Origin of the sequence: Pseudomonas sp. GM24, assembly GCF_000282235.1 — a bacterium.
GTDB lineage: Bacteria > Pseudomonadota > Gammaproteobacteria > Pseudomonadales > Pseudomonadaceae > Aquipseudomonas.
Map to the genome: position 1 here is coordinate 1 of NZ_AKJR01000157.1, position 54,893 is coordinate 54,893.

General features: G+C 59.9%; 58 protein-coding genes (1 of these 58 running past the window's edge). 24 read left to right on the forward strand and 34 right to left on the reverse strand.

The window, feature by feature from the left end; translation table 11 throughout:
- Positions 1–76: 76 nt before the first annotated feature.
- From PMI23_RS17715 to PMI23_RS17745, 7 genes are all read right to left on the reverse strand, one after another.
- Positions 77–439, reverse strand: a complete 363-nt coding sequence (locus PMI23_RS17715; RefSeq protein WP_007910752.1) for a Na+/H+ antiporter subunit G — start codon at positions 437–439, stop codon at positions 77–79.
- The gene (locus tag PMI23_RS17720; RefSeq protein ID WP_007910754.1) at positions 436–714 is read right to left on the reverse strand and encodes a K+/H+ antiporter subunit F; all 279 of its coding nucleotides are present in this window, start codon (positions 712–714) and stop codon (positions 436–438) included. The genes PMI23_RS17715 and PMI23_RS17720 overlap by 4 nt, the downstream gene beginning before the upstream one ends.
- Positions 711–1,199, reverse strand: a complete 489-nt coding sequence (locus PMI23_RS17725; RefSeq protein WP_007910759.1) for a Na+/H+ antiporter subunit E — start codon at positions 1,197–1,199, stop codon at positions 711–713. The genes PMI23_RS17720 and PMI23_RS17725 overlap by 4 nt, the downstream gene beginning before the upstream one ends.
- Complete coding sequence (locus PMI23_RS17730) at positions 1,196–2,875, reverse strand: monovalent cation/H+ antiporter subunit D (RefSeq protein ID WP_007910761.1); 1,680 nt, start codon at positions 2,873–2,875, stop codon at positions 1,196–1,198. The genes PMI23_RS17725 and PMI23_RS17730 overlap by 4 nt, the downstream gene beginning before the upstream one ends.
- A complete protein-coding gene (locus PMI23_RS17735) occupies positions 2,872–3,216 on the reverse strand; it encodes a Na+/H+ antiporter subunit C (protein ID WP_007910763.1) in 345 nt (114 codons plus the stop codon). The genes PMI23_RS17730 and PMI23_RS17735 overlap by 4 nt, the downstream gene beginning before the upstream one ends.
- Complete coding sequence (locus PMI23_RS17740) at positions 3,216–6,134, reverse strand: monovalent cation/H+ antiporter subunit A (protein WP_007910764.1); 2,919 nt, start codon at positions 6,132–6,134, stop codon at positions 3,216–3,218. Before PMI23_RS17740 ends, PMI23_RS17735 begins: the two co-directional genes overlap by 1 nt.
- 247 nt (positions 6,135–6,381) lie before the next feature.
- Positions 6,382–7,317: a DMT family transporter gene (locus PMI23_RS17745; protein ID WP_007910766.1), complete on the reverse strand. Its 936-nt coding sequence runs from the start codon at positions 7,315–7,317 to the stop codon at positions 6,382–6,384.
- Between the two features lie 85 nt (positions 7,318–7,402).
- Here PMI23_RS17745 and PMI23_RS17750 point away from each other — a divergent pair, with 85 nt between their 5' ends.
- Together PMI23_RS17750 and PMI23_RS17755 are read left to right on the forward strand one after the other, a co-directional pair.
- Positions 7,403–7,966 carry a helix-turn-helix domain-containing protein gene (locus tag PMI23_RS17750; protein WP_007910768.1) on the forward strand — a complete coding sequence of 188 codons (564 nt, stop codon included), beginning with the start codon at positions 7,403–7,405 and terminating at the stop codon, positions 7,964–7,966.
- Positions 7,967–9,373, forward strand: a complete 1,407-nt coding sequence (locus PMI23_RS17755; protein WP_007910769.1) for an FAD/NAD(P)-binding protein — start codon at positions 7,967–7,969, stop codon at positions 9,371–9,373.
- 197 nt (positions 9,374–9,570) lie between these two features.
- Here the strand turns inward: PMI23_RS17755 and ppnN are convergent, their stop codons facing one another.
- The gene (gene ppnN, locus PMI23_RS17760) at positions 9,571–10,944 is read right to left on the reverse strand and encodes a nucleotide 5'-monophosphate nucleosidase PpnN (RefSeq protein ID WP_007910770.1); all 1,374 of its coding nucleotides are present in this window, start codon (positions 10,942–10,944) and stop codon (positions 9,571–9,573) included.
- Positions 10,945–11,167: 223 nt separating this feature from the next.
- On the opposite strand from ppnN, the gene PMI23_RS17765 reads away from it, so the two are divergent.
- Complete coding sequence (locus tag PMI23_RS17765; RefSeq protein WP_007910772.1) at positions 11,168–11,695, forward strand: DUF3087 domain-containing protein; 528 nt, start codon at positions 11,168–11,170, stop codon at positions 11,693–11,695.
- A 20-nt stretch (positions 11,696–11,715) separates the two neighbouring features.
- Here the strand turns inward: PMI23_RS17765 and PMI23_RS17770 are convergent, their stop codons facing one another.
- A complete protein-coding gene (locus tag PMI23_RS17770; RefSeq protein WP_007910774.1) occupies positions 11,716–12,603 on the reverse strand; it encodes an NAD(P)/FAD-dependent oxidoreductase in 888 nt (295 codons plus the stop codon).
- Positions 12,604–12,736: 133 nt separating this feature from the next.
- Here PMI23_RS17770 and PMI23_RS17775 point away from each other — a divergent pair, with 133 nt between their 5' ends.
- A complete protein-coding gene (locus PMI23_RS17775) occupies positions 12,737–13,177 on the forward strand; it encodes an Rrf2 family transcriptional regulator (protein ID WP_007910775.1) in 441 nt (146 codons plus the stop codon).
- On the opposite strand, the gene PMI23_RS17780 is transcribed toward PMI23_RS17775, so the two are convergent.
- The gene (locus tag PMI23_RS17780; protein WP_007910777.1) at positions 13,174–13,557 is read right to left on the reverse strand and encodes a DUF2784 domain-containing protein; all 384 of its coding nucleotides are present in this window, start codon (positions 13,555–13,557) and stop codon (positions 13,174–13,176) included. The genes PMI23_RS17775 and PMI23_RS17780 overlap by 4 nt on opposite strands.
- A gap of 185 nt (positions 13,558–13,742) precedes the next feature.
- On the opposite strand from PMI23_RS17780, the gene PMI23_RS17785 reads away from it, so the two are divergent.
- Genes PMI23_RS17785 through PMI23_RS29885 form a run of 3 tightly spaced genes read left to right on the forward strand, consistent with a single transcriptional unit; the run spans position 13,743 to position 14,952 of the window.
- Positions 13,743–14,441, forward strand: a complete 699-nt coding sequence (locus tag PMI23_RS17785; protein ID WP_016983007.1) for an AzlC family ABC transporter permease — start codon at positions 13,743–13,745, stop codon at positions 14,439–14,441.
- Positions 14,441–14,752: an AzlD domain-containing protein gene (locus tag PMI23_RS17790; protein WP_176472272.1), complete on the forward strand. Its 312-nt coding sequence runs from the start codon at positions 14,441–14,443 to the stop codon at positions 14,750–14,752. Before PMI23_RS17785 ends, PMI23_RS17790 begins: the two co-directional genes overlap by 1 nt.
- 53 nt (positions 14,753–14,805) lie before the next feature.
- A complete protein-coding gene (locus PMI23_RS29885) occupies positions 14,806–14,952 on the forward strand; it encodes a hypothetical protein (protein ID WP_007910783.1) in 147 nt (48 codons plus the stop codon).
- 47 nt (positions 14,953–14,999) lie between these two features.
- Here the strand turns inward: PMI23_RS29885 and PMI23_RS17795 are convergent, their stop codons facing one another.
- The 4 genes from PMI23_RS17795 to PMI23_RS17810 all read right to left on the reverse strand — a co-directional run bounded on the left by PMI23_RS17795 (position 15,000) and on the right by PMI23_RS17810 (position 18,197).
- Positions 15,000–15,272: a hypothetical protein gene (locus tag PMI23_RS17795; protein WP_007910785.1), complete on the reverse strand. Its 273-nt coding sequence runs from the start codon at positions 15,270–15,272 to the stop codon at positions 15,000–15,002.
- A 331-nt stretch (positions 15,273–15,603) separates the two neighbouring features.
- Positions 15,604–16,284 carry an SOS response-associated peptidase gene (locus PMI23_RS17800; RefSeq protein WP_007910787.1) on the reverse strand — a complete coding sequence of 227 codons (681 nt, stop codon included), beginning with the start codon at positions 16,282–16,284 and terminating at the stop codon, positions 15,604–15,606.
- Between the two features lie 29 nt (positions 16,285–16,313).
- Positions 16,314–17,156: an ABC transporter permease gene (locus PMI23_RS17805; protein WP_007910791.1), complete on the reverse strand. Its 843-nt coding sequence runs from the start codon at positions 17,154–17,156 to the stop codon at positions 16,314–16,316.
- 60 nt (positions 17,157–17,216) lie between these two features.
- Positions 17,217–18,197: an aliphatic sulfonate ABC transporter substrate-binding protein gene (locus tag PMI23_RS17810; protein WP_007910797.1), complete on the reverse strand. Its 981-nt coding sequence runs from the start codon at positions 18,195–18,197 to the stop codon at positions 17,217–17,219.
- Positions 18,198–18,491: 294 nt separating this feature from the next.
- Between PMI23_RS17810 and PMI23_RS17815 the strand changes: the two genes are divergently transcribed.
- The 3 genes from PMI23_RS17815 (at position 18,492) to PMI23_RS17825 (ending at position 20,820) form a co-directional block, all read left to right on the forward strand.
- Positions 18,492–19,439 carry an ABC transporter substrate-binding protein gene (locus PMI23_RS17815; RefSeq protein ID WP_007910798.1) on the forward strand — a complete coding sequence of 316 codons (948 nt, stop codon included), beginning with the start codon at positions 18,492–18,494 and terminating at the stop codon, positions 19,437–19,439.
- A 131-nt stretch (positions 19,440–19,570) separates the two neighbouring features.
- Positions 19,571–20,470 (forward strand): polysaccharide deacetylase family protein, encoded by a 900-nt coding sequence (locus PMI23_RS17820; RefSeq protein WP_007910799.1) that lies wholly within the window; start codon positions 19,571–19,573, stop codon positions 20,468–20,470.
- A 107-nt stretch (positions 20,471–20,577) separates the two neighbouring features.
- Positions 20,578–20,820, forward strand: coding sequence for a DUF1652 domain-containing protein (locus PMI23_RS17825; protein WP_007910802.1), 243 nt, complete (start codon positions 20,578–20,580; stop codon positions 20,818–20,820).
- A 4-nt stretch (positions 20,821–20,824) separates the two neighbouring features.
- On the opposite strand, the gene PMI23_RS17830 is transcribed toward PMI23_RS17825, so the two are convergent.
- Positions 20,825–21,187 (reverse strand): NUDIX hydrolase, encoded by a 363-nt coding sequence (locus tag PMI23_RS17830; RefSeq protein ID WP_007910803.1) that lies wholly within the window; start codon positions 21,185–21,187, stop codon positions 20,825–20,827.
- 225 nt (positions 21,188–21,412) lie between these two features.
- Here PMI23_RS17830 and PMI23_RS17835 point away from each other — a divergent pair, with 225 nt between their 5' ends.
- Complete coding sequence (locus PMI23_RS17835) at positions 21,413–21,610, forward strand: hypothetical protein (RefSeq protein WP_007910804.1); 198 nt, start codon at positions 21,413–21,415, stop codon at positions 21,608–21,610.
- Positions 21,611–21,676: 66 nt separating this feature from the next.
- Here the strand turns inward: PMI23_RS17835 and PMI23_RS17840 are convergent, their stop codons facing one another.
- Positions 21,677–21,916, reverse strand: a complete 240-nt coding sequence (locus PMI23_RS17840; protein ID WP_007910805.1) for a hypothetical protein — start codon at positions 21,914–21,916, stop codon at positions 21,677–21,679.
- Between the two features lie 185 nt (positions 21,917–22,101).
- Between PMI23_RS17840 and PMI23_RS17845 the strand changes: the two genes are divergently transcribed.
- Positions 22,102–22,437, forward strand: a complete 336-nt coding sequence (locus PMI23_RS17845; protein WP_007910806.1) for a hypothetical protein — start codon at positions 22,102–22,104, stop codon at positions 22,435–22,437.
- Between the two features lie 200 nt (positions 22,438–22,637).
- A complete protein-coding gene (locus tag PMI23_RS17850; protein ID WP_007910808.1) occupies positions 22,638–23,243 on the forward strand; it encodes a DUF6338 family protein in 606 nt (201 codons plus the stop codon).
- Between the two features lie 126 nt (positions 23,244–23,369).
- On the opposite strand, the gene PMI23_RS17855 is transcribed toward PMI23_RS17850, so the two are convergent.
- A complete protein-coding gene (locus PMI23_RS17855) occupies positions 23,370–24,269 on the reverse strand; it encodes a LysR substrate-binding domain-containing protein (protein WP_007910810.1) in 900 nt (299 codons plus the stop codon).
- Between the two features lie 117 nt (positions 24,270–24,386).
- On the opposite strand from PMI23_RS17855, the gene PMI23_RS17860 reads away from it, so the two are divergent.
- Positions 24,387–25,754 carry an MFS transporter gene (locus PMI23_RS17860; protein ID WP_007910812.1) on the forward strand — a complete coding sequence of 456 codons (1,368 nt, stop codon included), beginning with the start codon at positions 24,387–24,389 and terminating at the stop codon, positions 25,752–25,754.
- A gap of 30 nt (positions 25,755–25,784) precedes the next feature.
- Positions 25,785–27,059 (forward strand): glucarate dehydratase family protein, encoded by a 1,275-nt coding sequence (locus tag PMI23_RS17865; RefSeq protein WP_007910814.1) that lies wholly within the window; start codon positions 25,785–25,787, stop codon positions 27,057–27,059.
- Between the two features lie 97 nt (positions 27,060–27,156).
- Here the strand turns inward: PMI23_RS17865 and PMI23_RS17870 are convergent, their stop codons facing one another.
- Positions 27,157–28,041 carry a LysR substrate-binding domain-containing protein gene (locus PMI23_RS17870; RefSeq protein WP_042704979.1) on the reverse strand — a complete coding sequence of 295 codons (885 nt, stop codon included), beginning with the start codon at positions 28,039–28,041 and terminating at the stop codon, positions 27,157–27,159.
- Between the two features lie 157 nt (positions 28,042–28,198).
- Here PMI23_RS17870 and ydiJ point away from each other — a divergent pair, with 157 nt between their 5' ends.
- Entirely contained in the window at positions 28,199–31,225 is a 3,027-nt protein-coding gene (gene ydiJ / locus PMI23_RS17875; RefSeq protein WP_007910819.1) for a D-2-hydroxyglutarate dehydrogenase YdiJ, read from the forward strand.
- Here the strand turns inward: ydiJ and PMI23_RS17880 are convergent.
- Positions 31,158–31,844 carry a paraquat-inducible protein A gene (locus tag PMI23_RS17880; protein ID WP_007910821.1) on the reverse strand — a complete coding sequence of 229 codons (687 nt, stop codon included), beginning with the start codon at positions 31,842–31,844 and terminating at the stop codon, positions 31,158–31,160. The two genes, ydiJ and PMI23_RS17880, sit on opposite strands and share 68 nt — an antisense overlap.
- The gene (locus PMI23_RS17885) at positions 31,841–32,437 is read right to left on the reverse strand and encodes a paraquat-inducible protein A (RefSeq protein ID WP_007910822.1); all 597 of its coding nucleotides are present in this window, start codon (positions 32,435–32,437) and stop codon (positions 31,841–31,843) included. Before PMI23_RS17885 ends, PMI23_RS17880 begins: the two co-directional genes overlap by 4 nt.
- Positions 32,438–32,656: 219 nt before the next feature.
- Between PMI23_RS17885 and PMI23_RS17890 the strand changes: the two genes are divergently transcribed.
- Positions 32,657–33,826, forward strand: coding sequence for a DUF1624 domain-containing protein (locus PMI23_RS17890; RefSeq protein ID WP_007910823.1), 1,170 nt, complete (start codon positions 32,657–32,659; stop codon positions 33,824–33,826).
- Positions 33,827–33,830: 4 nt separating this feature from the next.
- Here the strand turns inward: PMI23_RS17890 and PMI23_RS17895 are convergent, their stop codons facing one another.
- On the reverse strand, positions 33,831–34,721 hold the full coding sequence (locus tag PMI23_RS17895) for a LysR family transcriptional regulator (protein ID WP_007910824.1): 891 nt from the start codon (positions 34,719–34,721) through the stop codon (positions 33,831–33,833).
- Between the two features lie 130 nt (positions 34,722–34,851).
- On the opposite strand from PMI23_RS17895, the gene PMI23_RS17900 reads away from it, so the two are divergent.
- Entirely contained in the window at positions 34,852–35,682 is an 831-nt protein-coding gene (locus PMI23_RS17900; RefSeq protein ID WP_007910825.1) for an oxidoreductase, read from the forward strand.
- A 132-nt stretch (positions 35,683–35,814) separates the two neighbouring features.
- Positions 35,815–37,359: an MFS transporter gene (locus PMI23_RS17905; protein ID WP_007910826.1), complete on the forward strand. Its 1,545-nt coding sequence runs from the start codon at positions 35,815–35,817 to the stop codon at positions 37,357–37,359.
- A 249-nt stretch (positions 37,360–37,608) separates the two neighbouring features.
- Here PMI23_RS17905 and PMI23_RS17910 read toward each other — a convergent pair whose 3' ends face one another.
- Positions 37,609–39,000 carry an aldehyde dehydrogenase family protein gene (locus PMI23_RS17910; protein ID WP_007910827.1) on the reverse strand — a complete coding sequence of 464 codons (1,392 nt, stop codon included), beginning with the start codon at positions 38,998–39,000 and terminating at the stop codon, positions 37,609–37,611.
- Positions 39,001–39,103: 103 nt separating this feature from the next.
- Between PMI23_RS17910 and ptrR the strand changes: the two genes are divergently transcribed.
- Positions 39,104–39,982 carry a putrescine utilization regulator PtrR gene (gene ptrR, locus PMI23_RS17915; protein ID WP_007910829.1) on the forward strand — a complete coding sequence of 293 codons (879 nt, stop codon included), beginning with the start codon at positions 39,104–39,106 and terminating at the stop codon, positions 39,980–39,982.
- A gap of 27 nt (positions 39,983–40,009) precedes the next feature.
- Here the strand turns inward: ptrR and PMI23_RS17920 are convergent, their stop codons facing one another.
- Both PMI23_RS17920 and PMI23_RS17925 read right to left on the reverse strand, forming a co-directional pair.
- Complete coding sequence (locus PMI23_RS17920) at positions 40,010–41,575, reverse strand: aldehyde dehydrogenase (NADP(+)) (RefSeq protein ID WP_007910831.1); 1,566 nt, start codon at positions 41,573–41,575, stop codon at positions 40,010–40,012.
- Positions 41,572–42,210: an isochorismatase family cysteine hydrolase gene (locus tag PMI23_RS17925; RefSeq protein ID WP_007910832.1), complete on the reverse strand. Its 639-nt coding sequence runs from the start codon at positions 42,208–42,210 to the stop codon at positions 41,572–41,574. The genes PMI23_RS17920 and PMI23_RS17925 overlap by 4 nt, the downstream gene beginning before the upstream one ends.
- Before the next feature lie 98 nt (positions 42,211–42,308).
- Here PMI23_RS17925 and PMI23_RS17930 point away from each other — a divergent pair, with 98 nt between their 5' ends.
- Positions 42,309–42,806 carry a winged helix-turn-helix transcriptional regulator gene (locus PMI23_RS17930; protein WP_007910834.1) on the forward strand — a complete coding sequence of 166 codons (498 nt, stop codon included), beginning with the start codon at positions 42,309–42,311 and terminating at the stop codon, positions 42,804–42,806.
- A gap of 6 nt (positions 42,807–42,812) precedes the next feature.
- On the opposite strand, the gene PMI23_RS17935 is transcribed toward PMI23_RS17930, so the two are convergent.
- Positions 42,813–43,436, reverse strand: a complete 624-nt coding sequence (locus PMI23_RS17935; protein ID WP_007910836.1) for a glutathione S-transferase family protein — start codon at positions 43,434–43,436, stop codon at positions 42,813–42,815.
- Between the two features lie 99 nt (positions 43,437–43,535).
- Entirely contained in the window at positions 43,536–44,951 is a 1,416-nt protein-coding gene (locus PMI23_RS17940; protein WP_007910838.1) for a purine-cytosine permease family protein, read from the reverse strand.
- 235 nt (positions 44,952–45,186) lie between these two features.
- On the opposite strand from PMI23_RS17940, the gene PMI23_RS17945 reads away from it, so the two are divergent.
- The gene (locus tag PMI23_RS17945) at positions 45,187–46,098 is read left to right on the forward strand and encodes a LysR family transcriptional regulator (protein WP_007910841.1); all 912 of its coding nucleotides are present in this window, start codon (positions 45,187–45,189) and stop codon (positions 46,096–46,098) included.
- An 18-nt stretch (positions 46,099–46,116) separates the two neighbouring features.
- Here the strand turns inward: PMI23_RS17945 and argE are convergent, their stop codons facing one another.
- The 6 genes from argE to PMI23_RS17975 form a co-directional block, all read right to left on the reverse strand.
- Positions 46,117–47,265, reverse strand: coding sequence for an acetylornithine deacetylase (argE, locus tag PMI23_RS17950; RefSeq protein WP_007910842.1), 1,149 nt, complete (start codon positions 47,263–47,265; stop codon positions 46,117–46,119).
- Complete coding sequence (locus PMI23_RS17955) at positions 47,262–47,939, reverse strand: DUF1028 domain-containing protein (protein ID WP_007910843.1); 678 nt, start codon at positions 47,937–47,939, stop codon at positions 47,262–47,264. Before PMI23_RS17955 ends, argE begins: the two co-directional genes overlap by 4 nt.
- A 154-nt stretch (positions 47,940–48,093) precedes the next feature.
- A complete protein-coding gene (locus PMI23_RS17960; RefSeq protein ID WP_007910844.1) occupies positions 48,094–48,510 on the reverse strand; it encodes a RidA family protein in 417 nt (138 codons plus the stop codon).
- A 58-nt stretch (positions 48,511–48,568) separates the two neighbouring features.
- Entirely contained in the window at positions 48,569–49,888 is a 1,320-nt protein-coding gene (locus PMI23_RS17965) for a flavin-containing monooxygenase (protein ID WP_007910845.1), read from the reverse strand.
- 207 nt (positions 49,889–50,095) lie between these two features.
- Positions 50,096–50,362 carry a FecR/PupR family sigma factor regulator gene (locus PMI23_RS30180; protein WP_007910846.1) on the reverse strand — a complete coding sequence of 89 codons (267 nt, stop codon included), beginning with the start codon at positions 50,360–50,362 and terminating at the stop codon, positions 50,096–50,098.
- A 63-nt stretch (positions 50,363–50,425) separates the two neighbouring features.
- On the reverse strand, positions 50,426–51,244 hold the full coding sequence (locus PMI23_RS17975) for an alpha/beta fold hydrolase (protein ID WP_007910848.1): 819 nt from the start codon (positions 51,242–51,244) through the stop codon (positions 50,426–50,428).
- Positions 51,245–51,424: 180 nt separating this feature from the next.
- Between PMI23_RS17975 and PMI23_RS17980 the strand changes: the two genes are divergently transcribed.
- On the forward strand, positions 51,425–51,874 hold the full coding sequence (locus tag PMI23_RS17980) for a winged helix-turn-helix transcriptional regulator (RefSeq protein ID WP_007910850.1): 450 nt from the start codon (positions 51,425–51,427) through the stop codon (positions 51,872–51,874).
- Positions 51,875–51,945: 71 nt separating this feature from the next.
- Here the strand turns inward: PMI23_RS17980 and PMI23_RS17985 are convergent, their stop codons facing one another.
- Both PMI23_RS17985 and PMI23_RS17990 read right to left on the reverse strand, forming a co-directional pair.
- Positions 51,946–52,989: an LLM class flavin-dependent oxidoreductase gene (locus PMI23_RS17985; RefSeq protein ID WP_007910852.1), complete on the reverse strand. Its 1,044-nt coding sequence runs from the start codon at positions 52,987–52,989 to the stop codon at positions 51,946–51,948.
- A gap of 152 nt (positions 52,990–53,141) precedes the next feature.
- Entirely contained in the window at positions 53,142–53,627 is a 486-nt protein-coding gene (locus PMI23_RS17990; RefSeq protein WP_007910854.1) for a flavin reductase family protein, read from the reverse strand.
- 324 nt (positions 53,628–53,951) lie between these two features.
- Here PMI23_RS17990 and PMI23_RS17995 point away from each other — a divergent pair, with 324 nt between their 5' ends.
- Positions 53,952–54,893, forward strand: the 5' portion of a protein-coding gene (locus PMI23_RS17995; RefSeq protein ID WP_007910857.1) for a purine-cytosine permease family protein. The gene runs 465 nt beyond the window's last position; 942 of the gene's 1,407 nt are visible here — the first part of the coding sequence; it begins with the start codon at positions 53,952–53,954; its stop codon lies off the right edge, out of view.

Sequence of the window (54,893 nt, forward strand, 5' to 3'; positions counted from 1 at the left end):
GTAGCCTTCGGCAACTCCTACAGGGGGGAGCGCATTCCAATGTAGGAGCTGCCGAAGGCTGCGATCTTGTAACGGTTCAGCTACCGCTCTCGGTGCGGCGGCTGCTCACCTCAGCCGGCACATCATCCCCGGCCATGCGCTTGCGGAACAACGCCGCCCGCGCCAGCAGCAAGGTCGTCACCGGCACAGTGATCGCCAGCAAAATCGGAATCAGCCAGGCATGTATCACCGGCCCGGATTTCAGCGCCGAGAAGCAGATGATCGACGCCAACGCCACACACCACGCCCCCAGCGTTGAGGCCAGTGCCGGCGGGTGCATGCGCTGGAAGTAATCCTTCATGCGCAATAACCCGATTGCACCAATCAGCGCGAACAGACCGCTGAGCACCAGCAGGATCGCCACCGGAATCTCGATCCATAGCGACAATTCAGCATTCATTCGATCACCTCGCCACGCAGCAGGAATTTCGCCAGAGCAAACGAGCCGACGAAGCCGAACAGCGCAATCAGCAGCGCCGCTTCGAAGTAAGTATCACTGGAATAACGAATACCCAGGGTCAGCATCATCAACATCGCGACGATGTACAGGTAATCCAGCGCCAGGACTCGATCCTGTGCCGACGGGCCTTTGAACAAACGCACCAGCGTCAGCACCATGGCCAGCGAGAACAGGAACAGCGTCAGCAGGATGGCGTTCGACAGTAATGGGCTCATTCGAAAATCTCCATCAACGGCCGCTCGTAGGTGGTCTTGAAGTGCTCGATGAATTGCGCTTCATCATCCAGATCCCAGACGTGCAGCAACAGAATGCTGCGGTCCAGCGCCAGCTCCGACCACACCGTGCCGGGCACCACCGTGCAGATCATTGCCAGGGTCGCGAGGCCATGGGCATCGCGCAGGTCGAGCGGCACTTTGACAAAGCCCGAGCGAAGCGGGCGACGACCGGCGTTGAGCACGCCCCACGCGACGATGAGGTTGGACACCACCACGTCACGACCGACGAGGAAGAACAGGCGCAGGATTGTCCCGGGGCGGCGAATGCGTACCTGTTTCGGACGCAGTTTGCGCATCATCAACGGTGCAGCAAAACCCAGCATCGCGCCGAGCAGCAGATTGCCCGGGCTGATCGACAGGTTCAGGGTCAGCCACAGAACGCACAATGCCAACGACAACAACGGTGCAGGAAACACGCGCTTCATGGCTGCACCTCCAGCATCGCCGATTTGGCTTCCGGACTCGGAACAGCGCGGGTGCCGAGCACCGCCATGACGTATTGCTGCGGGTTGTTCAGCGCCTCGGCGGTAGCTTGGGTGTAGCGCAGCAGCGGTTCAGCCTTAAAGGTCAGGACGATACTCAGCCCCAGCAACAGGAAGATCGGCGCACATTCGAGTTTGCGCAGCAGCGGCGAAGGGCGCTCCTCCGGCGTCCAGAAGCGCTGGATGCCGAGGCGCGAGAACGCCATCAACGACGCGAGGCCGGTGAGGATCAGCAGCGCCAGCAACGCCCATGCAGCGATGGAAATCGGCGCAGCGGTGCCCAGGCCCAGCGGATTGAGCAATGCGCCGATCAGGCTGAGTTTGCCGATGAAGCCAGACAGCGGCGGCATACCGATGATCAGCAGCGCACAAGCAATAAAGCTCAGGCCGAGAAACGCCATGGTCCACGGAATGACCTGACCGACCACGGCTTTCTGCTCGTCATCGAGGTTGATGCCTTTGGGTGGTTGCAGGGATTCCTGCGGGCGCGGCAGCAGTTCGCTTTCATCCTCTAGCGGGATCTCATTGGCGGAACGAGAACGTTCGATCAGCTCGGCCAGCAGGAAAAGCGCGCTCAATGCCAGCGTTGAGCTGACCAGATAGAACAGCGCTGCGCCGATCAGGTTCGGTTGGGCGAAGCCTACGGCGGACAACAGGATACCGGCCGACACCAGAATGCTCAGGCTGGCCATGCGCTCCAGGCGTTGCGCGGCGAGAATCGCCAGCGCCGCGCAGGCCATGGTCGCCATGCCGCCGTAGATCAGCCAGTCGCCACCGAAGAATGCCGACGCTCCGGCCTGCCCGGAAAACAGAAGGGTCCACAGGCGCAGCAGGGTGTAGACGCCAACCTTGGTCATGATCGCGAACATCGCCGCGACCGGCGCACTGGCCGAGGAGTAGGCCGGCACCAGCCAGAAGTTCAGCGGCCACATACCGGCCTTGGCCAGGAACGCGACGGCGAGAATCCCGGCGCCGGCATGCAGCAAGCCACGGTCAGCTTCCGGCACCAGCGGAATCTTCAGCGCCAGATCGGCCATGTTCAACGTGCCCGTGACGCCGTAGATAAGTGCCGCGCCAATCAAAAACAGCGAAGAGGCCAACAGATTGATCGAGATGTAATGCAGCCCCGACGAGACCCGCGCCCGACCCGATCCATGCAACAGCAAGCCATAAGACGCGGCCAGCAGCACTTCGAAGAACACGAACAGGTTGAACAGATCTGCCGTCAGGAACGCGCCGTACAGGCCCATCAATTGAATCTGGAACAACGCGTGGAAGCTCGAACCGGCGCCATCCCAACGTGCCATGGCGAAGAGCAGGGCGCTGACGCCGATGATCCCGGTCAGCACCAGCATCAGCGCCGACAGCCGATCGACCACCAGCACGATGCCGAATGGCGCCTGCCAGTTGCCCGGCAGGTACACGCCGATGGAACCGGGTACGCCAGTGGTTTGCGTCCACTGCAGCAACAGCACCGAAATGAACAGACCGACGACGCTGGAGAACAGGTTGATTTTCGCCTTCAGCGGTCGGTGCCGCTCGCCGAGCATCAGCATGATGGCGGCGGTCAGCAGCGGCAACAGAATCGGTGCTGCGATCAGGTGAGTCATTGCCATCATTCTTTAGGCTCCCGGCCGTCGACATGGTCGGTGCCGGTCAGGCCGCGCGAGGCGAGCAGCACGACGAGGAACAGCGCGGTCATGGCAAAGCTGATGACGATCGCGGTGAGTACCAGGGCCTGTGGCAGCGGGTCGGTGTAGTGCAGCAAATCCTGGGTGACGCCGTCCTTGATCACCGGCTCCTTGCCGATGAACAGGCTGCCCATACTGAAGATGAACAGATTGACGCCATACGACAGCAGGCACAGGCCCATGACCACCTGGAACGTCCGTGGCCGCAGGATCAGCCAGACGCCGGACGCGGCGAGCACGCCGATGGCGATTGCGATGACTTCTTCCATCAGACGGCTCCTTTGCTGGCGACGGACTTGGGCAGCGATGCGGTCTTGTGGCCCCGCACCGATTGGTGGGCGAGGGCGGTGAGGATCAACAGCGTCGAACCAACCACCACGCCGTACACGCCGATATCGAAGAACAATGCGCTGGCGATATGGATGTCCCCCAGCACTGGCAAGCTGAAATGCCAGGTGTGGGTGGTCAGGAACGGATAACCGACGACCATCGCCCCGAGGCCGGTAGCGGTGGCAAACAGCAACCCGGTGCCCATCCAGCGCAGTGGCCGCAGGCTCATTTGCGCCTCGACCCACTGTGTACCGGCGACCATGTATTGCAGGATGAACGCCACCGACATCACCAGACCGGCGACAAAGCCGCCACCCGGTTGGTTGTGCCCGCGCATGAACAGGTAGAACGACACCACCAGCGCAATCGGCAGCAACAGGCGCACCAGCACGGCCGGTACCATCATGAAGCCGAGCGCGGTGTCGCTCGCCGAGCGCGGGTTGACCAGATCGGTGACCACGTCCGGCGCCAGCAAGCGTTGCTGGGCAGGCAGTTGCAGGCTTTCTTTCGGTGGGCGGAAACGCCGTAGCAGGGCGAATACGGTCAGCGCCACGGCGACCAGCACGGTGATTTCGCCGAGGGTGTCGAAGCCGCGGAAGTCCACGAGCATCACGTTGACCACGTTGCTGCCGCCGCCTTCAGGCATGGCGCGGCTGAGGTAGAACGAAGAGATATCGTTCGGCGTCTGCCGCGTGAGCATGGCGTAGGACAGCAGCGCCATACCGCCGCCGACGGCAATCGACAGCAGCAAGTCGCGCAGACGACGAATGCGTGCCTTGCGCAGGCTGCTTGGCAGTGGCGAGACTTCTTCGATACGGCGTGGCAACCAGCGCAGACCGAGCAGGATCAGCACGGTGGTGACCACTTCGACTGCCAGTTGCGTCAGCGCCAGATCCGGTGCGGAGAACCAGACGAAGGTGACGCAGGTCATCAAGCCGCAGACGCTGACCATGGTCAAAGCAGCGAGACGGTGATACTTGGCCTGCCACGCGGCGCCGAGGGCACAGGCAATCGCCAGCAGCCACAGGGTGACAAAGACGATGGAGCCGGGAATCTTTGGCCGGTCGCCCCAGCTCAGGCTGCTGTGCAACATCGGGATCAGGCCGGCGAGCACCGCCGCCAATACCATCAGGAACAATTGCATCTGCAGACGCTTGGTGCCGAGTCGCCGCTCCAGACGTCGGGCCAGGCGCATCATCACCACGAGGCTGCGTTCGAACAGGCGCTTGCCGTTGAAGCGGCCAACCAACGGCGGGTATTTGAAGCGTCCGCGCTTGAGCTGATTGCGCAGCAACAGATAGACAATGATGCCGCCGGACATGGCGATCAGGCTCATGATCATCGGTGCGTTCAGGCCGTGCCAGATCGCCAGGCTGTATTCCGGCAGTTCGCCGCCGACGACGGGCAATGCCGCTGCCGCTAGCAATGGACCGACGATCTGCGCCGGGAAAATCCCCACCAGCAAGCAGGTGAATACCAGCAATTCCACCGGCGCACGCATCCAGCGCGGCGGCTCGTGCGGAGTGTGCGGCAGGTCGGTAGCCGGTGGACCGAAGAACACATCGACGGTGAAACGCAGGGAATAGGCAACGCTGAATGTACCGGCGATGGTCGCGACAATCGGCAGTGCCGCTTCGACCCACGCCGTGGCATTGATGAACACGGTTTCGGCGAAGAACATTTCTTTCGACAGGAAGCCGTTAAGCAATGGCACACCCGCCATCGAGGCGCTGGCAACCATGGCCAGCGTCGCGGTAAAGGGAATCAGTTTGATCAGACCACTGAGTTTGCGGATATCGCGAGTGCCGCTTTCGTGGTCGATGATGCCGGCGGCCATGAACAGCGAGGCTTTGAATGTCGCATGGTTGAGGATGTGGAATACCGCCGCCACGGCAGCCAGTGGACTGTTCAGGCCCAGCAACAATGTGATCAGGCCGAGGTGGCTGATGGTCGAGTAAGCGAGCAGACCTTTGAGATCGTTCTGGAACATCGCGCAATACGCACCGAGCAACAGCGTACAGGCGCCAGCCCCACTGACGATGTAGAACCATTCTTCGCTGCCGGACAGCGACGGCCACAGGCGTGCGAGCAGAAAAACTCCGGCCTTGACCATGGTCGCCGAGTGCAGATAAGCCGAAACCGGTGTCGGCGCCGCCATCGCGTGCGGTAGCCAGAAATGGAAAGGAAATTGCGCGCTTTTGCTGAGCGCGCCAATAAGAATGAGGGGTAAGAGGATAGGGTAGAGGGCGTGTGCACGAATCATGTCGCCGGCGGCCAGGACCTTGTCGAGGTCATAGCTGCCGACGACATGGCCGAGAATCATGACCCCCGCCAGCAGGCATAATCCGCCGGCACCGGTGACCATCAGCGCCATGTACGCACCGCGACGGGCGTCCGCGCGGTGGTGCCAATAGCCGATCAACAGGAACGAGAAGAGACTGGTCAGCTCCCAGAAAAACACGATCTGGATCAGGTTGCCGGAGATCACCAGGCCAAGCATGGCGCCCATGAACGCCAGAAAAAACGCGAAGAAACGCGGCACCGGATCGTCCGGCGACATGTAATAACGGGCATATAAAGAGACGAGGGTGCCGATGCCCAGCACCAGCATCGAGAACAGCCAGGCGAAGCCATCCATGCGCAGAACGAAGTTCAGACCGAGGCTGGGCAGCCACATGAATTCTTCGCGGATCACGCCGCCGTGGGCAATTTGCGGGTACAACATCGCGACCTGGACGGTGCCGATCAAAGCGACCAGACCTGCCAACAGGGATTCGGTATTACGCGCGTTGTGTGGCAGCACCGCTGCCAGACAGCTGCCAATGAATGGCAGAAGCAGTAGAACTATCAGGGACATAGGCTTCTAATCTGCGGAAGTTTGTGAAGCATCATACGTGCCAGCTCCCTGATCACCAAACGCCAGGATGTCTCAGAATCCTACAAAGTAGTCTGGAATTTTCTGTTTGGCATTGTTTCAGGTAGATCGATGTTGCTTCGATTGGCCTCATCGCGAGCAGGCGAAGGCCTGCATTTGGAATGCGTTCCCCTGTAGGCGTGAGCCTGCTCGCGATAGCAATAATTCAGACTAGGAAGGCTTCGGAGCTTTACCCCTGTGCTTCCCGCTCCAGCTCAGCTTCGGCTTCTGCAACTTTGCCCTTGGTCTTCAATTCACTGACAATCACCGCCGCCACAATCAACCCTGCGCCCACCAGCGCAATCGCTGGCAACCGCTCCCCGGCAATCCGCCCGACGATCCCGGCCCATACCGGCTCGCCCGCATAGATCAACGTCGCCCGGGTTGGCGAAACACTTTTCTGCGCCCAGTTCATCGCCACCTGAATCGCCGCACTCGCCGCGCCCAACCCCAGGGCGGTCACCAGCAGCGTCCAGGAGAAATCCGGAATCATTTCCCCGGTAGGCACCACCAGCAGGAACGACAGCACCGATGTGGTTGCCAATTGCACGACAGTCACTCGGCGCACATCGACCTGACCGGCATAGGTGCTGATCAAAATGATTTCGGCGCCGATGGCGATAGCGCTGATCAGCGTGGCGATTTCGCCAGGGCTGAAATTCAGCGCTGCACCGGACGGGCCTGACAGCAGCATCAAACCGGTGAACGCTAACATGATGCCAATACTCGGCATCAAGCCCGGACGACGCCCGAGCACCAGCCACTGCAGCAACGGCACGAACGGCACATACAACGCGGTGATGAACGCCGACTGACTGCTTGGGATCGTTTGCAAACCGACCGTCTGCAAGCCGTAACCGAGCATGATCGCCACGCCGATGAAGGCGCCGGCCTTGAGTTCAAACAGGGTCAGTTCACGCAGATGACGCCATGAGAACAGCGCGACGATAGCCGCCGCAGCGGCGAAGCGCAGGCCGACAAAAAACATCGGGCCGCTGACGGTCATCGCGTGCTGAACCAGCAGGAAGGTACCGCCCCAGATCATGGTGATCAGTACCAGCACGCACTCGGCTTTGCTGAAACGAGAGAAACGGAGAGGAGTGGAGGAGCTGTTCTGCGACGTCATGACCTTGCGCACTTTAAAAAGGAGGCCGCACAATGCGCCCAACGTTGCGCAGTATACTGCCCAACCTCACCGAGTGAGCAATATAGTGCACAAAGATTCAACGCAGCGGGCGTCCGTTCTGCAACACGTCAGCCTGAATGTGCGGCGTCTACGGCATGCCGCCGATATGAGCCAGACCGCGCTGGCAGAAAAGTCCGGGGTCAGCCGGCGCATGCTGGTGGCGATCGAGGCGGGCGAGAAGAATGTCAGCCTGACCACCCTCGATCGCGTTGCCGAAGCGCTGGATGTGGCGTTCAGCGATCTGATTCAAGCGCCGGATGCCCGCGACCCGAGCCGCATCAACGAGGTGGCCTGGGCAGGAACCCACCCGGGCAGCAAAGCGGTGTTGCTCTCCAAAGCCACGGCGACTCGTGAAGTCGAGCAATGGGAATGGTGTCTGCAACCGGGTGAGGTCTACCCGTCGCAAGCAGATGCCGAGGGCTGGAGCGAGCAGATTTTCGTCTTTGCAGGCTGCCTTACCCTGATGCTCGGGGATCAGCCGCAGCACATCGGCACCGGTGAGTTTTTTATGTTTGCCAGCAACCAGCCGCATTCCTATCGCAACGATGGCGAGGTTGCGGCGCGGTTTGTTCGCAATGTGGTGATTTGAATGAGTCAGAGCGCAGACATCCTGATTATCGGTGGTGGCCTCAGCGGCACGATGCTGGCGGTGCAATTGCTACGTCTGCCTGGCCGGCGCAAGGTCCTGATCATTGAGCCGCGTGCGGAACTGGGACGGGGCGAGGCGTACAGCGCGGTCGAGTTGGGACACACGCTCAACGGCAACGCCGCACGTATGAGCGTCGATCCGGATAATCCTGATGATCTGACGCAATGGCTGACCGAGCACATTGCCGGCGGTGGCTGGCCTGAATCGGCCGAGCAGGACGTGCCGGTCAGCGAACTGTTTGCGCCGCGTGGATTGTTCGGCGTCTATGTGCAGCAGCGTCTGGCCGAAGCCCGTAAAGTCGGGGCGCAGACTGGCTCAAGCGTTGAGCACATTCGTGCGGAAGTCGTCGACCTGCAAGTCGATGCCGGTTCGGTGCAGCTCACGCTGAGCAATGGTCAGGCACTGCGCGGTGGCTACGGGGTTTTGGCGACCGGAATGTTCCCTGCCGCGCGAACCCCGCAGAAAACCTCCAGCGGCCTCAACGCCGCCGCGCTTGATCCGTGGGATGTCGCGGCGATGCGTCAACTCGACCCGCAATCGACCGTGTGGATCATCGGCTCTGGCCTGACCATGGTCGATGCCGTGGTGTCGCTGGAGCAGGCCGGGCATCGCGGGCCAATTGAAGTGTTTTCCCGGCACGGCTTGTTGCCCCACGTGCGCCGACAACCGCCGGCCTGGATGGATTTTCTTGGCAGCGATCACAGCATTCGAACGCCACGACAGCTGTTGCGCGAATTGCGTCGGCAATGCCAGGCAGCCATTGCACAAGGCATCGATTGGCAGGCGCCACTGGACACGGTTCGGGTGCATATCGCTCGTTTGTGGAGTCAGGCGACTGACACGCAGCGTCGACAATTCGTACGGCATGTACGGCCGTGGTGGGAAAGTCATCACCACCGTTCGCCGCCGTTGAGTGCGGCGCTGGTTGAGCGTCTTTATAAAGAAGGGCGATTGCGGATTCAGGCGGCTTCGTTCAAAGGGCTTGAGACAAGTCCGGACGGTGGCGTCCGTATTCGCATTCGGCGGCGCGGTGAGTCGCAAACCTGCGTGGTGCAAGGCGCCGCATTGATCAATTCCAGCGGCATCGAGTATGACTGGCGCCGAGTGGCGCGACCGTTGCCGCAGCAACTGCTGGCGCGCGGTCTGGTGCAGTCGGGGCCGTTGGCGTTGGGGATTGCGGCGGCAATCGATGGCGCGGTGCTGGATACCGACGGGCGTGCGGCTAGCCGATTATTTGCCATGGGGCCGCCGTTGCGCGGGATGTGGTGGGAGAGTACGGCGGTGACGGATGTGGCGTTGCAGGCCAAGGCGCTGGCGATGCGGTTGGCGGGTAGGTCAGAAATTTGAGGTGTGCTTGGCGGCCTCTTCGCGAGTAGGCTCGCTCCCACAGTTGAGTGGGTGAATGCAGGCTTTGTGTACACATCCAGACCCTGTGGGAGCGTGCCTGCTCGCGAAATCGGTGGGTCAGTCGACATCACAGCGACTGATCTACCGCTATCGCGAGCAGGCTCGCTCCTACATTTGTAGCGTGGTAACCGAAAGAGTTACGCCACCACTCGATAACACGGCACATACGCCGCGCCGCCCGGCAGTTTCATCCGGTGCTGGGCGACGAAGGCTTTGAGTAGGGCATCGAGCGGTTGCATGATCGCGGCGTCACCACGGATCTGGTACGGCCCGTGTTCTTCGATCAGGCGAATGCCTTTGTCCTTGACGTTACCGGCGACAATGCCGGAGAACGCCCGACGCAGGTTGGCCGCCAGTTCATGCGGTGGCTGGTCGCGGTGCAGTTTCAGATTCGCCATGTTTTCGTGGGTCGGATCGAACGGACGCTGGAAGCCTTCGTCGATTTTCAGCAGCCAGTTGAAGTGGAACGCATCGTTGCGCTCGCGGCGGAACTGCTTCACCGCTTTCAGACCTTGGGTCATCTGCCGCGCCACTTCGGCCGGGTCGTCGATGATGATCTCGTAGTGCTGCTTGGCCGCTTCGCCGAGAGTGGCGATGACGAAGGCGTCGAGCTGTTCCAGATACGGCGCGGCGTGCTTCGGCCCGGTGAGGATCACCGGGAACGGTAGCCCTTTATTGTCCGGGTGCATCAGGATGCCCAGCAGGTAGAGGAATTCTTCTGCTGTACCGGCGCCGCCCGGGAAAATGATGATGCCGTGGCCAACGCGCACGAAGGCTTCCAGACGTTTTTCGATGTCCGGCAGGATCACCAGTTCGTTGACGATCGGGTTCGGCGCTTCGGCGGCGATGATGCCCGGCTCGGTCAAACCGAGGTAGCGACCACCGTGAATGCGTTGCTTGGCGTGGGCGATGGTCGCGCCCTTCATCGGGCCTTTCATCACGCCGGGGCCGCAACCGGTGCAAATGTCGAGGCTGCGCAGGCCCAGTTCGTGGCCGACTTTCTTGGTGTATTTGTATTCTTCGGTGTTGATCGAGTGGCCGCCCCAGCACACGACGATTTTCGGCTCGACGCCCGGGCGCAGGGTGCGCGCGTTGCGCAGCAGGTGGAAAACGTAGTCGCTGATACCTTGCGAGGTGCTCAGGTCGATGCGTTGGCTGTCGAGTTCGTTTTCGGTGTAGACGATGTCGCGCAGGGCGCTGAAGAGCATTTCGCGGGTGCTGGCGATCATTTCGCCGTCGACGAACGCGTCGGCCGGAGCGTTCAGCAGCTCCAGGCGCACGCCGCGATCCTGTTGGTGAATGCGGATTTCGAAGTCCTTGTAGGCTTCGAGGATGGTCTTGGCGTTATCGACATGGGCGCCGGTGTTGAGGATGGCCAGGGCGCACTGGCGGAAGAGGGTGTAGGTGCTGCCGGATCCGGCTTCGCTCAGTTGCTGAACTTCACGTTGAGAAAGGGTTTCCAGGCTGCCTTTCGGGCTGACCGAGGCATTGATTACGTGTCGTTGGGTCATGCAATGATCCTTAAAACGATGTCATCACGAAGCTGAGCAATGGCATCCGAATAGTGTGTATCCATGAATGAAGATGGCACGATCTGCGCTATACCGCCATGTCCCCGTTGGACGCTGAAAAGATGAAAAGGAGCCCCAGCATAGCTAAATCCGCGGCAGAGGCGATAATGCGCCGGCCGGTTTTTTCAGTTAGCCCTTTTGTCGCTCAAGGAAGTCATTTGTGATGTTCGAGATTCAGCCGATGGACGCCGCCACTTTTCGCCAGCAGACGCGACGCAGCACGATCATCATCGCCGTGCTGTTCCTGGTGCTGGCGATGCTGTTTTCCAGCGTGGCCGTGGCGCTGTTTGGCGAGCCTGGCGGCGATAACCTGCGCTTCAATGTCGGTGGGGTGTTTGTGGCATTTCTGCTGACGGCTGCGTTATTGCGCGGGCGTTTCTGGAATCAGAGCTGGATGGCGCCAGCCGTGTACAGCTGGCGACTCAAGCGCAACCTGATGAGCATCACCAATGTGATGCATCAGGTCACGGCGGCGGTGGAGAAGAGCGATGCGACGGCCATGAAAGTGCTGCGTTTCTATCATCTTGGGTTGACGCAGATGCATGAGCTGGACGGTAACTCCAGCGATCATGGGCAGCTGTGGCGGGAAGCCGAAGCGCACAAGGCGCGGATGCAGGCGCAGGGACTCGATACCGAGCAGATGTGCCTGGATCCGGCCTGGCTGGAGGCGTTGAAGCCGACTTCGCGCTGAGACGCCCGCAGTATTACGTATCAGCCAAAGACCAGTGAGCGATGAGTGCCTGCACCGGCGCGGGCCCCATCGCCAACAGCCAGCGCCACTGAACCGGCAGCCAATGCCGCATCTCCGCAGGCAAATACGCCGGCGACGCTGGTTTGTTGTGTCGCGTCAGTCTGAATAAACGGCCCCATCGGGCCATCCTCGAATGTACATCCCAATTGTTCAGCCAGCGGGCTGGCCATGCGTGTGCGTGGCATGGCGAACAGGCCTGCAACGGCGATGACCTGGCCATCGCTGAGCACCACGTCCGCACGCTCGCCACGGATGTGAATGACCGACCGGGTTTCCAGGGTGACACCGCGTCGATCCAGTTCCACCAATTGTTCGGCATCCGGCTCGAAGACTGCGTTGGTGAAGAACGTGGTCGGTCCCCAATCCGGCAGTAGCAGGGCGTGATGAATCGACATGGGTGACGTTGCCAATACGCCGATCGCGCCTTGATTCAGTTCATAACCGTGGCAGTACGGGCAATGAAAAACGCTTTGGCCCCAGCGTTGCCTGAGGCCTTCGATGTCCGGCAATTCGTCGACGACGCCCGAGGCCAGGATCAGTCGCTTGGTGCTGAGCCGCTGTCCGCTCTCGGTGCGCAAACCGAATCCGTTGTCAGTCCGAGTCGCTTCAGTCGCTGTATCCGTTAGCCATTGCACGCTGGGGTAAGCCAGTAATTGTGCCCGTGCTTCGTCAGCAATTTGCCCCGGTGCACGCCCATCCTGGCCGAGGAAGCCGTGGGATGTTTCGGCAAAACGGTTGCGTCGCAGGCCCGAATCGAGCACCAACACATTGCGTCGGGCGCGGGCCAGTTGCAGGCCGGCGGACAGCCCGGCATAGCTGCCGCCGACGATGATGACGTCGTACACCATGAGCGAATCTCCTCTTGAGTTTTCAGAGCACACCGTAAGTTACGAGAAATATTGCTGTCAATAGTCTCGTAACTTCAGACCTTGCAAGCGATACTCGGCGCATCTTCGCAACGGCTTGAAAAAAGGATCATCGATGAGAAACGACACGCGGTTATCGCGCATGCTCCATGTGTTGATTCACATGGCCCGCCATGAAAAGCGCGCGACCTCGGAAACCATCGCCGGCATGCTTGGCACCAACCCGGTGGTAGTGCGGCGCACCATGGGCTTGCTCAAGGAGGAGGGGTTTGTGACGTCAGAGAAGGGCCATCAGGGAGGCTGGGCGCTGGCCAAACCGCTGGCGCAGATCACCCTGCTGGATATCCATCAGGCGTTGGGCACGCAGTCGATTTTTTCCATCGGCTTGTCGACGGATCACCCGGAGTGTCTGGTCGAGCAAGCGGTGAACGCCGCACTGACCCGCACCTTCGATGAGGCGCAGGCGCTGTTGCTGTCGCGGTTGGGCGGCATCACCCTGGCGGACCTGGCAGCGGATTTCGAGGCCCGCTACAAGTCAATCGGCGAGGGTGATTAAAGCTGCGAGGCGGCGCGACGATGTTTCCATGAGCGAATGGCCCGCCCATACACCAACAGGTTGATCGCCAGCACCACGCTGCCGAGCGCCAGTTGAATCTGCGGGGTGAGCCCGGCCGGGTAGATGATCGGCCAGATGTAATGTTCGATGAAGCCGCCGGCGTATTCAGTCTGCCCGGCAGCGTGGCGCATGAGATTTTCCCAGTAGGTCAGCGGGCAGGTCAGGTGCAACACCTCGACCGCCACGCCCCAGGCGGCAGCCGGCAAATGCAGCCACATCAAACGTGGCCATTTGAGCACCAGCAGCCCGCCAAACAGCACGAACAGAATGAAGCACAAATGGAACAGCACCAGCCCGTCGGCTGCGATTCGGTACAGCATGTCGTCTCCCTGACGCGATTGTGAATGGCGCTATGTTACGCCGCTCAGGGCATTAGAGGTCAGTGCGAAAATCAGCGAATTGCGCGCGCACCGGCCGATTTCCCACAAGTGCGCAAGATTGTTCAAGCCAAAAAGACGAAATGGCTGGCACAGTCTGCGACCGTTTTCCTGGTTGAAGAACGTTTATGTCCGACTCACTTATGCCGCGCAGTGCGTTTCTTCGCGGCGCGGCGGCGATCATGCCATTGTCTCTGGCCACCGCGCCGTGGGGACTGCTGGCCGGTTCCATGGCGATTGAAGCTAACCTCACGCCGTTGCAAGGCCAAGGCTTGTCGAGCATCGTGTTTGCCGGTGCGGCGCAATTGGTCGCGATCGGCATGCTCAAGGGCGGCGCGGGGATTTTCTCGATTTTGTTGACCACGCTGCTGCTGACGTCGCAGCACTTGCTGTATGGCATGAGCATGCGTTCGGTGATTTCGCCGCTGCCGGGGCGCTGGCGCATAGGGCTGGGTTTTTTGCTCACTGATGAGTTGTTCGCGTTGACCAGTCAGCATGATCGCCAGCAGTTCAATCGCTGGTATGCGCTGGGCGTCGGCCTGACGTTCTACATCGCCTGGAATCTGTTCACCCTGGCCGGCATTGTCCTCGGCAGCAGCATTCCAGGGCTTGAACACTTGGGGCTGGACTTCTCGATTGCTGCCACCTTCATCGCCCTGATTACACCGGTGGTACGCAACGTGCCGACGGTGGTTTGCGTGGCGGTGTCACTGTTTTGTTCGGTGCTGTTCAGTTACTGGCAATGGGGTTCGGCGCTGGTGTTGTCCGGGTTGGCCGGAATGACTGCCGGGTTTATCTGCAACAAGCTGTATCGGGAGCGCACATGATGGTTTGGGCGGTGATTTTTGGCATGGGGATTCTGGTTTTTCTCAATCGCTATGTATTTCTCGAGCCGCGATTGCCCGTGCGTTTGAGCAGCAATGCGCGGCAGTTTCTCGGGTTTGCGGTACCGGGGATGTTGACCGCTATCTGTGGGCCGATTGTCTTCATGCCGGACAAGCAGCTGAATCTGCAATGGGATAATCCGTATTTGCTTAGTTCGCTGGTGGCGATCGCACTGGTGATATACACGCGCAATACTTTGCTCAGCATGCTGTTGAGCATGGCGTTCTTCTTTTTGCTGCGCTGGTGGTTGTAAGTTGTCTGTTCTACGCTTCAGGCATGCAGGTTTACTGATAACGGGAGGTGCACATGGCGACTGAGCAGAAGCTTCCGGAGACGGATGAGCAAGAGACGGATGAGCCGACTGAAGAGGAAATAGAGCGGGAGAAGCATAAGGAACAAACCTGGAAGCACGATGACGGCAGAGAGCTTTCAGACCCCGATCGCAAGTTTTGAGTGATTTCTACGAAAAAGCCCCGCAAACGCAGGGCTTTTTTACGGTTTCAAAGATCGTCCAACTGCGTGAAATCGGGGTGTGTGGCCCGATATCCCAAGGTTCGATCAATCCACGCATTCAGCTCGTTGACCATCACCGGCGCGTGGCCGGGATACCCTTCAAGTGTGGTGCGCAGGACGCGTTCGATATCGGGTACGGCACGCAGGTTTCGGGTCTTGATGTAGTGGCCGATAAAACAGTCGAGTTCAAAGCGTTCTGTCATCGACAGATAAATACACTCCAGGTCGCTGACCTGTTTGATTGCAAAATCGTCGCGCAACTTATTTCTCTGCAAGGCTTGTAGACGTTAGGGGATTCCTGGTTTGTTGACTCTTTGGTCAACTGGTATACCAAATGGAAATGCGGCGCGCATGCTATCCGTAGTGCATCTAAATGTATGTATGACGGTTGAAATGTCAGACAGGCGGTTAGTTCATTCGAACGTGTGTTTTATGTGCGCCGTCTCAAAAATGAAACAGGGTTTGTAACGGCAGTGATTCGCTTTATGAGTTGCTAAAATTTGCAATGGGTTTATCTCATATAGCGCTGCGTCAAAAGATCGCAGCCTTCGACAGCTCCTACATTGATAGACGCGTGAAGTCGGCAAATGTTTAAGTCTGCTCAATAATCAAACTGGCCCCCTGATTGCGCACGTTACCGACGGCTTTGCCGACTTTGTACCACTCGAACACTTCGCTGCCTTCACCTTCGAACAGCAACATTTGCTCAGCGCGTTCAACGGGTGTCGCCGGGTCGAGCCATTCGCGCACCAACTCTGCGCGGAATACCACCGGTCGGCGATCGTGGACGTCGAGCAGGCCGCCGGCGGCGTCGGCGGTGATAATCACGAAACCGTCGTCATCCCGGGCCGCCGTTTCGGTTGTCGGAAATTGTCCGATGGCGGCGCAGAAAACCGCTGCATGATCCGCGCGACGAATCAGCCAGGGTTGCCGGGTTTTGTCGCCGCTGTCGACCCATTCAAACCAGTTGTCCACGGGCACAATCAAGCGATGTCGCCAGATCGCCCGGAAGAACGGACCATGGGCGACTTTCTCGACCCGGGCATTGATGGGGGGCGGGCGATCCTTGGCCCAATGCGGGCGCCAGCCCCAGCGCAGATTGTCGGCCTGCAGGTGCCGTCCTTGTTGATGCAGGACGGCCAGCGCGGTGGTCGGCGCCGCGTTATAGCGATCAAGCGGCGCATCGCCAACATGATTGATCAACGCGTCGGGAATGCTCAGCACCGCGACGAAGTCATGAATGCCTCGGTACTGCGAGAGTCTTCCGCACATGGGCTGAATCTCCGGTTGGAGATTTCAGCTTAGTCGCTGGCACCTTGGCCGGTGAACGTGTCGCGCCAGCTCAGCCAGCGGCGTTCGAGCATGGCCAGCAAGCCGTCGCTGAGTTTACCGAGCAAGGCGAGCACGATGATCGCAGCCAGCACGATGTCCGGCCGCGAGGTTTCCCGGCCGTCACTGAGCAGATAGCCCAGGCCCTTGGTGGCCGCGATCAACTCTGCTGCCACGAGAAACATCCACGCCAGACTCATGCCGCTGCGCAACCCGGTGAACAGGCCGGGCAGGGCAGCGGGCAGCAATATTCGTCGCACCAGTTGCAAGCGGCTGAAGCCATAGATGCGGCCGACTTCCACCAGTTTGCGATCAATGTTGCGAATGGCCGCGACCACGTTGATGTACACCGGAAAGAACGCGCCGATAGCGATCAAGACAATTTTCGAGGTCTCGTCGATGCCCAGCCACAACAGCAGCAGCGGCACCCAGGCCAGGCTCGGAATGGAACGCAGCGCTGCAAAAGTCGGTTCCAGATAGGCCTCGGCTTCGCGGCTCAAACCGACCCAGGCAGCAAACGCCAGCGCGAGACTGGCGCCAATGGCAAAACCCAGCAACACGCGAATCAGGCTGGCGCCGATGTGTTTCCACAGTGCGCCTTCAGCGAGGTCGGTGAGGGTCAGGGCGATCTCGCTCGGCGCCGGCATCTGGTAGGACGGCAGCCAGCCGATGCGTACGATAATTTCCAGGGCGATGATGATCAGCAGCGGCACGGCCAAGCCTTTGAAACGGCGCTGCCACGCCGGACTGAAACCCGCCGGGCGCTGGCGCGACACGGCAAGTGGCGCGGGCAAGTCTTTGCTGTGAGTGGTCATGGTTGAGCTCCGCTCACGACACATCCGCGACAGCAGCGGATGTGTCGTGAGACTGATCGATTACTGGTGGGCGACGGCTTGCTGCACGCCGCTGTCGAGCAATTGATCGATGACTTGATCGACATTCACCCCACGGCGCACCAGTTCCTCGGAGACCAGAATCGGCGCCGCTGCCTTGGAGGCACTGATGTCCTGTTGGGTCAGTTGCGGGCTGCTCAGATCGGTACGCGACAGTTGCAGCTTGGCTACGTCCAGTGGCAAGCCGGACTCTTTGGCGAGAAGGGCGGCGAACTCATCGGGATTTTTCAGCGCCCAGTCGCGGGCCTGTTCGTAGGCTTTGATCACGGTGTCGATGGTTTGCGGATGTTCTTTGGCGTATTGCTCGGTGACGCTGACCACGCCGTAACTGTTGAACGCCGGGTTGCGATAAAGCAGGCGCGAACCGGCCTGGACCTGACTGGCGGCCATGTGCGGATCGAGTCCGGCCCAGGCGTCAACATCGCCCTTTTCCAGCGCAGTGCGACCATCCGGGTGTTGCAGGTGGACCAGTTCCACGTCGTCTTTTTTCAGCCCGGCCTGTTGCAGGCTACGCAGGGTGAACAGATACGGGTCGGTACCTTTGGTGGCGGCGATCTTTTTGCCCTTGAGGTCGGCGATGGTCTGATATGGCGAGTCCTTGCGCACCACCAATGCTGTCCATTCGGCACGGCTGTAAACGTAGACCGATTTGATCGGGCTGCCGTTGGCGCGGCTCAGCACCGCGGCGAGGCTGGCGCTGGAAGCGAAATCCACGCCGCCACTGTTGAGGTATTCCAGCGAGCGGTTGCTGCCCTGGCTCAGTACCCAGCTGACCTTGGTCTGCGGCAAGGCTTTTTCGAGGAAGCCGAAGTGCTTGAGCACCAGGCTGACTGGCGAGTAATAGGCGTAGTCGAGATGCACTTCTGCCGGCGCGGTTTCAGCCGCGTGGGCGAGCGGTTGCAGGCTCAGTACCATGGCGCTGGCAGCCAGCAGGGTTTTGAGTCGAGGAAAGAACGATGTCATGGGGCGCTCCGGCAAAGGCACAGATTTCTTATGTCCAAAAAGATATTTTTATCGAATGCTTCCTGCATGAATGGAATATTGCAGGCTCTGTGCCATGTACTTGAAAGCGCCGTTTTAAAAGGGCTTGAGGGGATGTTGCAGGATTCCAGCTGTTGCTTGAGCAACACTGTGATTCGTCACTGTTGCCAAGCAAACAGCCGTGATCAACGGTGATGAGCTTATGCGTTAATCGAATTTCAAAACCAGGAAATCACAGCGTTATGGTCTATGCAATTTCCCTTTGCAGGTCAGCCCATGAAGCTTTCTCGTTTCCTGCGCAGTGCGCTAATCACCGCACTGTTTGCCTCGCCGCTTTCCCATGCAGATGAGCCATTGGTCCTGCATGTCGGCGATCAGAACTACTACAACATCCGTGCATCGGTGGAGGCCTCCGGCGTGTTGAAAGACGCGCCTTATACCGTCGACTGGAAACACTTCCAGGCCGCTGCACCTTTGGCGGAAGCCTTGCAAACCGGCTCGCTGGATCTGGGCTTTTTGGGCGATTCCGGTTTTCTGTTTCTGGCCGCCAAGCAGGCGCCGGTAAAGCTGATCGGCGTTTCGCGGCAAAACCCGGACACCATCGCGCTGCTGGTGCCGAAGGATTCGCCGGTAAAAACCATCGCCGACCTGAAGGGCAAGAAAGTTGCCTACTGGCCCGGCGCCTGGAGTCAGCAGTTGACCTTGCGCGCCCTGGAGCAGGGCGGTCTGCCGGAAAACTACGTCGATTTCGTCAAGTTGATGCCGATTGATGCCGCCGCAGCCCTGCCACAGGGCAGCATCGACGCCTTCCCGGTGTGGGAACCGTACATTTCCCAGCAGATCGTGTTCTCCGGCGCACGGCCGATCCTGACCGCAAAAAATCTGATGCCGGGGCTCAGTGCAATCGCTGCGTCGACGCCGTCGATCGACAGCAAACGTGCGGCCATTGCGGATTTTCTCGGTCGTTTGAAACAGGCACGGGCGTGGGTTGATAGTCATACGGATGAGTACGCCGATCTGTGGGCGAAGAAAGCCAATCTCGATCAGCAGGTGTCGCGCCACTGGTTACGTCAGGCGCACATGACGGTTGGACCGGTCGATACGCAAGCGGCGACGGACCTGCAAAGCACCGCCGACTTCCTGTTCAAAGTCAAAGCGCTGCCGGCACCGTTGGCCACCGCCGGGATTATCGACACGTCTTTTCAACAGGCATTGGCGCACTGAGCGAGCGCCGGAACCAAACCCTGTGTACCTTATCCAACCTCCGCTCGTGTATCGGAGCGCAAGGATGGATAAGGGCGAGGGAGTTTTGCCAATCGACAACATGACGGCCGTCGCCGTGCTCAAGGCAAAACATGACATCCGGATTCAAGTTTCTCTGTGCAGCGCTCATCGCCCTCGGGTTGGCCGGTTGTATCGCCGCCCCGATAGAAATGACTGCGCAAACCGAATCACGCCTGAAAACCCAGGCACCGGTGCGCTTTCTGTTGACGTTTGACGATGGCCCCAGTGCATCCAGTTTCTGGAATCCGTCGGCGACGGTGCTCGACAGCCTCAAGGACAATCCGCTGTTGCCGAATATCAAAGCGGTGTTCTTCGTGCAGACGCGCGCGCCACGAGCGGGCAACAGTGACATCGGTCGCGCCATCATGCGGCGTGAGCATGACGAGGGGCACGTACTGGCGTTTCACACGGCCACTCACTGGCACACCAATCATCGCTTGCTCGACCCGCAAGAACTCGAAGAGTCACTGACCAACGGCACGGCTGATATCGCAGCCATCACCGGGGCGCCGCCGACGTTGCTGCGCCCGCCGTTCTGGAATTACGACAAACGCACCTTCGCCGCCTATCAACAGCACGGTTTGCACGTGTTGCTGACGGATTTAAGTGCCAACGACGGCAAGATCTGGGGCTTCAATGCCAGCCCCCGGCGTCGGGCAAACATGCTGCGGCAGTTATCGGAAGTCCGTGAACGTATTGCCCTCGGCGAGTTGCCGACTGTGGACGGGGTGATTCCGGTGGTGGTGACGTTTCATGATCTCAACCGCTATACCGCGCGGCACACGCGCGAATACCTGCAGATTCTGCTCGATAGCGCCGCCGCGACAGGCGTGAAGCTGGCGGACAAGCCTTTCTACGATGATCACGCCGAACTGGAGAAAGCTGCGCTGGCGCGTACCGTGGATAAAAGCTCGGAGCCAGTGAATTTGCCGGGAATGTGGAACTGGATTTGGGATCACGATGCGCACTGAGGGCAGGGTGGAAAGTTGTGATCGGGTTGGCATTTTGTATCGGGCGGGGCACACATTGCTCATCTATGCTCAACCAGTCGATCGACCCGCCTGCGAGGCGTTCACTCATGCTTGCCATTGACGATATCTGCCGGATTGTCGAATCCGGCTTTCCTGCGTTCAAGTGCGATTGCATTCCGAGTTCGCAAGGCCTTTTGCAAATCAAGGTGTACGAGCCGGACAGCGGACGCGTCGAATTACTGTTGAATGGCGTTTCCCCGGAGCACCTCGTCACGATCCGTGACATTTCCAATTTCATCGGTGAATTACGCACCGAAATGAGCGCTGGTCGTCGAGCCTTCGCCGGCTAATGCCTCATAAACGCCGTTGGAACGCTTGAACGATGCGCAGCGTCGCCTCGCTGGTGTGCAGATTGCGCACTGAATCCAGCGGATGCCAGATGCAATCGATGATCTCGTTTTGCGGGCGCACTTGCTCAAAGTCCGGCACGGACGCCTCGTAGACATGGTGCTGCGTGCTGCCGCTGTGCAGTTCCATCAGGTACAGCACGGCGTCGGCATCCAGGCCGGTTTCTTCCTGTAATTCACGTACGGCGGCCTGCGCTCGCGTTTCTCCGGGCTCGACCTTGCCACCGGGCAATGTCCAGCGGCAGTGGGGTTTGCGTACCAGGAGAACGTGGCGATCCTGCTCGCATATAACGGTTGCGCGTACTTTCATCTGTTACCTGTTTACCGCTTGTCACAAAATAGAAATAAAACTGCAATATTTGAGCCGAAGCCTGCGGCAAAGGTTTCATTGAAGTTTGGAGCGTTCGCAGCGGCGAAAAGTGCCGACACCGTGACTGTCGCGGCTTGCGACACTCGGTCGGTATTTCGTGCGAATCAAGGTGTAAGGTAAAAGCGTGAAGCTGGATCTGACCGTTAGCAAAAAATGGAGGTGTCCATGAGCATGCCGATGTTGAACAAGATGCACATGAACGGCTATGACGTGCTTAGCGTGAACAATGGCCCATGGCGGGTTTGTACTCAGGGCGATCGGCTGGCGTCGTTTGGCAGCCGGGAGGAAGCGCTGGCCTACGCCGCCGCCCTGCCTGGCTACAAAAAACGCTCGGCGCGCGCGCAAAGTCACAAAACCCACTGACAGGCTGGCTGTAATGAAAGAGCCCCGGCAATTGTCGGGGCTTCTGTTTTTTGGGGGGAGAGTGGCTTAGTGGACCTTGGTCCGGCTGATGGCGCGGGCTTTCACTTCCCTGGCATAGAGTTGCAGCCGTTCTTCATCGCTTTGCAGCACCTCACAGGATCTCAGCACGCTTTGCGCATCTGCCTCATTGCCGGATTTGCGCAGTTGTTCTGCGATACGTTTCAGGTCGACCGCCGACCATCTCAAGTCCGATGCAACGCTTTGCAGGTCGCGTTGAAGTTCGTGTTCGTATTCATTGAGCCGCATGATCACCTCCAGAACATTCTCGGTAGAAAAGAGTAGTCGCATTTTTCGTCGATGGGCAAAGCCTGTTCGTCAGCACGCTGAACGGTTGTGAAAAGTTGTGCAGATTGCGCCGAGGGCGCGGTGCCACGATGGATGTAGCGCCGCTTACACGCTACATTCACTTTTTTTCAGATCAGGAATACACCATGCGGATATGGATCGGGAGTCTGGCGTTGACCCTGTTGGCAGGCTGCTCGTTGCCGGCGTCGCTGGTGCCGGGTGAGCCGAATATCAGCAAAACCAGCGCCAAGTCGCCCAAAGACTATGCTGCGTGTTTATTACCGTTGTGGCAGAAGGATGTAGCCAAGACTTATCAGACATCGATTTCCAACGGCTACCGCATCACCGCGCCGAGCATCATCACGGCGGACGAGATTCTCGACATCGTCAAATACAAGGACGGCAGCCGGGTTTCGTTGTATCAGGGCCCGCCTTGGGCCAAGTCCGGGTCGTTGCGCCAATCGGTGCGTGACTGCCTGTAACGACGCCTGCAGGGGCAAAAAAAGCAGAAGCCGTATCGTCGGTTTCTGCTTTTTTTTGGCTGCCTGGAGGCTGAAAGGTGTGGATTTGATTCGCGAAATGAACGGTGACAGTTGCGCACGAAGGGTTTTTTCCGTGTGCACTAGGCTTTTAAGGGGCGGTCGATAGTCAGATCGGCCGGTCTTTCAAGGAGTCGCGGATCATGGATGATCTGGTCAAAGAAGTTATCCCGTTGTTGCAGTACTTGATTCCCGGGTTTTTGTCGGCGTGGATTTTTTACTCGCTGACGGCGTTCAAGCGACCGGATACGTTCGGGCAGATTGTGCAGGCGCTGATTTTCACGTTTGTGATTCAGGGAGCAGTTTGGGGAATTGGCTCTTTGTGTTTGTGGGTGGGTTCGAAAGGCTTTTCTGTAGGACGTTGGGATGCCAAGGCCGAAACGATATGGGCATTCGTTGTGTCGGTGACGCTCGGGTTGCTGTCCTGCTACCTGGCCACGAATGACAAATTGCATGGCTGGTTACGCAGTCGAAATGTCACGAAACAAACTTCCTACCCCAGCGAATGGTTCAGCGTTTTTGCCCAACATCATCGTCTGGTCACGCTACATTTGAACGATGAAAGGCGCGTTTTTGGCTGGCCGGTGGAGTGGCCGCCGGAGTCCAGCAGTGGCCAGTTCGTCATGCAAAATCCCTGTTGGCTGGATGCCGAAGGGGCAGAAGTGCCTTTTGGCGCTGAGTTTTTGCTGATAGATTCCGGGAAGGTCAAGTGGGTCGAATTCGGCCCGAAATCGGAGGTTTCTTTATGACAGCCAGAGCACCGCAACCAATGCCGGAATGGGTAGCGCGTCGCTACACGAAAGATGGCAAGCCAGTGGCAAATGCGCAGCCCAAGGCACCCAGTGCTCCACCACCTCTGAAGAACTAGTATTTCTTCAGCCCCAACCCTCAGCCACCGCCCGGCGAATTGCTTCCAGCAACATCGCGAACGCCGGGTTGTCGTTGTTCTCCCGCCAGATCAGATGCAGCTCGCTCTGCACGCCTTCGCCCAGATCGATATCGCGAAACACCACATTCTTGAACACCACACTGGTGGCGCAGCGCGGTACCAACGCCAGGCCCATGCCCGCATTCACCAGTGCCAGAATCGTCAGTGATGAACCCAGCCACTGCACGTAATCCGGCGCGACCCGAGCTGAGCGCAGCATTCCGGTGAGCAATTCGTTGAATGGCGGATACGCGGCATGGGAGTACATCAGGAACGGTTGTTTATCCAGATCACTGACCGCCACTTCAGCCGCCGACGCCAATGGGTGTCCGCTCGGCACCGCCAGTACAAACGGTTCACGCACCAGGCATTCAGTCGCGTAGCCAGGCTCCAATAGCGGCGCACGGGCGATGCCCAAATCGATGCGTCGCGCGCGCAGGGCTTCGTGCTGCTGGTAAGTGTTCATCTCCGTCAGATCGATTTTCACCTGCGGCTGTTTCAGTCGCGCCTCGGCGATCACCTTGGGCAAAAACTCATACACCGCGCTGCCGACAAAACTGATGTTCACCGAACCAATGTCGCCTTCGGCAAACCGCCGGGCGGTGACTGCCGCTTGCTGCGCGCGTTCCAGCAGGTTCTGGGCTTCGATGAAAAAAGCACGGCCGGCGGCGGTCAGCGCGACGCTGCGGGTGCTGCGGGTGAACAGCTCGACGCCGAGGTGATGTTCGAGCAACTGGATCTGCCGGCTCAGCGGCGGCTGCGTCATGTTCAGCCGTTCGGCGGCGCGGCGAAAGTTGAGTTCGGTAGCGACGGTGGTGAAGCAGCGCAGTTGGGTCAGTTCGAACATTGATCTAATCCGGGTATCAATCGAATGCCAAGTTAGATTAGACGGGATCAATGACCCCGTCCATGATCGGCTCAACGCTTCACGCCATCCCTAAAAAAACAAGATCGGGAGTCGCCCTTGAAAACCCTCCAGAGTCCGCTGGACGTCACGGTGCTCGCCCGTGCCGCCGCCAAGGTCAAGCGCCACGTGCTGCCGCTGTTCGTGGTGATGTTCATCGTCAACTACATCGATCGGGTCAACATCGGTTTTGTGCGCAGTCACCTGGAGACCGATCTGGGCATCGGCGCTGCGGCTTATGGTCTCGGCGCCGGTTTGTTCTTTATCGGTTATGCGCTTTTCGAAGTGCCGTCCAACATGCTCCTGCAACGTTACGGCGCGCGGGTCTGGCTGACGCGGATCATGTTCACCTGGGGTGCCGCTGCCATGGCCATGGCGTTCGTCAGAGGTGAAACCAGTTTCTATGTGCTGCGCTTTATTCTCGGCGCGGCGGAGGCGGGGTTCTTTCCGGGGATCATTTATTACTTCACCCAGTGGCTGCCGGCTTCCGAGCGCGGCAAGACCATGGCAGTGTTTCTCAGCGGTTCGGCGATTGCTTCGGTGATCTCCGGCCCGGTGTCCGGTGCGCTGCTGCATATCAGCGGTCTGGGCCTGCATGGCTGGCAGTGGATGTTCCTGATCGAAGGCGCGGCGTCGGTGGTGCTATGCGCATTCGTATGGTTCTGGCTGCAATCGCATCCGCGTCAGGCCAAGTGGTTGAGCGAAGAGGAACGCGAAGCGCTGGTGGCGGCGATTGCCGAGGAGCAGCGCGCTCGTGAGGCGGTACAGGTAGCCAAGCCGTCGATGTTCAAGTTGTTGGCGGACCGGCAGATTGCGCTGTTCTGCTTCATCTACTTTTCCATTGCCCTGACCATTTACGGCGCGACGTTCTGGCTGCCGAGCATGATCAAGAAAATGGGCAATCTCGGCGACTTTCAGGTTGGCCTGCTTAATTCGATCCCATGGATCATTTCGATTGTCGCCATGTACGGTTTTGCGGCGATGGCCGGCAAGTGGAAATTCCAGCAGGCGTGGGTGGCGTTGACGCTGGTGATCGCGGCGATCGGCATGTTCATGTCGACCATTGGCGGGCCGATCTTCGCCTTCGTTGCCATCTGTTTCGCCGCCATCGGCTTCAAGGCTGCGTCGGCGTTGTTCTGGCCGATTCCGCAAAGCTATCTGGATGCGCGTATCGCCGCTGCGGTGATCGCGCTGATCAACTCCATCGGCAACCTCGGCGGCTTCGTTGCGCCGACGGCGTTCGGCTTCCTCGAAGAAACCACTGGCTCCATTGAGGGCGGACTGTATGGCCTGGCGGCGACGTCGCTGATCGCTGCGGTGGTGATCTTTTTCGCCCGCACCGCGCCGGGTGCCAAGGGTAAATCCCTGGCAAAGCCCCATGACGAGACCGCCGTTGTTGTGACGGCCAGCCCGGCCGCGAGCCATTGAATTGATTGTTGATCTGTCAGGAGCGTTATCTTGAAAATCACCCGCGTAACTGTGACCCCGATTGCCTTCCGTGATCCGCCGCTGCTCAACGCCAGCGGCATTCATGAACCCTTCGCCTTGCGCTCGATCATCGAGATCGAAAGCGACAACGGCTACATCGGCCTCGGCGAAAGTTATGGCGATGCCCCGGCGCTGGCGATCCAGCAGCAATTGCAGGCGCAACTGATCGGCCTCGACCCGTTCAATCTCAACCAGTTGCGCGCCATCGTCCAGGCGACCGTTGCCGCGAACAAACCTGCCAGTCTCGCCGGTGCCGAACTGGCCCCCGGTTCCCACGCCAGTAAAGCGGTGAGCAATGCCTATTCGGCGTTCGAAGTGGCTTTCCTCGATTTGCAGGCGCATTACCTGAATGTGCCGCTGGTGGACCTGCTCGGCGGCGCGATTCGCGATGAGGTACCGTTCAGCGCCTATCTGTTCTTCAAGTACGCGCAGCATGTCGATTCGCCCTATAAACCGGACAACTGGGGCGAAGCACTCAGCGAACAACAGATTGTTGCGCAAGCTGCGCGGATGATCGAGGCGTACGGCTTCAAGAGCATCAAGCTCAAGGCCGGTACGTTGCCGCCGGAGCATGAAGTGGCGTGCATCAAGGCGCTGAAAAAAGCCTTTCCCGGCTACCCGCTGCGCATCGATCCGAATGGCAACTGGTCACTGGAAACCTCGATTCGCATGGCCGAATTGCTCGGCGATGATCTGCAATATTACGAAGACCCGACCCCGGGCCTCGACGGCATGGCCAAACTGCACAAGCGCACTGGTCTGCCGCTGGCGACCAACATGGTGGTCACCGATTTCGCCGAGTTCCGTCGCAGCGTTGCACAGAACAGCGTGCAGATCGTCCTTGCTGACCATCATTACTGGGGCGGCCTGCGCGACACGCAAACGCTGGCGAAGATGTGCGATGTATTCGGCGTTGGCGTGTCGATGCATTCCAATTCGCACCTGGGCATCAGCCTGATGGCGATGGCGCATGTCGCGGCGGCGGTGCCGAATCTGGATTACGCCTGTGACACCCATTACCCGTGGCAGGAACCGGACGAAGAAGTGATCAAGGGCGGCAAACTGCCGATTGTCGATGGCTGCGTGAAGATCACCCGGGCGCCGGGGCTTGGGCTGGAACTGGACCATGATCAGTTGGGCAAGCTGCATGATCAGTACCTGACGTGCGGGATTCGCCAGCGTGATGATGTGCGGCAGATGCAGCGTTACAAGCCGGATTGGAGGGCGATCAAGCCGAGATTTTGAGGTGTCTGAATTGACGCCATCGCGAGCAGGCTCACTCCTACAGGGAAACGCATTCCAACTGTAGGAGTGAGCCTGCTCGCGATTGGCGTCCTCACGGTTACAACGTTTCTAGCAGCCAATCCCGAAACGCTTTCAGCGATGGCAAATTCTCATTGCGCGGCGGATATACCAGGTAATAGCTGCGGCGACTGGTAATTGGTTCACCCAGTTGCAGCAGTTCACCATTCAACAACTCATCTTCGACCAGAATTCGCGGCACCAGCCCCACGCCAATATTGGCCCGCACCGCTTGAATCAAGTGCGAGGTCATTTCAAAACTCGGGCCGATGCGCATGCTGCGGTGCGGCAAGCCGTGATGACTGAACCACTCCGCCCAGGCCTGAGCATTGCTGCTGACATTGAGCAGCAGTTGCCCGGCGATGTGCTGTTGGGCGTCATCGCGTTCGGCGTCGGACAACTGCGCACTGGCGATCACTACCAATTCTTCGGTATGCAGGGGCAGGGCAGTCAATCCCGGCCAGTCCCCGCCGCCAACACAGATCGCCGCATCGATTTCGCTGGTATCGAAGTCGATTGCTTCGATCCGCGAATGCAAATGCACGGTCATGCCCGGATGCGCGGTGTAGAAATCCTTTAGCCGTGGCAGCAACCATTTCGAACCGAAGGTCGGCAGCGTCGCCAGGCGCAAACTGTGAATGCCCGAACCAAATGCCATGGCCTGCAACGTCGCGCTGCGAATCTGCCCAAGCGCTTCGGCGAGTTCGCGCTGATACATGCGCCCGACATCGGTCAGTACCACTTGCCGGCCTTCGCGGCTGAACAAACGCATGCCGAGCATCTTCTCGAGAATCTGCACCTGACGGCTGACCGCACTCTGCGTCAGCGACAGTTCATGGGCGGCGCGTGTGTAGCTTTCGTGGCGGGCGGCGGCCTCGAAAGCCAGCAATAACGACATGGAAGGGGTGAGCGTGCGCGGATTCATTCGTAAAAGTCATCAATAGCGGGTCGAATTTACGGTTGTCCCGGCGTTCGCCAGCAATGAACATGGGCACCATGAGATGGCGGAGCCTGACGCAATCATTCGTTGCGTACAACTGTTCACCGCCACACGGCCCGATTTGACCGAGATAACCTGACCGATGATTGCCCAGCTGTCCCCCGCGAAAGTCCTGACCAGCGATTACCAACAATTCCTCAACGCCCTGAAGAACAGCGGTTTTCGCGGTGAAATCAGCGCCGATTACGCCAGCCGCGTGGTGCTGGCGACCGACAACTCGATCTACCAGCGCCTGCCGCAAGCGGCGGTGTTTCCGATGGATGCCGATGACGTGGCACGGGTCGCACGACTGATCGCCGAACCGGCGTACCAGCAAGTGGTGATCACCCCGCGCGGCGGTGGCACCGGCACCAACGGCCAATCGCTGACCGATGGCATCGTCGTCGATCTGTCGCGGCACATGAACCGCATCCTCGAAATCAATGTTGAGGAACGCTGGGTGCGCGTGCAGGCCGGGGTGGTCAAGGATCAGCTCAACGCTGCGCTGAAATCCGCCGGGCTGTTTTTCGCCCCGGAACTGTCGACCTCCAACCGCGCCACCGTCGGCGGCATGATCAATACCGACGCCAGCGGTCAGGGCAGTTGCACCTACGGCAAGACCCGCGACCATGTGCTCGAACTCGATATGGTCCTGCGCGGTGGCGAGCGCCTGCACGGTTTGCCCCTTGAGGAAACTGAGCTTGAAGCGCTGTGTGCCCGCGACGATCGCGTCGGTGAAGTCTACCGCTGTGCCCGGCAAATCATTGATGAGCAGGGTGAACTGATCAAAGAGCGTTTCCCCGATCTCAACCGCTGCCTGACCGGTTATGACCTGGCGCATCTGCGTGAGGCGGACAACCGTTTCAACCTCAACAGCGTGCTGTGCGGTGCTGAAGGCTCGCTGGGGTTTGTCGTCGAGGCGCGTCTGAACGTGTTGCCGATCCCCAAACACACGATGTTGGTGAACATCCGCTACGCCGGGTTCATGGACGCGTTGCGCGACGCCCGCGCCTTGATGGCGCTCAAACCGTTGTCGATCGAAACCGTCGACTCGAAAGTCTTGCTGCTGGCGATGCAGGACATTGTCTGGCACGGAGTCGCCGAGTATTTCCCGGAAAGCGCCGAGCGCCCGACCTTGGGCATCAATCTGGTGGAGTTCTGCGGCGACGATCCGGAGGATTTGCAGCGCCGGGTCGAAGCATTCGTCGAACACTTGAGCAGCGACCGCACGGTTGAGCGTTTGGGCCACACGCTGGCGGTCGGCCACGCAGCGGTGAACAAAGTCTACGGCATGCGCAAACGTGCGGTAGGCCTGCTCGGCAACGTCGCCGGTGAAGCGCGCCCGCAGCCGTTTGTCGAAGACACTGCGGTGCCGCCGCAGCACCTGGCCGAGTACATCGCCGAGTTACGCGACCTGCTCGACAGCCACGGTTTGCAGTACGGCATGTTCGGTCACGTCGACGCGGGCGTGCTGCACGTGCGGCCGATTCTCGACATGAAAGACCCGCAGCAAGCGGCGCTGGTGCGTCCGGTATCCGACGGCGTTGCGGCACTGACCCAACGTTACGGCGGCCTGTTGTGGGGCGAGCATGGCAAAGGCTTGCGCTCGGAATACGCGCCGGCATTTTTCGGTGAGCTGTATCCGGCCCTGCAAGCCTTGAAAGCCGCGTTCGACCCGTTCAACCAGTTCAACCCGGGCAAAATTGCCACCCCGGCGAACACCGGCGCGGCGCTGCTGAAAATCGACGAAGTGACTTTGCGCGGTGAACTGGATCGGCAGATCGACGAAAAAGTCTGGCAGGACTACGGCGCCGCCATGCATTGCAACGGCAACGGCGCCTGCTACAACTTCGACCCTGACGATGCGATGTGCCCGTCTTGGAAAGCCACCCGCGAGCGTGCGCAATCGCCCAAGGGCCGCGCCTCGTTGATTCGCGAGTGGCTGCGTTTGCAGGGCGAGGCGGGTGTCGACGTGTTGTCCGATGCCATTCGCAAACCGGCGTTTTTCAGCACCTTGTGGCAGCGCTGGCGCAACAGCCGTACGCAGGCCGAAGACTTCTCCCATGAAGTCTACGACGCCATGGCCGGCTGCCTGGCGTGCAAATCCTGCGCAGGGCAGTGCCCGGTGAAGGTCAATGTGCCGGAGTTTCGTTCGCGCTTTCTCGAGCTGTATCACAGCCGTTATCTGCGTCCGGCGCGCGATTATCTGATTGCTTCGCTGGAATACAGCATTCCGTACATGGCGCGGATTCCGGCGCTGTACAACGGCTTGATGGGCGCTTCATTTGTTCGCAGCAGCTTGGAACGGGTCGGTGGCATGATCGACGTGCCGTTACTCAGTCGTTTTGATTTCCATGCGGCGATGCGCCGTTGGCAGGTGCAACCGGCGACGGTGTCGAGTCTGTCGGCGCTGACCGAGGCGCAACGCGAGCGCAGCGTGGTCATCGTGCAGGACGCCTTTACGCGCTACTTCGAAGCGCCACTGTTGGCCGATCTGGTCGAGCTGATTTCGCGCCTTGGCTATCAGGTGTATCTCGCACCGTTCAGCGCCAACGGCAAGCCATTGCATGTGCAGGGCTTCCTCTCGGCGTTCAACCGCGCGGCACTGCGCAATGCCCGACAGTTGCGCGAATTGGCCGATGTGGGCGTGCCGTTGTTGGGCCTCGATCCGGCGATGACGCTGGTGTATCGCCAGGAATACCTGAAAGTCCCCGGTATGCAGCAATGCCCGGAAGTGGCGCTGGTGCAGGAGTGGTTGCTCAAGGTGATGCCGGAGCAGGCGGCGCAGGATAAAACCGTAACGTTCCGACTGCTCGCCCATTGCACCGAGAAAACCAACGCCCCGGCCGCGACCCGACAGTGGGAACAGGTGTTCGAACGCGCAGGATTGAAGCTGGCCACCCAGGCCACCGGTTGCTGCGGCATGTCCGGCACTTACGGCCACGAGGCGCGCAATCGCCAGACCTCGGCGGTGATCTACGAGCAGTCGTGGGCCCGTCAGGTCGACGCGCCGGCGGAGCAGGGCGAAGCACTGGCGACCGGTTATTCCTGCCGCAGTCAGGTCAAGCGCCAGTCGGATCAGGCACTGCGTCATCCGTTGCAGGTGTTGCTTGAGGTTCAGCGTCGCTGAGGGTGTCGCCCGTGTCCTTGTCCCAGATCAGGCGCGGATCGAAACTCATCGCCGCGAGCATGGTAAACACCACGACCAGGCCGAAAAACAGAATGCCCGGTCGTGGTTCGATATCGCCCAGCGCCTGAAACTTCACCAATGCTGCGACTAGCGCCACCACCAGCACGTCGAGCATCGACCAATAGCCGATCAGCTCGACGAAGCGGTACAGCTTCGAACGTTCTTTGCGCGCCCAGGCGCTGTCGCGTTGTACGGTCATCAGCAGCAGCGTGAGGGCGACGAACTTGACTCCCGGCACGGCGATACTGGCGATGAAAATGATCAGGGCGATGTCCCACGCGCCGTGCTCCCAGAACTCCAGCACGCCGCTCATGATCGTGCTGTCGGCGCCGCTGCCGAGCATGGTGGTGTTCATCACCGGCAGCAGATTGGCCGGCACGTAAAACGCCAGCGCCGCGAGCATGTAGGCCCAGGTACGAGTCAGTGAGTTGGTCTTGCGTCGGTGCAGCGGCGCGTCGCAACGCGGACATTCATGCGGCTCGTCGGTCATGTCGCAGGCCAGTCCGCAGCTGTGGCACAAGCACAGATTGAGTTCGCTGGCGGTCGGTGGCCGTTTCATAAAATGTCCCAGAGGTCGCGGATGTCGCGGCCGGCAATCCTGATCATCATCAAGCTCAGCACGGCCAGCGCGAACAGGCCGATGCCGGGCAACACGTCGAGCAACCCGGCCAGTTTGAACACCGCCACCATCGCCCCCAGCAGGCACACTTCGAGCATGCTCCACGGCCGCAGGGTTTCCAGCCAGCGCATGCACAGCTTGAAGCCCGGCGCGCGTCGGGAGGACAGGGCGAAACTCAGCACCCAGACCAGCAGCACCAGTTGAAACGCCGGGGCAATGATGATCGAAATCGCCGCGACCATCGCCATGAAGGTAATCGGTCCCTGACTCAGCGCCAGCACCGAATCCCACAGCGTCGCACTGTTTTTCAGGCCTTTGAGGCTGATGCTCATCACCGGATAGAAGTTGGCGAACAGCCACAGCATCGCCGCCGTGAATGTCAGGGCCAAACGCTGTTCGACGCTCAGACCGTTGAAACGCTGGAGGACGCCGCCGCAGCGCACGCACAAGGTTTTCTGGTGTTTGGCCAGCACGGCTTTTTCGTACACGCAGTCGCAGTGCTCGCAAATGATCAGGTGTTCGGTGTTGACCATGGACAACGCTCGACAGCAGGCCGCAAGGGCAAGGGAGACCTGATCACTATAGAAGCCTGAGGCTATTGGGCAAATGGCGCGGCGCGATCAGCTGGGTTTTTTCCGAATATCGCGGTCGATCCGGGTTTGGATTTTGTTTTTTGATGTTATAAGGTAACGCAAATTTTAAGGGGTAGCCCTTGTGGCCCCTGTTGTTTTCCTTTCGATTGCGAAACGCTTATGACGATTGTGCTCCCTCGTTCTGCCCCATTGACCACTGGCCGGCTGCTGTCCATTGACGCCCTCAGAGGCTTGGTGATTCTGTTCATGCTGCTGGATCACGTGCGCGAAACCTTTTTGCTGCACCGCCAGGTCAGTGACCCGATGGACATTGCCAGCACCGAGCCGGCACTGTTTTTCAGCCGCACTCTGGCGCATCTGTGCGCGCCGGTGTTTGTCTTGCTGACCGGGTTGTCGGCGTGGTTGTTCGGTGAAAAGTACGCGGGCAAGGCCGATGTCAGTGCGTTTCTGTTCAAGCGCGGTCTGTTTCTGGTGGTGCTGGAATTCACGCTGGTGAACTTCGCATGGACGTTCCAGTTGCCGCCGAGCGTGATTTATCTGCAAGTGATCTGGGCGATCGGCTTGAGCATGATCGCCTTGTCGCTCCTGGTCTGGCTGCCGCGCTGGCTGTTGCTGACGTTGAGCCTGATGATCATTGCCGGGCACAACCTGCTCGACGCCGTGCATTTTCCAGTGGAGTCGGCGCTGCATGTGCCGTGGGCGATTTTGCATGATCGCGGCTGGATCGACGTCAGCGACAACCTGCGTTTGCGTACCTCCTATCCGTTGTTGCCGTGGATTGGTGTGATCGGTCTCGGTTATGCACTGGGGCCGTGGTTTGCTCGCGGCGTTGAAGCGGGGTTTCGTCAACAGCATCTGCTGATTGCGGGTAGCGCCGGACTGCTGGGTTTTGTCGGGTTGCGGTTGATCAACGGTTATGGCGAGAAACCATGGGCCGTGGGCGACACGCTGCTGCAAACCCTGATGAGTTTTTTCAACATCACCAAGTACCCACCGTCGTTGCTGTTTATCGCACTGACGGTGAGCGTCGGGCTGTTGCTGCTACTGGCGTTCGAGCGGTTACAGGATCGTCGCTGGATTCGCTGGCTAACCGTTTTCGGTTCGGCACCGATGTTTTTCTACCTGCTGCATCTGTACGCGTTGAAGGTGTTGTACCTGATCGGCGTGGCCCTGTTCGGGCTGAATCAGGGCAGCTATTTCGGTTTTTCGTCCGTCTCGGCGATCTGGCTGGCGGCCGTTTTTCTGGCGATTGCGCTGTTCCCGGCGGTGCGCTGGTTCTCGGCGTTGAAGGCCCGTCGCCGTGACATCGCCTGGCTGAAGTATCTGTAAACGTCTAGCGCCGGTTGCGCACGAAGTCGATAAACGCTTTGAGCGCTGCCGGCACATGACGCCGGCTCGGGTAGTACAGGTGCAGACCCGGATACCAGGGGCACCAGTCAGCCAGTACTTGCAGCAGCCGCCCGCTGGCCAGGTGTTCGCTGACCATGTCTTCGAACACATAAGCCAGACCAAGCCCTTGCAGCGCGGGCCCGACCATCAGGCTGACATCGCCGAGGGTCAGCGGGCCGTTGACTTCGATTTCCTGGGCAATGCCACCGCGCTCAAGCTCCCAGCGGTACATCGAACCGCTGGGGTAGCGGTGGCGGATGCACGGCAGTCCGTGCAGGTCCTCGGGTTTTTGCGGTGCCGCGTAGCGTTCGAAAAACGCCGGTGAGCCGACCACCACTGAACGCATTGTCGGGCCAATCGGCAGCGACACCATGTCGGCCTCCAGGCGATCGCCGAAGCGCACCCCGGCATCGAATCCATTGGCGACGATATCCAGCAGCGCATCGCTCTCGACCACTTCCAGACGAATGTCCGGATACACCTGCAAAAACTCACTGGCAATCGGCAGCAACACCAATTCGCAGGCTTGCCGCCCGCAGGTGATGCGCAAATTACCCGAGGGTTTGTCGCGGAAATGGTTGAGATCTTCCAGCGCATCGTCGATGTCGCGAAAGGCCGGTTTCAATCGCGCGTACAGGCGCTCGCCAGCCTCGGTCAACGCCACGCTGCGGGTGGTGCGATTGAACAGACGCACGCCCAGGCGATTTTCCAGCGCCTTCACTGAATGGCTAAGAGCGGAGGGGCTCAGGCCGAGTTCGATGGCCGCTTTGCTGAAGTTCAGGTGCTGCGCGGTGCACAGGAAAACGCTGAGATCCGCCGCCGAAGGTGATTTCATCTGTGAATGCCTTTCACAAAGTCATGCAAAATTGTTGGGATTATCGCATCAGTAACATGGCTTTAAAGTCGCTTCAACTTATCAAACAGGCCCGGCACCCATGTCAGGGTTTCTAACAGGAGAAGTTGTTATGCGTACCTGGTTCATTACTGGCGCTTCCCGTGGTTTTGGCATTCTCATCGCCGAGCAGGCCCTGCGTTCCGGTGACGCGGTCATCGCTACCGCGCGCAACCCGCAAGACATCACCGAGCGCCTCGGCGAGCAACCGAACCTGCTGGCGTTGCGTCTCGACGTCACCCGTGAAGACGAAGCGCACCAAGCGGTTGCTGAAGGAATCAAGCGTTTTGGCCGTATCGATGTGCTGATCAACAACGCCGGTTTTGGTGTGCTCGGCGCCGTCGAAGAAACCAGCGCCAGCGAGACCGAGCGCTTGTTCGCGACCAATGTGTTCGGCCTGCTCAACGTCACCCGCGCGGTGTTGCCGCATATGCGGGCGCAACGCAGTGGTCGGGTGATCAACATCTCGTCGATCGGTGGTTATCAGGCGTACATGGGCTGGGGCGTTTACGGCTCGACCAAATTTGCCGTCGAAGGCATCACCGAAGCGTTGCATCAGGAACTGGCGCCGCTGGGCATTCAAGCCACGGTGGTCGAGCCGGGTTTCTTTCGCACGGATTTCCTTGATGAGCAGTCCCTGATCAAAACCCGGCTTGAGCTGGCGGACTATGACGAAACCGTTGGCAAGATGCGTGCGTTTGCCGAGGCGGCCAATCATGCACAACCGGGTGATCCGCTGAAGTTTGCCGAGGCGATGCTGGCGCTGGTCAATGCACCGAACCCGCCGCAACGCCTGGCGCTGGGCAGTGACACGGTGGCGCGGATCGAGGCGAAGAATCGGTTGGTGGCGCAGGAGTTGGCCGAGTGGAATGAGCTGGCGCTGTCTACCGATTTCGCTAACTGAACGCCGGAGCTGTGAGAGCGAGGCTGCTCGCTCTCATCTTTTTCGTGCGCAAACTTCGGTGGATTTTTCTGTGTATTTCGCGCCTTATTCGCTGCGCAGCGCAGCTTTGTGATTTCTCAAAGGATGGAACGAATGATTTCTATGACTCAGCCGCACGGAGCGCGCGACAAGTTGCTCATACTCGCGGCCGTGTGCCTCTCGGCTCTGGTCCTGCCCCTCAGTTTTACCGGCGGTGCGGTGGCGACACCAGCCATTGGTCGCGATCTGGGCGGCAGCCCGGTGGCGCTGACCTGGATCACCAACGCGTTCATGTTGACGTTCGGCAGTTTGCTGATGGCCGCCGGCGCATTGGCTGATGTTTACGGACGCAAACGCCTGTTCACCTTCGGCATGTTGCTGTTCACCGCTGCCTCGTTTGCGCAGAGTCTGGCGCCGTCGGTGTTCTGGCTGGATGTGTTGCGCGCCGTACAAGGTGTGGCTGGGGCGGCGGCGCTGGCCAGCGGTTCGGCGGCGTTGGCGCAAGAGTTCGAAGGGCATGCCCGGACTCGCGCGTACAGCGTGCTTGGCACGACGTTCGGCATTGGTCTGGCATTCGGGCCGTTGGTGGCGGGTGCGCTGATCGAGGCTTTCAACTGGCGGGCGATTTTTGTCTTTACCGCGTTGATCGGCATGATTGCGATGGTCTTCGGTCTGCCGCGCATGCGCGAAACCCGCGACCCCGATGCCAAGGGGCTGGACTGGCCGGGCACGCTGCTGTTCAGCGCAATGCTGGCGTTGTTCACGTTTGGCCTGATCCAGGCGCCGGACAGTGGTTGGGACAGTCCTTTGGTGATCACTTTATTAGGCGCTTCGGCGTTGTTGCTGGCAGCTTTTGTGATCGTCGAAACGCGTGTCGAACGGCCGATGCTCGATCTGACCCTGTTCCGTTATCCGCGATTCATTGGCGTGCAGATGCTGCCGATCGGCACGTGTTTCTGCTACATCGTGCTGGTGGTGATGTTGCCGCTGCGCTTCATCGGCGTTGAGGGCTTGAGCGAAATCGATGCCGGTCTGCTGCTACTGGCGTTGTCCGCACCGATGCTGGTGGTGCCGATGCTGGCGGCCTCGCTGGCGCGTTTTGTTTCCGCTGGCATCTTGTCTGGCGCGGGGTTCCTGATTGCTGCCGTGGGCCTGCATTGGCTGAGTCTGTACAACGTCGGTGACGCGAAATTTGCGCTGGTGGTGCCGATGCTGCTGATCGGCATTGGCGCCGGTTTGCCGTGGGGGCTGATGGATGGTTTGTCGGTCAGTGTCGTGCCAAAAGAGCGCGCAGGCATGGCGGCGGGCATCTTCAGCACCGTGCGAGTGGCGGGTGAGGGGATTGCATTGGCGATTGTCGCGGCGATGCTGGCGTCATTGCTTCACGCTGATCTGTCGAGTGCCGTACACGCGGTGACAGGCAGTGCCGAGGCGTCGCTGATTGCCGAGACCGCGCACCGGGTGACCACGGGTGATATGGCGCATGCGATCAATACTGTTCCGGGGCTGGCCAACGGGCGTCTGGTGGAAGGGTATGCGTCAGCGTTCCAGTATCTGCTGCACATCCTGACGGTCATCACGCTGGTGTCGGCGGCGGTGGTGCTGGGTTTGTTGAGCAAGGATCGCAGCGTCACAGAGCCACAACAGGCTGCCGCATAAACCCAATGTGGGAGCGAGCCTGCTCGCGAAAGCGGACTATCAGTTGGCATAAACCTCGACAGATGCACCGCGATCGCTGGCAAGCCAGCTCCCACAGGGTTTCAGGGTGTCTGCAGCATCAGTGGTTACACCGCAGTCATTGTGGGAGCTGGCTTGCCAGCGATGGGGCCGGTGCATTCAGCATCTTCATCGCTTGATGCACCGCTATCGCGAGCAGGCTCGCTCCCACAGGGTTTTCCGGTGTCTGGGTTATTTGCGATCCAGCCACACGGTCTGCGCGTTGCAGAATTCGCGCACGCCGAAGTGCGACAGCTCACGACCGAAGCCACTCTTCTTCACGCCGCCAAAGGTCACCCGTGGATCGCTGGCGGAGTAGCCGTTGATGAACACGCCGCCGGTGTCCAGTTCGCTGGTCAGTTGCTGCGCCAGTGCCACGTTGGCGGTGTAAATGGTTGCGGTCAGGCCGAACTCGCTGTCATTGGCCAGGGCCACAGCATGCGCGCAATCGCGGGCGGTGATGATCGAAGCGGCCGGGCCGAACAGTTCCTGTTTGAACGAGGTCATGCGGTCGGTGACATCGGCCAGTACGGTCGGCTCGTAGTAGTTGCCTGGACCTTCGGACTTGCCGCCGCCGAGCAACAGCGTCGCGCCTTCTTCCAGGGTGTCGCGCACTTGCTGGTCGAGTTCATCACGCAGGTCGAAACGCGCCATCGGGCCGATGTAGGTCTCGGCGGACAATGGATCGCCGACCTTCAACTTACGCGTAGCCTCGACGAACTTGCGGGTAAATTCCTCGACCACACCTTCTTCGATGATCAGGCGTTTTGCGGCGGCGCAAACCTGGCCGGAGTTCTGGTAGCGACCGATCACAGCGGCTTGCACTGCTTCATCCAGATCGGCGTCGTTGAGCACGATAAACGGATCGGAGCCGCCGAGTTCCAGCACGCATTTTTTCAATGCGGCACCGGCCTGAGCGCCGATGGCCATGCCGGCACGTACGCTGCCGGTCAGGGTCACGGCGGCAATGCGCGGGTCAGCGATGGCCGTGGAAACGCCTTCCGGAGTGACGTTGATCACCTCAAAAACACCTTCGGCGAAACCGGCGCGGGTGAAGGCATCCCGCAACAGATAAGCGCTGCCCATCACGTTCGGCGCATGTTTGAGCACGTAAGTGTTGCCGGCGATCAACGCCGGAACGGCACCGCGCAGCACTTGCCAGATCGGGAAGTTCCACGGCATGACCGCGAGGATCGGGCCGAGCGGACGGTACTCGATGCGCGCCTTGCCGCCTTCAACCTGGGTCGGCTCAGCGTCGAGCATCGCCGGGCCATTCTCGGCGTACCACTCGCAGAGCTTGGCGCATTTTTCGATTTCGCCACGGGCCTGAGCAATGGGCTTGCCCATTTCCTGAGTGATCATCGTCGCCATGGCATCGCTGGTTTCACGCAGCGCAGCGGCCAGCGCGGTCAACAAGCGCGAGCGATCCTGCAACGGCTTGCGCTTCCATTTGCCGAAGCCGAAAGCTGCGCGGGTCAGCGCGGCGTCGAGGGCGGCGGCGGATTCAAACGCGTAGTGGCCGATCTGCTCGCCGGTGGCGGGGTTGATCGAGATGGCGTGGGTCTGGCTGGAAATCTGGCTCATGGCGTCGTCCTGCATGTTCGTCGGATGAGCCTAGAGTAGGGTGGTGTTTGTTTTCTGGAAACTGAATAATAAAGATCGTTTCTTTCACGAATGGAGAATGACTGTGGATCTGGTGCAGCTGGAAATCTTCAAAGCGGTTGCCGAGCACGGCAGCATCAGCGCCGCCGCGGCGCAGATCCATCGCGTGCCGTCGAACCTGACCACGCGGATCAAACAGCTTGAGCAGGATCTGGGTGTTGATCTGTTTATTCGCGAGAAAAGCCGCTTGCGTCTGTCGCCGGCGGGGTGGAGTTTTCTCGAATATGCACGGCGCATTCTCGATCTGGTGCAAGAGGCGCGGGCGACGGTGGCGGGGGAGGAACCGCAGGGCGCTTTTCCGTTGGGTTCGCTGGAAAGTACGGCGGCGGTGCGCATTCCCGAATTGCTGGCGGCGTACAATCAGTTGCACCCGAAAGTCGACCTCGACCTGTCCACTGGGCCGTCCGGCACAATGATCGACGGCGTGCTCTCCGGGCGCCTGGCCGCAGCCTTTGTCGACGGCCCGGTGCTGCATCCGACGCTGGAAGGCGTGCCGGCGTTCGAGGAAGAAATGGTCATCATCGCCCCGATCAATCACGCCCCCGTCGAGCGCGCAGCGGACGTAAACGGCGAGAACATTTATGCCTTCCGCTCCAACTGCTCCTACCGTCACCACTTTGAAAAATGGTTCAGCACCGACGCGGCGGTCCCGGGCAAGATCTTCGAAATGGAGTCGTACCACGGCATGCTCGCCTGTGTCAGTGCGGGTGCCGGGCTGGCCTTGATGCCGCGCAAAATGCTCCAGAGCATGCCCGGCAGTGCGACCGTCAGCGTCTGGCCATTGGCGGCGGATTTTCGCTACCTGACCACCTGGCTGGTGTGGCGGCGGGGCACGGTGTCGCGCAGCTTGAGCATGTTTGTGCGCTTGCTGGAAGAGCGCGGGGTGGTGCGTGCAGATGCTTGATCGCAGCTGCCGCGCACCGGATCGCCGTTATTGCCCGTCGACGCTGCGCGGCAGATTCAGCGGATTCCCTTCGCGCAACACCTCTGGCAACAACTCATCGGGAAACCCCTGATACGCCACGGGCCGCAAGAAGCGCTCGATCGAGGTCATGCCGACCGACGTGAAGCGGCTGTCCGATGTAGCCGGAAACGGCCCGCCGTGTACGGTGGCGAAGGTCACCTCCTGTGGGTGGGCGAAGGCGTTGACTACGATGCGTCCGGTGTGCCGTTCGAGAATCGGCAGCAGGCGCCGCGCCACTTCCAGATCGATACTTTCAAGGTGAATCGCCGCGCTGAGCTGACCCTTGAACGAACGGGCGACGGCCAGCAGCTCGGCCTCATCGTTGACAGCAACCAATAGCGCCGACGGACCAAACACTTCGAGGGCCAACTCTGGTTCGGCGAGCAATTGGTGTCCCTCGACTTCCAGCAACGCAGCACGTCCGGCGAGCGTGGCATCAGCCGGCGTGCCTGCCGCGATCAGCTGCGCGCCGGCACGTTCCATGGCCATCAGCCCCTCGACGTAGGCGCCATGAATGCCCGGCGTCAGCATTGTCCTTGCCGGTGCCTCGCTGACCCGTTTGCGCATGGCGTCGCGCAGCTGATCAAACCCCGCACCGCGGATGGCGATCAGGATCGACGGACACAAACAGGCCTGGCCGACGTTGACCAGCATGCGTTCGATAAAGCCATCACCGATCTCGGCGCCGCGAGCCGCCAGTGCCTCGGGCAGGATGAAGGTCGGGTTGACGCTGGTCATCTCGGTGAACACCGGGATCGGATCAGGGCGCAACTGCGCGCGGCGATAGAGCGCCATGCCACCCGGTTCGGAGCCAGTGAAGGTCACGGCTTTGATCAGCGGATGATCGACCAGCGCTTGGCCAATGGCATTGCCGCCACCGCGCACCATCGAGAAAACACCTTCGGGCAAGCCATGCGCCTGCACGGCTTTACGAATGGCGCGGGCCTGGATTTCCGAGGCACCGGGATGCGCGTTGTGTGCCTTGAGAATCACCGTTGCCCCGGCCGCCAGTGCCGACGCGGTATCGCCGCCCGCCACCGAATAGGCAATCGGGAAGTTGCTCGCGCCGAAAATCGCCACCGGGCCGATGGCGATTTTTTGCAGGCGATGATCCATCCGTGGGCGCGGCTGACGTTCGGGTTGCGCCGGGTCGATGGCCAATTGCAGAAAGCGGCCCCGGCGCACCACATCGGCGAACTGGCGGAACTGGGTCGCGGCTCGCAACGCTTCGCCCTCAAGCTGAGCTTCGGGCAGTCCGGTTTCCAGTGCCGCGCGTGCCGCCAGTTCGCTGCGTACTGCGTCGAGGTTGTCAGCGATGCTCTCGAGAAATGCCGCGCGTTCGGCCAACGAGGTATGGCTGTAGCGGTCGAACGCCGCCTCGGCGAGTGTTACTGCCTGATCAACCTGTGCCGCACCGCCGAAAGCGAAGTCCGGTTCGATCAAATGTTCAGTGGCCGGATTCAGGGCTTTCATCGTGCCTTCGGTGGCGGCGACATCCGCCGCGCCAATCAGCAAGTGGCCGGTCAGATTCATTGCGCTTCACCCTGGGCTTTGAGTCGAGCAATCAGTTCGTCCGTGCTGGCAATCACGTGCGCGAATGTCGGGCCGTTGAGTTCGTGGGCGGCATGCATCATTTCCGCTTTGAAGGCCGCCGTTGCATCGCGGACCAGGGTGACGTGGTAGCCCAGTTCCGAGGCATAGCGCGCGGTGGCTTCGATGCAGGTGTTGGCCAGCAGGCCGACGATGACCACGTGGGTGACACCTTGCTGCTTCAGGCGAAAATCCAGGTCGGTGTTGGCAAAACCGCTGGAACCCCAGTGCTCCTGAACCACGATATCGCCGTCCTTCGGCGCAAAATCCGGGTGCCATTCACCGCCCCATTCGCCGCGGGCAAAATGATGCATGTGCATGATTTTGCATTGCGTGGGAGTCGGGTGATCCCAGTTTTCGTAGTCGCCTTTTTCCCAGCGGTGATGGGGTACGATGACCACCGGAATGTTCAGCTCGCGCACCGTGCGGTCGAGTTTGCGCAGGTTGTCGAGCAGGCCGTTCTGTTCAGCCATCGGTTTGATCAAAGGGAAAATCTTGCCGCCGTCCGACAGAAAATCGTTGTATGGATCGACCAGCAGATAGGCGGTTCTGTCCAGCGGGTAGGCGGTATTCGACATGGCGGCTTGCTCCGGCAATGGGATTATCGGTGCACAGGGCTTGTCCCGGCATCGTGTAGATATGATAATCATAGTAACTGTAAAAGAGGCAAGCCCTGATGGCAGTAAACGATAGTCTTCCCGACACGCTGTGCCCGATTTCCCGGGCCGAAACGATCGTCGGCGACCGCTGGACCGTGCTGGTTTTGCGCGAGTTGTTCATGGCCAATCATCGCTATGACGAGATTCAGGCGCAGACCGGCGGTACGCCGCAAATGGTCGCCGCGCGTCTGAAATGTCTGGAAGCGGATGGGCTGGTCGAGCGCCGCTTGTACAACGAGCGACCGAAACGCTACGAGTACCACCTCACCGCGAAGGGCGAGGCGTTCTATCCGGTGATCATTGCGTTGCGGGCGTGGGGAGAAACCTGGTGCAAAACACCGGAAGAGGGGCTTGCAGTGAACATGACCCACAAAAGCTGCAACCACAACGCCGGCCTCGGGCCGCTGTGCGAGCACTGCGGCGAACCGTTGCGTCGGGAGGATCTGATCAGCCAGCCACAAGCCGCCTACGCCGCCGAACGGCAGGCGCGGCGTGAGGCGTTCAAAAGCAAATAACCTCGATCACGGCGTGCCGTTGCGACCGTGCAGCAAGTAGCCGGGACGCAGGCTCAAGCGCTCGTAATAGGCTTTCACCGCGGCAAAATCCGGGTGAGCCAGTGGGGTTTCGAACCAGCGGTTCACCGACAGTCCGATGGGAATGTCCGCCAGAGAAAACTGTTCGCCGCTGACGTAGGCGCCGGTCTTTTCCAGTTGCCGGTCGAGGATGGCCATGGTCTTCGACCATTGCTCAATGCCGTTCGCCAGCGCGGCGTTGTCCTGATAGTCGGGCGACTGGCGCACCAGCGACATGAAGGCGTACGACCACGAGCGATTCAGCTCCGACGCCTGCCAGTCGATCCACTGATCGATCCGCGCCCGGGTTTGCGCGTCAGTCGGATAGAGGTGCGAACCGTCATACCGTGCGGCCAGATAACGAATGATCGTGTTCGATTCCCACAGCGTGAAATCACCGTCCTGAATCACCGGCACCATGGCGCAGGGATTGAGCGCGAGAAACGCCGAATCGTTGGTCGATTTGAAGCCCGACCCCCAGTCTTCGCGCTCGAAAGGAATGTGCAATTCAGCGCAAGTCCACAGCACTTTGCGCACGTTGATCGATGAGGCTTTACCGAGTATTCGCAGCATTGGATGTCCCTTACCCAATTGTCGTCAGACCTACAGAAATACCACAGCGCAACGGAGAAGGCCCGCACAGTGCGGGCCTTCTTTTTCAGCGCATCAATCTCACAGACTGCTCGCCAGTTTCCCGCCCATCATCCGCCGACGATAAGACGTGTCGCGGTTGGCCAGCCAGAAATACAGCGGCGAGGTCACCAGCAGTCCCACCAGCCAGGACAGATCCGCACCGTTGATGTGCGCCGACACCGGGCCGACGTACAGCGGCGTGTTCATGAACGGAATTTGCACGGCGATGCCGATCGCGTAAGCCAGCAACGCCTGCGGGTTGTAGCGGCCGTAGATGCCACCGTCGACCTGGAAGATCGACTGAATGTCGTACTGGCCTTTGTGGATCGCATAGAAGTCGATCAGGTTGATCGCCGTCCACGGCACCAGCACTACCAGCAACACCAGCACCATGTCGACGAAGTGGCCGATGAAATCTTTCGATGCACCGACAGCGGCAAAGCAGCAGGCCAGCAGCACGATAATCGAGATCACTGCGCGGCTCTTGGCGGTGGGGATCCAGCGGTAGGCGAAGGTCTGCACCAAGGTAATCAGTGACAGCACCGCGCCGTACAGGTTGAGGGCGTTGTGACTGATCACGCTGAGCAGGAACAGCACCAGCATCAGCGGGCCAATGGAACCCGTGGCGAGTTTGACCGCGTCCATGGTGTCCATGCCCACCGGGGTTGCCAGCACGGCGACGGCACCGAAGATGAACGCCAGACTCGACCCCAGCGCTGAACCCAGATAGGTCGTCCAGAATGTCGACGAGACTTTTACGTCCGCTGGCAAGTAACGCGAATAGTCGGACACGTACGGCGCGAACGCGATCTGCCACAGCGCCGCCAGCGACACGGTGGCCAGCCAACCGGAGAGGTTGAAACTGCCCCGGGTGAGGAAGTCGTCAGTCTGGATGTGAGTGAAGATGTAGCCGAAACCGACGACGATGCCGATCCCCAGCACCCAGGTGCCGATGCGATTGAGCACGTGGATAAAACGGTAGCCGATGATGCCGATGATCCCCGAACCGACTGCGCCAATGACGATGCCGACGGGCACTGGAACGCTGTCGACCACACCGTGCAGCGACTTGCCGGCCAGCACGATATTGGAAGCGAAAAAGCCGATGTACATGACGCCGGCAATCAACACCACCAGCAATGCGCCGAGGGAGCCGAACTGCGCGCGGCTCTGGATCATCTGCGGGATGCCCATCTGCGGGCCTTGCGCCGAGTGCAGCGCCATCAGCACACCGCCGACCAGATGGCCGACGAGAATCGCGACGATGCCCCAGAGCAGATTCAAGTGAAACAACTGCACGCCCAGTGCACCGGTAACGATGGGCAACGGTGCGATGTTGCCGCCGAACCAGAGCGTGAACAGATCCCTGACCTTTCCGTGGCGATCTTCGGGGGGCACGTAGCCTATCGTGTGTTTTTCAATCAGCGGAGCGGAGGATGCTGCAGGGGTAGCCATGACGAACTCCAAGGCAAGGATGAGTACGTGGACGTACTTCGGCAAGCGCCGGCACGGGCGGCGCATTTCTTGTTGAAGTGATCATGTGCAAAGCATCGGCATAGATAAATTAGTAAGTTTGTTGCTTCAGACCTTAAAAAAAATATGCTTCGGCTGGCGCCGGCGTCCGGTATGTTCAAGCTTGATCGTGCGCCAGGGAAACAGGGCGAACACCCGCGCTCTTTGGGAGACTCACATGGCCGCCTACAACCTGCGCCAGCTCAAATATTTCGTCACCACGGCTGATTGCGGCAGCGTCGCCGAAGCCTCGCGCAAGCTCTACATCGCGCAACCCTCGGTCTCCACGGCCATCAAGCATCTGGAAGAAAGTTTCGGCGTGCAGTTGTTCATTCGCCATCACGCCCAAGGCGTCTCTCTGACGCCCAGCGGTTCGCGGTTCTATCGCAAGGCGCTGGAGTTGCTGCGGGTGGCCCATGAGTTTGAGCAGAACGCCCTGGCCGACAATGATGTGGTCGCGGGGCAGATCGATATCGGCTGTTTCGAAACCGTCGCGCCGCTGTACCTGCCGCGCCTGATCGCCGGGTTCAAGGCGCGCTGGCCGGGGGTGGAAATCCGCATTCGTGATGGCGAGCAACAAGAGCTGGTGCAGGCTCTGACCGCTGGCAGCATCGACGTCGCGATGATGTTCGAGCACGATCTGGACAGCACCATTGAAACCACGCCGCTGATGCCGCCGCAGCAGCCTTATGCGTTGCTGCCGGCCAGCCATCGCTTTGCGCAACAGGCGAAAGTCTCGCTGCATGATCTGGTGCTGGAACCGATGATTCTGCTCGACGTGGTGCCGAGCCGCACCTATTTCGTGAGCATCTTCGAAGAGCGCGGGCTGACGCCGAACATCGTCTTCAGCTCGCCATCGATCGAGATGGTGCGCGGCATGGTCGGCAACGGTTTCGGCTTCTCGATTCTGGTGACCAAACCGTTCAGCGACTACACCTACGACGGCCAGCAAGTCGTCTGTGTGCCGCTGGTGGAAAACGTCACCGGGTCGGGCTTGTCGGCGGCCTGGTTGCGGCGGGTGCAACTGACCAAACCGGTGCAGTTGTTTGTTGACCATTGCCGCGTAGAAATGGCCCGACTGCACTCGTGAGTGCCGTCGAGCCGCTGGTCAGAGGCTGATAAACGCCAGCATCCGTTGCAGCATGGCATCGCACGCCTGCAACTGTTCGAGGGCGACAAACTCGTCGGGTTTGTGGCCCTGATCCATGCTGCCGGGGCCGCAGACCACCGTGGGAATCCCTACGGCATCAAACAGTCCGCCTTCGGTACCAAACGCTACAGTGCCGAAATCCTTTGAACCGCAGAACACTGAAATCAGTTCGGCGGCCTGACTTTGTGCATCGGTGGCCAATCCCGGATACGCCGACAAGGCGCTGAAGCGGATATCACTCTGCGCACTGACCGCGCGCATACGCGGCAGCACTTCGCGTTCAGCATAGGTTTGCAGCGCTTCGGCAACGAGCGCCGGATCCTGCGAGGGCAGGGCGCGGATTTCGAAATCGAAACGGCAATCGGCGGGCACGATGTTCAAGGCCTTGCCGCCGCTGATCACCCCGGTTTGCACCGTGCTGTAGGGCGGGTCGAAGCGCGCATCGTGATGCTCCGGCGCTTTCAGTTGCTGACCGAGACGACCCAGCTCAGCGATCAGTTCGGCGGCGTATTCAATCGCATTGACGCCGAGCGGCGCGTACGCCGAATGGCACGGATGGCCGTGCACGTCGCAGCGCATTGCCAGTTTGCCTTTGTGGCCAAGCACCGGTTTCAGTTCGGTCGGTTCGCCGATGATGCACAGCAATGGCTTGATCGGGCGTTGCTGCAAGACCTTGAGCAACGAGCGCACGCCGAGGCAGCCAACCTCTTCGTCGTAAGACAGGGCAATGTGCACCGGCAGGCGCAGCGGCGTTTTAACCAGCAACGGCACCAAGGCCAGCACGCAGGCGATATAACCCTTCATGTCTGCGGTACCACGCCCAAACACCTTGCCGTCGCGTTCGGTCAGTTCGAACGGCGGCAGCGTCCACGGCTGGCCATCGACCGGCACCACATCGGTGTGCCCGGACAGCACGATGCCCGGTTGATCCACCGGGCCGATCGTGGCGAACAGGTTGGCTTTGCTGCGCTCGTCGTTGTAAATCAGCGCACACGGGACGTCGAAACCTTCGAGGTAATCGCGGACGAATTCGATCAGCTGCAAGTTGGATTCTCGGCTGGTGGTGTCGAACGCCACCAGCGCCTTGAGCAACTCGACACTGTTCATCGATCATCCCCGGCCACGCCATAACCCGGTGCCTTGGCCGGATCGAGGGCGCGGTCGATGTAGTCCTGAAGCTGCGGCTCGTAAGCGTTCCAGAGTTTTTGCAGCTGGCCGATCGGGTCTTCATCGGCCCAATCCACGCGCAGGTTGACGATCGGCCAGGTCTGCTCGCCGACCACCACAACGGCGGCCGAATGCACCGGGCCGGCTTCACCGCCGAGCGCTTGTGCGGCGTGCAGGGCTTTGAGCAGGCGATCAGCCAGTTGACCTTCGCCATCCTCGAAGGCGCTGACCATCGCTTCGATGACCGAACGCCCCGCGAGCATGTTGCCGGCGGCGACGCACTGTTCGCCGGTCACGGCGTTGTGCACGCCGAGGGTTTGCGCACCGCTGAAATGCGCGGTCTGGCCAAGGTGGTTGATCGCGGTGATCTGGCGGTACTGGCTGTAGCCGTTGCGGGTGAGGACTTTGTCCAGCGCATCGTCCGGCGTCAAACCTTGCTCCATCAGCGCAAGGACTTCCGGGCCGAGGGACGGCAGGGTGATGTTCTGGCTCGACACCGCGCCGACCCCCGGCAGCAGCCACGGACAGCGGGCGCCGACGGCGATGCTGGAGGAGCTGATGGCGACACCGAACTGGCCGGTTTCGGCGCAGCGGGCTGTGATTGAAAAGGTCATCTGCTTATTCCTTTCTAGGAAGATGTTGTCCTTGAGGGCCTCATCGCTGGCAAGCCAGCTCCCACAGGGTTTTGAGTTAAGCCCAGATGTTGTGATCAACCCGATACCTGTGGGAGCTGGCTTGCCAACGATGGCCATAACGCGGTGTGATGCCTTACTCAGGAATCACCGCAATCACATCAATCTCCATCAGCCACTGCGGCTGCCCCAGTGCCGACACCACCAACCCGGTGGAGATCGGGAATACACCCTTGAGCCATTTGCCGACTTCGCCATACACCGCCTCGCGATAACGCGGGTCGATCAAGTAAGTGGTGGTTTTGACGATGTGGCTCATGTCGCTGCCGGCTTCTTCCAGCAGTTGCTTGACGTTGCGCATCGCTTGTTCAGCCTGCGCGCGCGGGTCGCCGAGACCGACCAGATTGCCGTCGAAATCCGTGCCGACCTGACCGCGCACATACACGGTGTTGCCGGCGCGCACGGCTTGGCACAGATCGTTGTCCAGCGTCTGGTTGGGGTAGGTGTCTTTGGTGTTGAACATGCGGATGCGAGTGTGGGTGGGCTGGCTCATGAAAGGCTCCTGAAGAAGGTTGGCCCGGCGCAATCGGCGCCGGAGCGAAAAAAGGCAATCAAGCGTCGACGGTATCGGCGGCTTTGTTGTGGCTGCTCGAATGCAGTGCGGCTTCACGCTGCTCGGCATCGCGGTAATCCAGATACTTGCGCTGGGTGGCGATGTGATCGGCAACATGCTTGGCGTCGTGCCACACACCCCAGATGAACGACGACCCCCGGCGTGACTGCCACGGCAGCCCGAGGAAATACACCCCCGGTTCGCTCGACACGCCGCGCTGATGCACCGGTTTGCCCTTGTCATCGAATGCTTTCACTTGCAGCCAGGAGTAATCCACGGCAAACCCTGTGGCCCAGATAATCGAGGTGACGCCAGCCTTGGCCAGATCCAGATCGGCCAGCGGATTCTTCACGCACTCAGGGTCCGGATAGGTTTCGCGCGCCTCCGGTTCTTCCGGCAGGTCGAGGCCGTTGCGCTCGATGTAGGCATCGGCGGCATCCAGCAACGCCAGATAATTTTCGTCGCCGCGAGTGAGGTTGCCGAGCAGATCTTGCTTGAAGGTCACCACGCCGTTATTGAATGATTCGGTGACGCCGACCAGGGTCATGCCGCGATGGGCCAGACCACGGAAATCGATGGTGCGACCGCCATGGGCGCCGCTGACGGCGATGGTCACGTGCTCGCGCCCCGGTTTCATCGCCGCCTGATCCCATTCGCCGAGCACGCCCAGCCACCAGCAGAAATCCCGGTTGCGATAAGCGCGAGGCGGGCGGTCATGGGCGCCGACCGACAGGTAAACCTGCTTGCCGGAACGTTGCAGTTCATCGGCGATCTGCACCCCGGAAGAACCGGCGCCGACCACCAGCACTGCGCCTGCCGGCAGTTGTTGCGGGTTGCGATAATCAGCGGAATGGATCTGCAACAGACGTTGGTCTTGCGGAGCAATCGCCGGGATCACCGGTTTCTGGAACGGGCCAGTCGCGGCGACCACGCGGTTGGCTTCGATCACACCTTCGGATGTCTCGACGGTGAAACCCGGGCGACCGACATTGCGCACCACGCTTTTCACCTCAACGCCGGTGCGGATCGGCGCATTGAATTTCTTCGCGTAGGCTTCGAAGTAATCCGCCACACGTTCTTTCGGGGCAAATCCGTCGGGATCGACGTCATCGAATTCCAGGCCAGGGAAGCGGTCGTGCCACGCCGGGCCGTTGGCAACCAGCGAGTCCCAGCGCCCGGTGCGCCAGCGTTCGGCAATGCGATTGCGCTCCAGCACCAGGTGCGGCACACCGAGTTTGCTCAGGTGCTCGCTCATGGCCACGCCCGCTTGGCCGGCACCCACGATCAGCGTGTCTGTTTTTATTATTTCAGGGGTCATCTCTACATCCTTCCTAGCAAGGCAGTGGGATTCGGGCCGCTGTTGGCTTGTCCGTTTGGCTTGAGGTCAGACTAGGGAGAGGGGGGATATCGGTAAAATATTATTAAGCTGGGATGTGAAGATAAAATTCTGATGCAGAGCGGCGAAAGCCTTTAACAATGCGGGCTGCAGCTCTGGCCGCGGGAAGGGAAGGGCAAAACCTGGCGGCTAGATTTCACGCTTGCGCTCAGGCGCTACCCCATGAGCGGTGAGGAGTTTTTTCGCCGTCTCGGGTTCATCCGGCAATTGGCCGCTGAGATCCCAGATCTCGAGCATTTTGGCGTATTCGAAAGCGTGGCGCGGGTCGACCTCTATCCAGCGCTGGAAATCCTGGCGGACAGCCGGCGGACAATCGTCATCGTGCAGACGCATGCACCAATCGGCGGCTTGCACAGAGATGTCTTCGTCCATTGCGTTGAGGTCGGAAGGGGTCATTTGACGAGGGTAACAAAAAAGTCCGTCAAGCCGATGCCGACGGACTTTTTTAATGGCGAATATTCAGCGTTTGAGAAACGCTAGCAAATCCTCATTCAACGCCTGCGCATGGGTCACCGCAAAGCCATGTGGCGCCCCTGCGTAGACCTTCAACTCGGCGCCTTTGATTTGTGCAGCAGCCTGTTTGCCGGTGGTTTCGAACGGCACGATCTGGTCGCCGTCGCCATGGATCACCAGCGTCGGCACATCGATTTTCGCCATGTCCGGGCGGAAGTCGGTTTCCGAGAATGCGGTAACGCAATCCACCGTGCCTTTGAGTGACGCCAGCAGGGCGACATTCAGGGTTTGCGTGAGCACGCCGGCAGATACTTTCTGGCCTTGGTTGGTGCCATAGAACGGCGCAGCGAAATCGGCGATGAACTGCGCGCGATCCTGCAGCAGGCCGGCCTTGATGCCGTCGAACACCGAGGTGTCGACGCCCTGTGGAAAGTCGGCTTTCTTGCCGAACAGTGGCGTCACCGCGCCCAACAACACCAGACCGGCAACCCGCTCACTGCCATGCCGGGCGATGTAGCGGCTGACGTCGCCGCCGCCCATGGAGAAGCCGACCAGGGTCACGTCGCGCAGGTCCAGATGATTGATCAATTGCGCGATGTCATCGGCGAAGGTGTCGTAGTCGTAACCGGTCCACGGCTGGTCGGAACGGCCGAAACCACGGCGATCGAACGCAATGGTGCGATAGCCACGGCTGCTCAGGTATTCCATCTGGTATTCCCACATGTCGGCATCCAGCGGCCAGCCATGGCTGAACAGCACGGGTTTGCCGCTGCCCCAATCCTTGTAGTAAATCTCGGTACCGTCTTGCGTGGTGAAGGTGCTCATGGAAACTCCTGCTTCGGGGTTCAGTGCCGAAATGGCGGCATTCACTATCAGCGCAAAGCGCGCCGGCTACTTGTATGCAGGTGCTGGTTTTGCGTCGGTACAGTCGTGGATCTGCTGCAGAGTTGTATGATGCAACCCAAAGCCGCACGGTCGGCCACTGATACGAGGGAGTACGTCTAGGTGAAACGCAAAAGTTTGCAGGGCAACGCCTGCCCGGTTGCCCGCACGCTGGACCTGATCGGCGACTGGTGGTCACTACTGATCATCCGCGATGCGCTGGACGGAATTCGCCGTTTCAATGATTTTCAGAAGAGTCTGGATATCGCGAAAAACATGCTCAGTGCGCGCTTAAAGGGGCTGGTGGAGCAGGGCATCCTGCAAACCGCGCCGGCTGCTGATGGCGGTGCCTATAAGGAATACGTGCTGACAGATCGCGGCAAAGCCTTGCAGACGGTGATTGTCGCGCTATCGCAGTGGGGGGGAGAGTTCATGTATGGGCCGGGTGAGCCAGGTTCGGTGATGGTCGATGCAAGGGACCGCCAGCCGATTCGCAAGCTGGAATTGCAGTCTGCCGATGGCCGAACGCTTGGCCCCGCAGATGTGGCGACGCGGCTTGGCGTAGAACACTGATTCAGTGTGGCGAGGGAGCTTGCCCCCTCGCCACAGATGACGTGTTTCAAGTCTTTCCGATGCCAGGTTACTTAGCGAAACGCCGGCACCACATGCTTGATAAACAGCTCCAGCGATTTCTTCTTCTCTTCATGCGGCAAGCTGTTGTCACACCAGAAACTGAACTCATCTACCCCCAGTTCCTGGTAGTACTTGATCCGCGGAATGATCTCTTCGGGCGTACCAATCATCGCCGTCTTGTGCAGGCTCTCCAGCTCAAATTCCGGACGCCCGGCAAACTTCTCTTCCGGGCTTGGCGCGAGGAAGCCATTGACCGGGGTTTGCTTGTTGCCGAACCACGCATCGAAGGTGCGGTAGAAACGCGAGATCGCTTTCGCGCCGACTTTCCAGCCGTCCGGATTATCAGCGGTGTGCACGTGGGTGTGGCGCAGCACCATCAATTGCGGACGCGGCACGTCTGGATTGTTGTCCAGTGCGGTCTGGAACTTGTTCTTCAGGTCGAGGACCTCTTCGTCGCCCTTCATCAGCGGCGTGACCATCACGTTGCAGCCGTTGGCCACGGCGAAGTTGTGCGAATCCGGGTCGCGGGCGGCGATCCACATCGGCGGATTCGGCTTCTGGATCGGCTTCGGTACGCTGGTCGAGGTGGGGAATTTCCAGATGTCACCGTCGTGGGCGTAGTCGCCTTGCCACAAGGCGCGGACCACAGGGACCATTTCGCGCAATGCCTGGCCGCCGCTGGAGGCAGGCATGCCGCCGGCCATACGATCGAATTCAACCTGATAGGCGCCACGGGCCAGGCCGACTTCCATGCGACCGTTGCTGATCACGTCGAGCAACGCGCATTCACCGGCTACCCGCAACGGGTGCCAGAACGGCGCGATGATGGTGCCGGCGCCGAGGTGGATGGTGGTGGTCTTGGCGGCGAGGTAGGCGAGCAGTGGCATCGGGCTTGGCGAGATGGTGTATTCCATCGCGTGGTGTTCGCCGATCCACACGGTGCTGAAACCGCCGGCCTCGGCCATCAGGGTCAGTTCGGTGAGGTCTTCGAACAGTTGGCGGTGGCTGACGCTTTCGTCCCAGCGTTCCATGTGGATGAACAGGGAAAATTTCATGACGCTTCCTCGGATTTTTTGTTGTTGAGGCTACAAAACTTGTAGGAGTGAGCCTGCTCGCGATGGCGGTGTGTCAGAAAAAACATCGACATCGGATAAATCGCTAACGCGAGCAGGCTCACTCCTACAGTTGAATTGTGCGGGGCTGACGATCAGGCCAGGACGGGCAGGGCGCCCATCTTGCCGTGGCAGTACACCAGCGGCCCGCTAATTTGCTCGGGGACGATCAGATTCTTCACCGCGCCGACCATGATGGCGTGGTCGCCGCCTTCGTATTCGCGCCACAGTTCACATTCGATGATAGCCGTCGCGTTGGCGAGGATCGGGTTGCCCAGTTCGCTCAAGGTCCATTCGATGCCTTGGGCCTTGTCCTTGCCTTTGCGGGCAAAGGCGTAGGCTTCGCTCTGCTGGCCGCCGGACAGAACGTGGATGGCAAAACGCTTGTTCTTGATCAGTACCGGGTAGGAATCAGAGCTGTAGTTGGGGCAGAACAGCACCAGCGCCGGGTCCATCGACAGCGAGCTGAACGCACTGGCAGTCAGGCCGACAATCTGACCGTCATCGTCCAGGGTGGTAATAACGGTTACGCCGGACGGGAACGAGCCCATGACTTGTTTGTAGATGGCGGCATCGATCATTGGTCGGTCCTCGGGTGTGGTGCTGCTGTTTTTATGTGTTTGTTGGTCTGATGGTATACCAGTATTCAATCTTTGCAAGGGCTTTTAAGCTGAACCGATAAACGTGCCGCGTTCGTCGGAAACTCAGCATTTATGGGGCTTTCGGCTGGTCTGCAGACCAAGGATTCAGCGAGCATGGCATATCAGATAGCGCCGCAAACTGCGGATCAGTCTTGTGAATTGTTTGGAATACCATAATATGGTCTGCATCTGAGGGGCGACCATAGAGTCCTCCCGGTTTGGCTTCATACAACGATAAGAACAGACAAACTCGAGTTCATGCATATGTCCCAGATGTCCCGGCAAGATCCGTTGATCGAGAACCATACGGTCGACTACGTCCCACTCGCGGAACGCCACGGGAAGGCCCGCGACCTATTCACCCTTTGGTTCAGCACCAACATTGCGCCACTGCCCATCGTCACCGGCGCCATGGTGGTTCAGGTGTTCCACCTCGATTTGCTTTGGGGGCTGTTGGCGATTGCGCTGGGACACATGATTGGCGGCGTGGTGATTGCGCTGGCGTCGGCTCAAGGCCCGCGCATGGGCATTCCGCAGATGGTCCAGAGTCGCGGCCAGTTCGGCCGTTATGGCGCGCTGTTGATCGTGTTCTTCGCCGCGCTGATCTACATCGGTTTCTTTATTTCCAACATCGTGCTCGCCGGCAAATCCATCGTCGGCATCGCGCCCTCGGTGCCGGCGCCGCTGAGCATTCTGATCGGCGCACTCGCGGCCACGGCGATCGGGGTGATCGGCTACAACTTCATTCACACGCTGAACCGCATTGGCACCTGGGTGATGGGCAGCGCGTTGCTCGCCGGTTTCATCTATATCTTCGCCCATGACTTACCGGCGGACTTTCTCACTCGCGGCAGTTTTAACCTGTCGGGGTGGCTGGCGACGGTGTCGCTGGGGATCATCTGGCAGATCAGTTTCTCGCCGTATGTGTCCGACTATTCGCGTTACTTGCCGGCGGATATTGGCATTGCCAAACCGTTCTGGGCGACTTATCTGGGCGCGACGCTGGGCACGATTCTGTCGTTCAGCTTCGGCGCGGTGGCCGTGCTGGCGACCCCGGAAGGCACTGAAGCGATGGTCGCGGTCAAGCAGTCGACGGGTTGGCTCGGGCCGATTCTGATGGTGCTGTTTCTGCTCAATATCATCAGCCACAACGCGCTGAATCTGTATGGCGCGGTGCTGTCGATCATCACCTCGATCCAGACTTTC

Bases quoted from the DNA above. Each gene is read 5' to 3' on its own strand.
- PMI23_RS17715 (WP_007910752.1), bottom strand. From the start codon at position 439: ATGAATGCTGAATTGTCGCTATGGATCGAGATTCCGGTGGCGATCCTG.
- PMI23_RS17720 (WP_007910754.1), bottom strand. From the start codon at position 714: ATGAGCCCATTACTGTCGAACGCCATCCTGCTGACGCTGTTCCTGTTC.
- PMI23_RS17725 (WP_007910759.1), bottom strand. From the start codon at position 1,199: ATGAAGCGCGTGTTTCCTGCACCGTTGTTGTCGTTGGCATTGTGCGTT.
- PMI23_RS17730 (WP_007910761.1), bottom strand. From the start codon at position 2,875: ATGATGGCAATGACTCACCTGATCGCAGCACCGATTCTGTTGCCGCTG.
- PMI23_RS17735 (WP_007910763.1), bottom strand. From the start codon at position 3,216: ATGGAAGAAGTCATCGCAATCGCCATCGGCGTGCTCGCCGCGTCCGGC.
- PMI23_RS17740 (WP_007910764.1), bottom strand. From the start codon at position 6,134: ATGTCCCTGATAGTTCTACTGCTTCTGCCATTCATTGGCAGCTGTCTG.
- PMI23_RS17745 (WP_007910766.1), bottom strand. From the start codon at position 7,317: ATGACGTCGCAGAACAGCTCCTCCACTCCTCTCCGTTTCTCTCGTTTC.
- PMI23_RS17755 (WP_007910769.1), top strand. From the start codon at position 7,967: ATGAGTCAGAGCGCAGACATCCTGATTATCGGTGGTGGCCTCAGCGGC.
- ppnN (WP_007910770.1), bottom strand. From the start codon at position 10,944: ATGACCCAACGACACGTAATCAATGCCTCGGTCAGCCCGAAAGGCAGC.
- PMI23_RS17765 (WP_007910772.1), top strand. From the start codon at position 11,168: ATGTTCGAGATTCAGCCGATGGACGCCGCCACTTTTCGCCAGCAGACG.
- PMI23_RS17770 (WP_007910774.1), bottom strand. From the start codon at position 12,603: ATGGTGTACGACGTCATCATCGTCGGCGGCAGCTATGCCGGGCTGTCC.
- PMI23_RS17775 (WP_007910775.1), top strand. From the start codon at position 12,737: ATGAGAAACGACACGCGGTTATCGCGCATGCTCCATGTGTTGATTCAC.
- PMI23_RS17780 (WP_007910777.1), bottom strand. From the start codon at position 13,557: ATGCTGTACCGAATCGCAGCCGACGGGCTGGTGCTGTTCCATTTGTGC.
- PMI23_RS17785 (WP_016983007.1), top strand. From the start codon at position 13,743: ATGTCCGACTCACTTATGCCGCGCAGTGCGTTTCTTCGCGGCGCGGCG.
- PMI23_RS17790 (WP_176472272.1), top strand. From the start codon at position 14,441: ATGGTTTGGGCGGTGATTTTTGGCATGGGGATTCTGGTTTTTCTCAAT.
- PMI23_RS29885 (WP_007910783.1), top strand. From the start codon at position 14,806: ATGGCGACTGAGCAGAAGCTTCCGGAGACGGATGAGCAAGAGACGGAT.
- PMI23_RS17800 (WP_007910787.1), bottom strand. From the start codon at position 16,284: ATGTGCGGAAGACTCTCGCAGTACCGAGGCATTCATGACTTCGTCGCG.
- PMI23_RS17805 (WP_007910791.1), bottom strand. From the start codon at position 17,156: ATGACCACTCACAGCAAAGACTTGCCCGCGCCACTTGCCGTGTCGCGC.
- PMI23_RS17810 (WP_007910797.1), bottom strand. From the start codon at position 18,197: ATGACATCGTTCTTTCCTCGACTCAAAACCCTGCTGGCTGCCAGCGCC.
- PMI23_RS17815 (WP_007910798.1), top strand. From the start codon at position 18,492: ATGAAGCTTTCTCGTTTCCTGCGCAGTGCGCTAATCACCGCACTGTTT.
- PMI23_RS17820 (WP_007910799.1), top strand. From the start codon at position 19,571: ATGACATCCGGATTCAAGTTTCTCTGTGCAGCGCTCATCGCCCTCGGG.
- PMI23_RS17825 (WP_007910802.1), top strand. From the start codon at position 20,578: ATGCTTGCCATTGACGATATCTGCCGGATTGTCGAATCCGGCTTTCCT.
- PMI23_RS17830 (WP_007910803.1), bottom strand. From the start codon at position 21,187: ATGAAAGTACGCGCAACCGTTATATGCGAGCAGGATCGCCACGTTCTC.
- PMI23_RS17835 (WP_007910804.1), top strand. From the start codon at position 21,413: ATGAGCATGCCGATGTTGAACAAGATGCACATGAACGGCTATGACGTG.
- PMI23_RS17840 (WP_007910805.1), bottom strand. From the start codon at position 21,916: ATGCGGCTCAATGAATACGAACACGAACTTCAACGCGACCTGCAAAGC.
- PMI23_RS17845 (WP_007910806.1), top strand. From the start codon at position 22,102: ATGCGGATATGGATCGGGAGTCTGGCGTTGACCCTGTTGGCAGGCTGC.
- PMI23_RS17850 (WP_007910808.1), top strand. From the start codon at position 22,638: ATGGATGATCTGGTCAAAGAAGTTATCCCGTTGTTGCAGTACTTGATT.
- PMI23_RS17855 (WP_007910810.1), bottom strand. From the start codon at position 24,269: ATGTTCGAACTGACCCAACTGCGCTGCTTCACCACCGTCGCTACCGAA.
- PMI23_RS17870 (WP_042704979.1), bottom strand. From the start codon at position 28,041: ATGAATCCGCGCACGCTCACCCCTTCCATGTCGTTATTGCTGGCTTTC.
- ydiJ (WP_007910819.1), top strand. From the start codon at position 28,199: ATGATTGCCCAGCTGTCCCCCGCGAAAGTCCTGACCAGCGATTACCAA.
- PMI23_RS17880 (WP_007910821.1), bottom strand. From the start codon at position 31,844: ATGAAACGGCCACCGACCGCCAGCGAACTCAATCTGTGCTTGTGCCAC.
- PMI23_RS17885 (WP_007910822.1), bottom strand. From the start codon at position 32,437: ATGGTCAACACCGAACACCTGATCATTTGCGAGCACTGCGACTGCGTG.
- PMI23_RS17890 (WP_007910823.1), top strand. From the start codon at position 32,657: ATGACGATTGTGCTCCCTCGTTCTGCCCCATTGACCACTGGCCGGCTG.
- PMI23_RS17895 (WP_007910824.1), bottom strand. From the start codon at position 34,721: ATGAAATCACCTTCGGCGGCGGATCTCAGCGTTTTCCTGTGCACCGCG.
- PMI23_RS17900 (WP_007910825.1), top strand. From the start codon at position 34,852: ATGCGTACCTGGTTCATTACTGGCGCTTCCCGTGGTTTTGGCATTCTC.
- PMI23_RS17905 (WP_007910826.1), top strand. From the start codon at position 35,815: ATGATTTCTATGACTCAGCCGCACGGAGCGCGCGACAAGTTGCTCATA.
- PMI23_RS17910 (WP_007910827.1), bottom strand. From the start codon at position 39,000: ATGAGCCAGATTTCCAGCCAGACCCACGCCATCTCGATCAACCCCGCC.
- PMI23_RS17920 (WP_007910831.1), bottom strand. From the start codon at position 41,575: ATGAATCTGACCGGCCACTTGCTGATTGGCGCGGCGGATGTCGCCGCC.
- PMI23_RS17925 (WP_007910832.1), bottom strand. From the start codon at position 42,210: ATGTCGAATACCGCCTACCCGCTGGACAGAACCGCCTATCTGCTGGTC.
- PMI23_RS17930 (WP_007910834.1), top strand. From the start codon at position 42,309: ATGGCAGTAAACGATAGTCTTCCCGACACGCTGTGCCCGATTTCCCGG.
- PMI23_RS17935 (WP_007910836.1), bottom strand. From the start codon at position 43,436: ATGCTGCGAATACTCGGTAAAGCCTCATCGATCAACGTGCGCAAAGTG.
- PMI23_RS17940 (WP_007910838.1), bottom strand. From the start codon at position 44,951: ATGGCTACCCCTGCAGCATCCTCCGCTCCGCTGATTGAAAAACACACG.
- PMI23_RS17945 (WP_007910841.1), top strand. From the start codon at position 45,187: ATGGCCGCCTACAACCTGCGCCAGCTCAAATATTTCGTCACCACGGCT.
- argE (WP_007910842.1), bottom strand. From the start codon at position 47,265: ATGAACAGTGTCGAGTTGCTCAAGGCGCTGGTGGCGTTCGACACCACC.
- PMI23_RS17955 (WP_007910843.1), bottom strand. From the start codon at position 47,939: ATGACCTTTTCAATCACAGCCCGCTGCGCCGAAACCGGCCAGTTCGGT.
- PMI23_RS17960 (WP_007910844.1), bottom strand. From the start codon at position 48,510: ATGAGCCAGCCCACCCACACTCGCATCCGCATGTTCAACACCAAAGAC.
- PMI23_RS17965 (WP_007910845.1), bottom strand. From the start codon at position 49,888: ATGACCCCTGAAATAATAAAAACAGACACGCTGATCGTGGGTGCCGGC.
- PMI23_RS30180 (WP_007910846.1), bottom strand. From the start codon at position 50,362: ATGACCCCTTCCGACCTCAACGCAATGGACGAAGACATCTCTGTGCAA.
- PMI23_RS17975 (WP_007910848.1), bottom strand. From the start codon at position 51,244: ATGAGCACCTTCACCACGCAAGACGGTACCGAGATTTACTACAAGGAT.
- PMI23_RS17985 (WP_007910852.1), bottom strand. From the start codon at position 52,989: ATGAAATTTTCCCTGTTCATCCACATGGAACGCTGGGACGAAAGCGTC.
- PMI23_RS17990 (WP_007910854.1), bottom strand. From the start codon at position 53,627: ATGATCGATGCCGCCATCTACAAACAAGTCATGGGCTCGTTCCCGTCC.